A 57,671-nucleotide genomic window follows, 5' to 3' on the forward strand; every position below is an offset into this window, starting at 1 on the left:
ATTGTCTGCATTAAAAGAGCAGATTAATCATCTCGAAAAAGAAAAACTAAGGACTCAAAACCTGATTGCTGGAGATGCTGCTACACCGAAACAATTGGACGATATCGAAGCACAGATAAAATTATTGCAGAGGCAGCTTGAAGCACAACAATCTTCATTGTCGATTTCTAACCAGAGTATCGGGAAGGAGGTTGTTCCTTTAGAAGTTCAGATTTATCAATTAGACGACCAACTTCAAAAATCCAAAATAATTAATCCTATTCAAGGAACGGTTTTAACCAAGTATGCTGAAGCCAATGAGGCAGCAACAATTGGAAAGCCGCTTTACAAAATTGCTGATTTGTCCAACATGATTTTACGTTGTTATATCACAGGTTCTCAACTTCCAAATGTTAAGCTTAATCAGAAGGTAAACGTATTGACGGATGACGGTAATGGTGGTTATATAACAACAGAAGGCATAATTACCTGGATAAATGATAAAGCTGAATTTACTCCAAAAACAATTCAAACCAAGGATGAAAGGGCTAATCAAGTTTATGCCATTAAAGTAAAAGTCAAGAATGACGGTCGCTATAAAATAGGGATGTACGGTGAAATAAAATTCATTTAATATGAACATGGTTGAAGTTGTGGATGTTGTCAAGACCTACAACAAGGGGTCTTTGACCGCTGTTGATCAGGTTAACTTTTCTGTAAAAAAAGGTGAGCTCTTTGGATTAATCGGTCCGGATGGTGCGGGTAAGACGACTATCTTTCGAATTTTGACAACCTTGCTTCTCCCCAACCAGGGAAGTGCTTCAGTGGCAGGACTTGACGTGGTGAAGGATTACAAGCAGATTCGTAAAATGGTAGGCTATATGCCGGGTAAATTTTCTCTTTATCAAGATCTAACAGTTGAAGAAAATCTGAATTTCTTTGCTTCTGTCTTCAACACATCCATTGCAGAAAACTATGATTTGATCAAGGATATTTATGTGCAGATTGAACCTTTTAAGGATCGAAGAGCGGGGAAGCTTTCTGGTGGGATGAAGCAGAAATTAGCTTTGTGTTGTGCCTTGATCCATAAACCAGAAATCCTTTTTCTTGACGAGCCAACAACCGGTGTAGATGTTGTTTCACGAAAGGAATTCTGGGATATGTTAGGAAGGTTGAAAGATCAGGGCATAACCATTCTAGTTTCAACGCCGTATATGGATGAGGCCACCCTTTGCGAGCGAATTGCTTTGATTCAGAATGGAAAGATTATGAGCGTTGAAACTCCTGACGAAATAATAAAGCAATACCCTGACCCTTTATTTGCAATCAAGGCTTCCAATATGGGTAAATTACTGATAGACCTTCGGAATAATCCCTATATCAAAACTTGCAACGCGTTTGGTGAATTTCACCATATAACCTTCAACAATTTGTCAGATAGTTCTATGGAAATTCTGGTTAAATCGCTTGAAAATCAAAACCATAAAGAAATTGAGATAAATCCTATTACGCCTAATATTGAAGATTGTTTCATTAATCTAATGAATTGAAATGAGCAAGGAAGTAGTAATTAAGACGGATAAACTAACGAAAAAATTCGGAGATTTTATTGCCACCAATTCAATAAGCTTTGAAGTTTATAAAGGTGAAATTTTCGGATTCTTGGGAGCCAATGGAGCAGGAAAAACTACTGCAATGAAAATGCTTTGTGGTCTATCGCGACCAAGTTCAGGTGAGGCTATGATTGCAGGATTCGATATTTATAAACAAACTGAAGAAATTAAGAAAAGTATAGGTTATATGAGTCAGAAGTTCTCCTTGTATGAGGACTTAACTGTAAAGGAGAATATTGATTTTTTTGGAGGGATTTATGGATTGCGATCAGAGGATCTAAAAGCTAAACGGGCTGAATTAATAAAAACCTTAGGATTGGAAAATGAAGTCAATCAATTAGTTTCTTCCTTACCCTTAGGTTGGAAACAGAAGCTTGCATTTTCGGTTGCTGTTATCCATGATCCAAAAATTGTATTCCTTGATGAACCCACTGGTGGAGTAGACCCCGTAACCCGTCGGCAGTTTTGGGATTTGATTTATGATGCCTCGAGTAGGGGAATAACCATTTTTGTCACAACCCATTATATGGACGAAGCCGAATATTGTAACCGTATTTCTATGATGGTCGATGGGGAAATCAAAGCATTGGACAGTCCTTTTAATCTGAAAAAACAATATGGTGCTGACACAATGGACGAAGTATTTTATGAACTGGCTCGCGGCGCCACAAGAAAGGGAGATTAAATGAAACAGTTTCTATCATTTGTAAGAAAGGAGTTCTATCACGTGTTTCGAGATAGGAAGACCCTATTAATGCTTTTTGGGTTACCCATTGTTCAAATCGTACTCTTTGGATTTGCCCTGACCAATGAAGTGAAGAATGCAAAGATTGTAATCTTCGATTATGCAAAGGACATCGCAAGCCAGGAAATAACTCAAAAATTCGAAGCTAACCAAAACTTCCAACTGACAAAATCTTTGATGAATGCTAAACAGATTGAGTCTGCGTTTAAAAAGGAAAATGTGAAGCTGGCCATTGTATTTCCGGCAAACTTCTATGAAGACCTTTTACATCTGCATAAAGCCCAAATCCAAATCATTGCTGATGGTTCCGATCCGAATACTGCGAGTACTCTTCAAAATTATGCAAATGCCATCATCATGGATTACCAAATGGATTTGTTGCAGAATCAGAAACTTCCTTACAGCATAAATACTGAACTCCGGATGCTCTATAATCCAGAACTTAAAGGAGCAACAACTTTTGTTCCCGGCATTATGGCCTTAGTCTTGATGCTGATCTGTGTATTGATGACTGCAGTTTCTATTGTAAGGGAAAAAGAAATGGGAACAATGGAAATTCTTCTGGTATCACCATTTAATCCTTTTTTGGTTATTGTATCTAAGGCATTGCCATATTTCTTGCTTTCAATGGTCAATCTGACTGTGATCCTCGTCATGGCAACAACGCTGTTAGATATGCCAATACATGGAAGCTTATTGTTGTTAGTAGCAGAAAGTGCACTATTAATCATCTGTGCATTGTCCGTGGGGCTACTAATTTCTAATATTACCAAGTCCCAACAAGCTGCCATGTTGATCTCTATGATGGGCATGATGCTGCCAATCATACTATTCACAGGCTTTATGTTTCCATTGGAAAATATGCCAAAACCACTTCAGTTGTTCTCCAATATTGTCCCTTCAAAGTGGTATTATATCATTGCAAAATCTATTATGTTAAAAGGATTAGGTATTGCAGCCATTTGGAAAGAAACGTTGGTTTTAATTGGAATGACTGTTTTGCTGTTGTTCCTGAGTCTGAAAAAATTTAAAACAAGATTAGAATGAGGTCATTGCTATTTTTATTGCGAAAGGAATTCAAGCAAATCTTTAGGAATAAAGCATTGCTTCCCTTAATATTTGTGGCACCAATCATGCAGCTTATTATCTTGCCATTGGCAGCAGATTTCGAAGTCAAGAATATCAATATTTCTGTGGTAGACCATGATCATTCCAGCTTTTCCCAGCAGTTGATCTCAAAACTGACGTCTTCTGGGTATTTCAGATTAATGGATTATGGCTCTTCATTTAAAAAGGGGCTGGAACAAATTGAACAAGATAAAGCAGATATTATATTGGAAATCCCAAACAATTTTGAACGTAATCTGATCAAGGAGGGTGAGGCGGATCTTTTTGTGGCAGCCAATGCCATTAACGGAGTAAAAGCAGGATTAGGATCAAGTTATTTGAGTAGGATTATCACTAATTTCAATGAAGATATCAGAACCAAATGGGTGAATAAACAAGGTGAATCAGGCATGTCCTTGATCGATGTCACAACCTCCAATTGGTTCAACCCTTATTTGATCTACAATAAATTTATGGTACCAGGTATTTTGGTTGCCTTGGTTACTATGGTTTGTTCCTATATGTGTTCCCTAAATATTGTAAAAGAAAAAGAGATGGGAACGATTGAGCAAATCAATGTTACTCCTATAAAGAAGTACCAATTTATCCTTGGGAAGCTCATTCCATTCTGGATAATTGGCATGTTTGTTTTTAGTGTGGGATTGTTTATCGTAGGAAGGTTTGTTTATGGAATTGTGCCGGTCGGCAATTTGTTGTTATTATATGGTTATTTAGCACTGTATCTTGTTGCAGTACTGGGTTTGGGATTGTTAATTTCTACGGTGTCGGATACTCAACAACAGGCTATGTCCGTTGCTTTTTTCTTCATCATGATTTTTATGCTGATGAGTGGCCTGTTTACTTCGATCGATAGTATGCCGACTTGGGCACAGGTGATTGCCAAAAGTATTCCAGTGACTTATTTCATCGAGGTAGTTCGAATGATCGTATTGAAAGGAAGTGGCTTTGAAGATATTCAGCAACACTTTCTTATCATGGTAGGATTTGCAGTACTGCTGAATACCCTTGCTATTTTAAATTATAGAAAGACTTCTTAGGAGTGATTAATCAACTCCGATCCACCATTCCTTCAATTCATTAGGTTTGTCTAAGTAAATAATCTGTCCCATTTTAGGGGTCCAGATCGGAAAGTTTTTATCCTTAGCCTCCTTGCTGATTCTAATTAATGGTTCGTCCCAAGCATGATTTGCTAATGGAAATTTAGAATTATGAACGGGGATTAAATTTTTCGTTTGGAGCTCTTGAGCAGCAGTAATTGCCTCTTCGGGCATAAGGTGAATGTACTTCCAGTTCTCATTATATTGGCCGTTCTCAAGAATGGCAACGTCGAATGGACCATATTGCTCACCAATGGCTTTAAAATGCTTACCATATCCAGAATCTCCTCCTATAAACAGTTTCATTGAATCAGTTTGAACAACAAATGATGACCACAGACTTGTATTTCTTTTTAGCCATCTTCCTGAAAAATGCCTTCCAGGTGTAGCTGTAAATTTCAACGAATCAAGATCTAAGCTTTCACCCCAATACAATTCATGAACATGCTCGGTAGGATAACCCCATTTGTCAAAATGTGCGCCTACCCCAATACTGGTGATAACATCCTTCACTCGAGGCTTTAACTTTTTAATGGTAGGGTAATCCAAGTGGTCCCAATGGTCGTGTGTGATTACTAAAATGTCGATATCAGGCATTTCTTCTGCCGTATACTGATGGGTCATATTGAATGCGGATACACTACCTGGAATTGGTGAAGCATGTCCGCTAAAAACAGGATCTACCAATATTCTTTTACCATCTAATTGGAGGTAATAGGAAGAGTGGCCAAACCAAACATATACATTCTCCGAAAGGGGAATGCTTTTCAGATCAGTGATATCAACAGGTAAAGGCTTGGATGGTGCATTTCTTTTATCCTTTCCAAAGAAAAACTGCATGAATACCGAAAAAGTACTCACTCCTTCTTTCATGGCTGGAGTTACTTCTAAATTATCATATACGCCATTTTTAAAAGTGGCAGTATGTTCCATACGTTTTAAGCGATCACCTGAAGCCAATGAACCCATCTGCTCAGAGCGGCTCAGTAAATAAACTGCCACTCCAATAATTAATATTAGGGCAAGTAATATATACATAACTATTTTAAAAAACTTTTTCATGTTAGTGAGGCGCAATTTACGCTATATTCTGTAATCTGATTGTAAGGATATAATTCAAAATAGTTAATAAATATAGTTATTAAGTAATCCCTTCAAATTAAATTCTTTTAATGAAAAAAAGCAGGCTATTTTGTTTAGCCTGCTTTTTTTTAGTATATGAAGGGTATGCTATTGATAGCCCAATAATTTCATTACTTGTTTAGAGTTCTGTTCTTCACCGAAAACCTCATAGTTAAAAGTTTCATCTCTATTCCTGCGAATAAGGACATGCTTTGGGGAAGGAAGTAAACAATGGTGAATACCTCCATATCCGCTCAATACTTCTTGGTATGCACCTGTATGGAAGAATCCTAAATATTGAACCTTACGAGTCTTTGGCATAAAAACAGAGTTCATATGTGCCTCTTGATTGTAATAATCTTGACCATCACAAGTAATCCCTCCTAGGTTAACTCTTTCATATTCCGAATCCCAATTGTTGATCGGAAGTAGGATATATTTCTGGTTTAATGCCCAGACATCTGGTAAATTCGTAATAAATGAACCATCCAACATTAACCATTTTTCACGATCATTCTGTTGTTTTCTTCCTAATACCTTGTATAAAATTCCTGAAGCTTCGGCAACGGTATATTTTCCAAATTCTGTAATAATATCCGGTTCAACAACTTCGTGGTGTGCACAGATCTGTTTGATGCGGTTAACAATCTCATTGACCATATACTCATAATCGAAATCATGAACTAATGAATCTTTGAATGGCATTCCTCCGCCAATATCCAAGGTATCTAGATCAGGATTGATCTTTTTGAACTTACAGTATAGTGTAACATATTTCTCCAACTCATTCCAATAGTAAGGTGTATCCGAAATACCGGAGTTGATAAAGAAATGTAATAATTTCACTTTGAAATGAGGGTTTTCAACGATTTTGCTGTTATAAAAGTCAATTACGTCCTCCATTCTGATCCCTAACCTTGAAGTATAGAACTGAGAATCAGGTTGCTCTTCAGCAGCAATACGAATACCTAAGTTGCAAGGTTCAGATAATTCAACCTCATCATCATACATGTTGAATTCCTCCTTATTATCCAATACCGGGATAATATTATGGTATCCATCGTGCAACATATCCACGATATATTGTTTGTATTGATAAGTCTTAAATCCATTACAGATGACGGTAATGTCCTTAGTTACCTTGCCTTGTCTTTCTAAAGCATCGATCATCGGCATATCAAATGCAGAAGAAGTCTCCAAGTGGATATCATTCTTCAATGCCTCTTCAACGATATGCTTGAAATGCGAAGATTTAGTACAGTAACAGTATTTGTAAGATCCACGGTAATTGTATTTCAACATTGCTGTTTGAAATAAAATCTTCGCTTGTTGAATCTTTTTACTGATTATAGGTAAATAAGTAAAACGTAAGGGCGTACCGTACGTTTCTATCATTTCCATCAAATTCAAATCGTGGAAGTACAATTCGTCATCGATGATATCGAATCCGTCTTGCGGAAAACCAACACTTAAGTCAAGAAATTCCTGATAGCTCTGCATTTTTTATTATTTTTGGCAAAGATATGCTTTCGTAATGAATACCTAAATAAACAAAGCGTTATTTTTTAAATTCATTATCAGAAAGTTACGAATATTACGAAATATTTACATGGCAAAATCAATCCAAGAACTGCTTATTGAGAAGACAGTCGAAGCGGTGAGCGCATTATATGGAGCAGAAATCCCTGCATCGCAACTTGCGTTACAAGAGACTAGAAAAGAATTTGAAGGTCAAATCACTTTAGTTGTATTTCCGGTTACCCGATTTTCTAAAAAATCTCCGGAAGTTACTGGAAATGAAATAGGTACTTTTTTAAAGGAAAACATCCAGGAGATCAATGATTTCAATGTCATTAAAGGTTTCCTAAACCTTAGTTTCTCTGATGGATACTGGATAGATTTGTTGAACAGCAGCATCCTTGCTGACTCTTTTGGGAAGTTCCCAAAAAATGGTAAGAAATTAATGGTGGAGTATTCTTCTCCAAATACCAACAAACCTTTACACTTAGGACATATTCGTAACAACCTTTTAGGATATTCTGTCGCAGAAATCCTAAAGGCTTATGGCTACGATGTCGTAAAAGCCAATCTCGTTAACGATCGTGGAATCCATATCTGTAAGTCTATGCTGGCTTGGGAGAAATTCGGAAATGGTGAAACTCCTCAATCTGCAGATTTAAAAGGAGACCATTTGGTGGGTAAATACTATGTGGTTTTCGACAAGGAATACAAGAAAGAAATCGAAGCATTAAAACTTGAAGGCCAATCTGAAGATGATGCTAAAAAGAACGCTCCTTTAATTAAGGAGGCTCAAAGCATGCTTCAAAAATGGGAAGCCGGAGATGAACAGGTATTAAATCTTTGGAAAACCATGAATGGATGGGTATATGCTGGCTTCGATAAAACATACAAACAACTTGGTGTTGACTTTGATAAATTTTATTACGAGTCTGAAACCTACCTATTAGGTAAGGATATTATTCAGGAGGGATTAGAAAAAGGTGTCTTCTTTAAAAAAGAGGACAACTCTGTTTGGATTGACCTGACCGATGAAGGGCTTGATCAAAAACTTGTTTTACGTGGCGACGGAACTTCTGTTTATATCACCCAAGATCTTGGAACTGCGCAATTAAAATACGATGAGTTTAAAATGGACGAGTCTATTTATGTTGTTGGAAATGAGCAAGATTACCACTTCAAAGTATTGTTCGCCATCCTGAAAAAATTAGGGAAGGTATGGGCTAATGGTTTATATCATCTTTCTTATGGCATGGTTGACCTGCCTTCTGGCAAAATGAAATCTAGAGAAGGAACTGTCGTTGATGCAGATGATTTAATGGCAGAGATGATTGAGACAGCAAAAGAAAGAACTGAAGAGTTAGGGAAGACTGAGGGTTTTAATGACGAGGAGAAAATAAGCCTTTATCAAACTATTGGTATGGGTGCTTTGAAATATTTCTTATTAAAAGTTGACCCTAAAAAACGACTACTATTTGATCCCAATGAATCTGTTGATTTCCAGGGTCATACCGGTCCATTTGTGCAATACACGCATGCCCGCATCAAATCTGTCCTTCGTAAGGCAGATTATAAAGCTGGAGATATTAAGGTTCCTGCGTCGATATCTTCCTATGAACGTGATCTAATTCAAGCTTTAGCAAATTATCCTGCCATTATTGAAGCATCGGCAAAGGAATTCAGTCCTGCTCAGTTGGCTAATTATGCTTATGATTTAGCTAAGCTTTATAATAAATTTTACCACGAGGAAACTATCCTAAAAGCTGAAGATGAAAACGTTAAAGGATTTCGTCTCCAACTCTCTGCTTCTGCAGCTAAGGTTATTGCCGAAAGCATGAACTTATTAGGTATAGAAGTTCCTGAAAGAATGTAAGAATGAAAAAACTAAAAGTAGGATTAATCGGATTTTCTATAGGTGGGCATGTTTTTCATGCCCCATTTATTGATGGAAATCCAGACCTTGAATTATATAAAGTTACAGCTCGCAAACCTGAACAACAGAAGATGTTGGCGGAGAGATATCCAAGTGCTATTGCTGTACTTTCCGCAGATGAAATAATCAACGACCCTGAAGTTGATATTGTAGCTATTGCTACATCCAACGATGTTCATTTTAGCCTGGCAAAAGCAGCATTAGAAGCCGGAAAGCATGTCGTTGTTGAAAAACCCTTTACCAACTATAGCGCTGAGGCTGATGAATTAATTGCATTAGCAAAAGAAAAGAACCTGATACTTTCGGTACATCATAACGCACGTTTCCATTCTGATTTTAAAACAGTGAAAAAAGTGATCGAATCTGGAAGATTGGGAAGAGTGGTAAACTATGAAGCACGGTACGATCGTTTCCGTAATTTCTTAAGAGCAGGGGCATGGCGTGAAGAGAACCTTCCAGGTTCAGGTATCCACTATGATCTAGGCGCTCACCTCATTGATCAAGCCTTACTTGTATTTGGGAAACCGAATGCCATCTTTGCTGACCTAAGGGTTCAACGTGACGGTGCAAAAGCTATTGATGATTTTGAATTTATCCTTTCCTACCCTGGAATTAAAGTGTCTTTAAAAGGGCAAATGTTAGCGAAGATTTCTACCGCTAGATATGCCGTTTATGGTATGAATGGTTGTTTCGTAAAATGGGGGGTCGATCCGCAAGAAGCCCTGTTGAGAGATGGGATATCCCCATCATCTGTTCCAAATTGGGGAAAAGAAGACCCTGCCTTCCAGGGAACAATTGCTATCCTGGAAGATGGGAAAGATGTGGAAGAGAAAATTGAAAGTGAAACAGGTTCCGGACAGGATTTTTATAAAAATATTGTTTCTGCCATAAAAGGGGAGGAAGACTTATTTATTAAACCCGAACAAGCTAGGGATGTAATCCGTATCCTTGAACTTGCCGAAAAGTCTTGGGCAGAGCAAAGGACTATATCTTTGGAAGGCGAATTGATCTCCTAATGAAAGAATTTGATGCGGTTATTATAGGTGCTGGTGCATGTGGACTGATGTGTTCCGTGCAGGCGGGGCTATTGGGTAAGCGCACGCTTTTGATAGAAAGAAATGATAAGCCTGGTGCCAAAATATTAATCTCCGGTGGTGGGCGTTGTAATTTTACAAATATCTATACGTCTACTGACAACTTTGTTTCTGAAAATCCTAAATTCTTAAATGCGGTTTTCGCTCAATGGACCGTGGATGATACTATAAATTTCTTTGAAAACTTTGGAAACATAAGTGGCCAGGAAAAAACTCTAGGCCAACTTTTTCCGACAAGCAATAAGGCAAAAGATGTTGTAGCGGTATTTACTAAGCTCATGTTTGATACCGGACAAGATCTTATGCTGAATACCTTAGTTAAAGCTCTTGATAAATCCGATGATGGTTATATTGTTAAGCTCGAAAAGGACGGGAAAGAGTCTTTAATTTCCGCAAAAAAAGTCGTCCTTGCTACAGGAGGACTTCCCGTAGCCAAATTAGGAGCTTCGGATTTCGCTCTTCGGATTGCTAAAAAGTATGACTTAAGGATTGTTGAAACTGCTCCTGCATTAGTACCATTAACCATAACAGGTAAAGACGCGGATTGGTATGCTTCATTGGCGGGAAACTCTGTTTTTTCCCGAGTTTACAATGATAAAATAAGCTTCGAAGAGAATATTCTTTTTACACATTGGGGACTGAGTGGTCCTGCCATTCTTCAGATTTCTTCTTATTGGAAACCAGGGCAAGATTTTACGATAGATCTGTTGCCAAAATTTAAACTCGAAAACCTAATCAAAGAGGAACGTAATCTTGGAGGGAAAAGAACCGTCGGACAGTTGCTGAATGATTATTTTACCAAAAAAATGGTCGAAGCATTAGGTCAATTCCTGCCAATACATTTAAAAATTGCATCCTTAAGTAAAGCTGATGCCAAACAGATCATTGATTTTATACATAAGTTTAAGGTTAAGCCAGCAGGTGATAAAGGCTATGATAAAGCTGAAGTAATGCGTGGGGGTATTGCCACTGATGAGTTAAATCCCAAAACCTTAGAAAGCAAGAAATGTAAAGGAATGTATTTTGGTGGAGAAGCCGTTGATATTACCGGTTGGCTTGGGGGCTATAATTTCCAATGGGCATGGGCTGCAGGCTATGCAATTGCACAAGATTTATAATTATTCAATCAATTTTAATTCATTAAAAAAGGCCGTACATAAAGTACAGCCTGGTAATTGTATTGGGTAAGGAGTAGTCTAAATATAATTTCGGAAAAGCTTAAAATTTATGTTCCAATACAGATTCTTTTTTAACATCAGTTACAGTTATTTCATTTTTCTTTGCTGATTTATTGTTTACAAGAATTTCGAATTGATACTTACCTGGCTTTTCAAATTCTGCTTTCATTTTATTGCTGAATTTTTTGAAGGGGTTGCTCTTCTTACTTTCACTTCCATTGGAATTTTCAATCCTTTTGTAATGGCTGAATCGATGCCCTTGGTATTAGATACCGAAAGCTTAACTAATTTAGGATCTTTTTCTTTTGTAGTGATTTTATAAGAAATTTCGATCGATTTAGGTTTTACCTTTTCTTTTTCCTTATCATCAGTACATGACATCGATGTTAATGCAGCGCTAAGTGTGGTAATTGCTAATAATGTTCTTAAAAATGTAGTAGTTTTCATTTTGAAAAATAAATAAAATTAATATTAAGTTAAAATAACATCTAGTCGACTTATGTTTTATCCTATAACGGAGGAAAAATTAATTACGCTACAAGTAATATTGAAAAATATTTAAATATTATTTATTTATGTTTCGAGGCTGTTGAGGGGGTATAGAATAGCTTATTCCATTGAATTTTTCGTAGTTTTGCACATCGAAGCAAACTGGTTCTATCGCTGCATTTGATATGGAGAGGAAAGTCCGGGCAACATAGGGTAATACGCTTCCTAACGGGAAGGCTAATTTTAGGATTAGACAGCAAGTGCCACAGAAAATATACCGCCTTTCGGGGTAAGGGTGAAAACGTGAGGTAAGAGCTCACGGATTTATATGGTAACATATATCTCGGTAAACCTCGTATGTTGAAAGACCAAATAGGTTGCAAGATCAGAAAGCGACCCGTTTTCTACCTTCGGGTAATTGCAATGGGTAGGTTGATTGAGTTTGCATGTGAATGCAAACCTAGATAAATGATAGAAATTCTTATTTTAGAATACAGAACCCGGCTTACAAGGTTTGCTTCTTTTTATATTAGAACATGTTCTGTACCTATAAATATTTTGGTAAGTTATGACGACAGTATTAATTATTGATGATGAGCGCCCAATCCGTAGCTCACTAAGAGATATCTTAGAATATGAGGACTACAAAGTCCTTGATGTGGACAACGGTGAAGACGGTCTAAAAATCCTTCAAAAAGAGAAAATTGACTTGGTATTATGTGATATCAAGATGAATAAAATGGACGGTATGGAAGTCCTGACCGCCGCAAAGGAATTTTCCGATATCCCTTTTATCATGATATCGGGTCATGGTACAATTGAAACTGCTGTTGAAGCAGCTAGAAAAGGAGCCTTTGATTTCCTTGAAAAACCGCTAGACCTTAATCGTCTACTAATCACTGTAAGAAATGCCCTTGAAAGAGGGTCTTTAGTGAAAGAAACAAAGGTCCTTAAACGTAAAATCTCCAAAACCAAAGAGATTTTAGGTGAATCTTCTGGTATAAATTTAATTAAAGATACCATTGATAAAGTTGCGCCAACTGAAGCACGCGTACTTATTACAGGTGCGAATGGTGCTGGTAAGGAACTTGTTGCTCGTTGGTTGCACGAAAAATCTGGACGTTCAAGCTCCACTTTAGTAGAGGTCAACTGTGCGGCAATCCCATCGGAATTAATCGAGTCTGAATTATTTGGACACGAAAAAGGTTCATTTACCTCTGCTGTCAAACAACGTATCGGTAAATTTGAACAAGCTAACAACGGAACATTATTCCTTGATGAGATTGGAGATATGAGCCTTTCTGCTCAAGCAAAGGTTTTACGTGCTTTGCAAGAAAATAAAATCACTAGAGTAGGGGGCGAGAAGGAAATCGATGTTAATGTGCGTGTAATTGCCGCAACAAATAAAGATCTTCTAAAGGAAATCGAAGACGGCAATTTCCGTATGGACTTATACCATCGATTAAGTGTGATTTTGATTCACGTTCCTTCTTTAGCAGACAGAAAAGACGATATCCCAACTTTAGCGAATGCTTTCTGTGAAGAAATCTGTGCTGAGTACAGCATGCCTGTCAAAGCATTTACGCCAGACGCTATGAAAGCTTTACAATCATTGCCTTGGACTGGAAATATCCGTGAACTAAGAAACATGATCGAACGTTTGATTATTCTTTGTGATAAGAAAATAACTGAGGAAGACGTTTTGAAATTTGCAAACCCTGGTGGTCCGGCGCCTGTTATTCATAATGGAAGTGCTCCTGCCTCAAATGGTTTCGATATGGAACAGTTTACTTCTTTCCAAGATTTTAAAGACTTCTCTGAATGTGAATTCATTAAATATAAACTTGAAAGAAACAATTGGAACGTATCGAAGACTGCAGATGATCTAGATATTCAACGAAGTCATTTATACAGTAAAATCGAAAAATTCGGTTTGAAAAGAGACTAAAATTATAAAGGCCTGATGTTCATCAGGCCTTTCTTTTTATTAGTTATACTACTTTTAATTTTTTAATCGTTGTATTTTCTTTTCTGACGGCTATATAACATATAAATAGCTACAGTCAAAACTACAATACCGATTATGATGTACCCTAATGCAGATCCCTCACCAGTGCTAGCTTTGGTGCTGTCCTGTGCAAACAAACCAATAGATACTGCATTTAGTAGCACTAACACATTCCACTTTCTCATGATCAAATAGATTTTTAAGTTTATTTTATTAATACGGATAATATAATGCAAAAATCATGACAAAGCAAATGTTTTAACGATTATTTAACCTATTAAATGCCATAAATCATTACTGTAACATAAATTTTACTATAAAACAAAGCTTTTTTGAGCATGAAGCTTAATCTCCTCAGGAAATTTGGTAATTCCATGTCTTAAGACATGAATACCAATTTAATACACCTTAGCATCGAAACCGACTAGTTTAAAGGTTTAGGATCTATATAGTCGCTAAGAAATAGTTTCCAGAGCTAAAGCTCTGGAATGACAATTTTTTTTGTTGGTTAGACGGTAAAATGGATAAAATGGTCCCCTTTTGAAGGGACCATTTTATCCATTTTACCCCTTCCTCCCCCCAAGGACGCTGTCATTCCATGCCGTAAGGCATGGAAACCATTTCAAGCCCAAATTTCACGCTCTAGAAGCCATGCCCTGCGGCAGATTTAGCTTTTAGTATTTGCACTAAGAGATGGTTTCCAGAACTTTAGATCTGGAATGACTGTGTGGTGAAATGAGAGTGGAAACCTCGAAAAGACACTCGTTTCTAGCATTACAATATTTCAGCTAGAAAATTCCCTTGTTGATGAATAAGGTCTCTTTTCTCAATAATTTCTTGAAGATTTATGGTACCGATAACATATTTATGATCATCGCTATAGAAGCGTTCAGAAATATTAGCAAAAGTAATGTTCTCTAAAACATCCTCATCTTCATAACGGAAGTAAACTTTAAACGTATAATCCGTAGAATAAGTCAATTCCTGACTCTCCAAATGCTTCTTGTACTCATACTTATAATCGTATCTCAAAGCTGCTATATCCGATAGAACTGCAGATCCTGTAGGATGGCCACCAGCACCTTTTCCATAAAAGAATTGCTCATCTGCAAATGCAGCCTTTACTAATACACCATTGTATTCATTTTCAACATTCTGAAGAATATTATCCTTGGAAATGAATTTTGGTAAAACATAAAGTACTACACGATGATTATCAATTTCTTTTGCCAATGGAATTAACTTAATCTTATAGTTCTTTTCTCTAGCATAACGGATATCTGCATTGCCTAAAGTGTCAATACCCAAATTCAGAATCTCATCCGGATTGATATATAATCCGTATGCATGCGATGCAACTATAGCAAGTTTATATTTAGGATCATAACCACCGACATCCAGGGTTGGATCCGTTTCCGCAAAGCCTAATTCCTGAGCTTTTTTCAATGCCGAGTCATAACTTTGGTTCTCATTAAAAATCTTCGATAGAATATAGTTTGAAGAACCGTTAAAGATACCGCTGATAGAATGAAGCAATTCGTTATCATAATATTCTTCCAAATTCCTGATAATTGGAATACTTCCACAAACAGCACCTTCATACAATAATGATGTGCCATGCTGATTCTGTATTTCTGTCAACTCCTCAAGATGTGTGGCAATCATTTTTTTATTTGCCGAAACAACGTTCTTTCCTGATGTTAAGGCTCTTTTGGTAATCTCAAATGCAGCATCTGCATCATCAATTAATTCAACTACAGTATTGATCTCAGGATCTTCTAAAATCGCATTGGCATCAGTTGTAAACAATTCTGCAGGAAGTGTCCTTTTCTTATCTGCATTTTTGATTACGAATTTCTTGATTTCTAAATTTAGGTTTTTTGTTTTTATGATATCGTATAAACCTTGTCCCACCACACCAAATCCAAACATCCCGATGGTAAGTTTCTTACTCATTATTCTTTAATTAAATTTAAGTGATTTTCCGCTTTTGTATTATGTTTCTCAAGAAAGTTACTGATGACTTGAGTAAGTGTTTTAGTTTCAATTAAAAATCCGTCATGCCCAAAAAATGAATGTAACTCATAATATTCTGCATTTGGGATGTTATTAGCTATGAATTCTTGCTCTGAAGGTGGGAATAAAACATCAGATGGAATCCCTATAATCAAGGAATTGACACCCTCGATAGATCCTAATACTTGCTCAACCTGTCCACGTCCCCGACCTAAATGATGGCTATCCATAGCTTTGGTAAGATACCAATAGGAGAATGCATTAAACCTGCGTACTAATTTATCTCCTTGATATGCCTGATAGGACGACGCTTTATAGGAATCTGTCTTGTCATGATCTGATTCTACTTGTGTCGTTCCGTAAGCATTATAAGTTCTATAGGATAATAAAGCCATACTTCGAGCCGCCTTCAGACCATTTAAGCCAGCATCAGGCTTTTGCTCTCCGAATGTTGAATCTGCTTCAATAGCTAATCGTTGGCTCTCATTGAATGCGATACCCCATGGTGAAAAGAATGCATTCGTGCCGATAGCAATTAAATTATGGATTTTGATGGTTTTAGAAACGGTCCATTCCAAAGCTTGCTGTCCCCCCAATGATCCCCCAATCAACGTGTTGATCTCAGAAATTCCTAAATGATCTGCCAACAATTGATGCGCTTTTACAATGTCCCTGATCGTGAATTGTGGAAATTCGGAATAATAGGGCAAATTCGTTTCAGGGTTGACGGATAGGGGATTGGTCGTGCCATAATGGGAACCCAGAACATTAGCGCAAATAATAAAATAATCCTTATCGTTAAATAGTTCGTTTTCACCAAATAAGCCCGGCCACCAGTCAAATACATCTGAATTGGCGGTCAGTGCATGGCATACCCATACCACATTGGATTTATCTGCATTCAACTCCCCATAACTATGGTAAGCAATCTGTAGATTTGCCAATTTTTTACCACTCTCTAATTCGAAATCTTGGCTATATCCGAAAGTCTTTACACTCATTCTTTTAAATTATCTTCCTCCATAAAAATCAAATAAGGTCCCACCCTTACTTGATCTTGTCAAATGCTTGTGCTAAATCTGCTTTAATATCGTCTATATGCTCAATACCTACCGATAATCTTAACTGTCCAGGTGCAACACCTGCTTTTTTCTGATCTGCATCGCTCAATTGTTGATGCGTAGTTGCAGCAGGATGAATAATCAATGATTTCGCATCACCGACATTCGCTAAATGGCTAATCAATTCTAATGAATCTATAAACTCATTTGCTTTCTCAACACCACCTTTAACTGTAAATGACAACACTGCACCGTATCCATTTTTAAGATATTTCTGTGCATTTTGGTGATACGGATGGTTTTTAAGTCCTGGATAGCTCACATGTTCAACTTGTGGATGTGCATCCAACCATTGTGCTATTTCTAATGTATTGTCAACATGACGCTGAACGCGCAATGATAAAGTCTCTAATCCTTGAACTAATAGGAAGGAGTTAAACGGAGATAGGGCAGGGCCGAAATCTCTTAATCCTTCAACTCTTGCACGGATAGCAAACTGTATGTTTCCAAAAGGTCCTCCTTCGCCAAAGACATCCGAGAATACTAATCCATGGTATCCTTCAGAAGGTTCTGAGAATTGTTTAAATTTACCATTGCCCCAATTGTAGTTACCACCGTCGATAATTACACCACCAATACTAGTTCCGTGTCCACCGATCCATTTCGTCGCCGATTCAACAACCACATTGGCTCCATGCTCCAAAGGCTTGAATAGATATCCGCCTGCACCGAAAGTATTATCAACGATTAATGGAAGGTCATGTTTTTTTGCAACTGATGCGATACGCTCAAAATCAGGAATGTTGTAGCTAGGATTACCGATTGTTTCAACATAGATTGCTTTAGTTTTATCGTCAATCAATGCTTCGATTTTATCGGCATCTGTATCTTCTGCAAATCTTGCTTCAATACCCAATCTCTTAAAGGACACCTTGAATTGATTGTAGGTACCACCGTATAAATTGGATCCAGAAACGAAGTTTTCACCCGCTTCAAGAATGTTTGTTAAGGCAATAAACTGCGCTGCCTGCCCTGAGGCAACAGCAACTGCTGCAACACCGCCCTCTAAGGCTGCTATACGTTTTTCAAATACATCCGTTGTAGGATTCATAATTCGGGTATAGATATTCCCAAATTGCTTTAATGCAAAAAGATTTGCACCGTGCTCTGCATTTTCAAATACGTATGATGACGTTTGATATATAGGTAATGCTCTTGAACCAGTCGTAGGATCTACTTCTTGTCCAGCATGTACTTGTAATGTTTCGAATTTAAGGTTTTTATTATCTGCCATTTTTTATAATGTTAATTGATTTTAGTAAAATGAGTATTTTTTTATCCTATAGCTATTGTTTTTGGTCGTCTTTTTTTGGACCCTAATTTCTAAATATCACAGAAATTAAGAGGCCATGGACGACTATCGCATTCGTGAAATACAAATACAACAGTTAGAAATAAATAGATTGGATGAATTCTTTGTTGGTTTACCAACAAGATACAATAATTCCGATTTTGAAAATTTTGAAGTCATAGTCTATTTTATTTATATGCTCCTGGGCTTTATTGCCTCGGACAGGAATTGGCACCTTTTCAATCCTATTGAAGGTTGCCAGTGGGTCATAGAGCCAGTCTCTCGCCACTTCTTTATAAATCAAGACCATTCTTTTAGAAGGGTAATGATTAGTGTACCACTATCGAAGTACTCCGCAAATATAGTCTACGAAATTTAATTTTGCAATCTTTTTCTGAAAAACCTTGTATAGGAGACTAAATTAACATAAAAAACTTCAATCCTTTTTCGTTTTCACACGAACTAGAGATTGAAGTTCATCGATTGGGTACAGAATTTTTAAAAACTGCTTGACTTTATATCATGCATCTGTATAATTTTATCAACAACATATCGTGTGTTGCCTCGCCAAGGTAATACACCGTGAAATTCCTTATAATGCAAATCGAATGCCTTTCCGCTATTTAGCTCTAGAATATGGAATACAGAATCACTTTCTATAGAAAACTCAAACTCATTGCTCGATAGACCGGTTCCCGTTTTCTGCGAACGTATCCCTTCCTGAATTAACTTACCCTCATAGGTTTTGAAGAGATTTCCTTTTTTTACTGCATAATTCAAAGTGCCTGATTTTACACCTTCTCCAAATACAAAATAATATTTCCAGTAAACGAATCCAGCAAACGCTAGAAATATAATCAGTAAAAACCAACTAATGAATTTCTTGAATCCTGAGGTTCTGTTGCTGGGCTTTTGGTTAGTTTCCATTTTTCTTAATTCAATTTCAATATCGTTAACAAAAAGAATACCTAAAATTAAAAAAGGTTGGCCATTTAATATAGCCAACCTCGTTATTTTTTTATCCTAGTAGCTGCATCTCTGCATCGATCGCCTCTTTAGTTTTGGAGCTTACAGGAACGATTGGAAGCCTCACATGATCTTGACCTATTCCTTTTTTCTCTAAAATGTATTTAACGCCAGCAGGATTACCTTCTATAAAGCAAAGATCGATGATCTTCAACAATTCTAAATGGATTGCCCTAGCTTCATTATAGTTTCCTTCGCGGCATAGATGTGCCATTGCTGCAACTTTTGTAGGGTAGGCGTTGCCAACTACAGAAATTATTCCCGAAGCACCCATTGCCATCATTGGTAAAGTGATAGGATCATCGCCTGAGATTAAAAGAAAATCTTTAGGCTTATCTCTTAATATCTCACTGAATTGAGCAAAATTACCGGATGCCTCTTTTGTGGCAACGATATTTTTAAAATCCCTTGCAAGCCTCACCGTGGTAGCAGGCAAAATATTGGAACCCGTTCTGCCAGGAACGTTATAAAGTATGATTGGAAGCTTAGATGCTTCAGCAATAGCCTTGTAATGTTGGTAGATACCTTCTTGCGTCGGTTTGTTATAATATGGCGATACAGAAAGGATGGCAACATAATCCAACAGCTCAAAATTCTTGACTTGTTCAACAATCTCTTGTGTATGGTTGCCCCCGATTCCAGCAACAAGAGGAATACGCTTGTTCACATGCTTGGAAGTAAATGCCCACACCTTCTTTCGCTCATCTGGAGTAAGGGTAGCTGTCTCGCCAGTTGTACCCAAGGATACCAAATAATCAATTCCTCCTTGAATTTGATAATCTATCAAATTCCCTAAAGTGTCGTAATCTACTGTGCCGTCCGCATGGAATGGTGTTACCAATGCTACTCCCGCACCTTGAAGCTCGTTCATCGTTTTTCTATATTATTATTTTTATTTTATCTTATTTGTTGATCATCTCCAACAATTCCGTCTCTGTAATCATTGGAATCTGAAGCTTCTCCGCCTTTGCCAATTTTGACGGACCCATTTTATCTCCTGCAACCAAGAAATTCAATTTAGAAGAGATGCTGCTCAACATCTTACCCCCATGGGCCTCTATTAATTCAGTCAATTCTTCTCGTGAATAATCTGCAAACACCCCTGAAATTAAAAAGGTCTTTCCTGCTAATTCATCACCTGCTAAGATCACTTCCTTCTCTTCCGTCTCAAATTGTAGTCCTGATGCTTTCAACCTTTCGATTTCCTCCCAATGCTCCGGATTACTTAAAAAGGCATTGATGCTATCTGCTATCCGAAGGCCTATATCCTGCACCGAAAGAATCTCCTCCACGTTGGCAGAACGAATTGCATCTATATTCTTAAAATGCTGAGCCAGTTTTTTAGCTACGGTTTCCCCGATATGTCGGATCCCTAAGGCAAATAAAACCTTTTCAAAAGGCTTACTCTTCGATTGCTCAATTCCATTGATCATGTTGTCAATGGATTTTTGACCAAATCGCTCGATCCCAACCAATTCATTTGCTCTTTCCTTTAACGTATAGATATCGGAAATGCGACGAATTAATCCCAACTTGAAAAATGTTTCTACTGTTTCATCTCCTAATCCTTGAATATCCATCATCTTTCGCCCTATGAAATGCTGCAGTTTACCAACAATTTGAGGCTTACAACCATCTTCATTTGGACAATAATGAACCGCTTCGCCTTCCTCTCGTACCAATGCAGTTCCGCACTCAGGACAATTCTTCGGATATTCAAATGGTTTTGCTCCAGAAGGACGTTTTTCAACATTGGCCCCGATTATTTTTGGAATAATTTCTCCGCCTTTTTCTACAAAAACGGTATCATGCTCGTGCAATCCCAAACGCTCTATTTCATTCGCATTGTGTAATGATGCACGTTTAACTGTGGTTCCAGCCAATAGAACAGGTTTCAAATTCGCAACCGGCGTCACAGCGCCTGTTCGACCTACCTGATAGCTGATACTATTCAATATCGTCTCTACACGCTCAGCCTTGAATTTATAGGAGATCGCCCAGCGTGGTGATTTTGCCGTAAACCCTAATTCTTCCTGCTGCCCGTAATCATTTACTTTAATTACAATCCCATCAATTTCATAGGATAATTTATGCCTGGCATCATCCCAATAATGGATAAATTCCAATACTTCATCAATCGAATTACAAAGTTTACTATGCTCACAAACAGGAAATCCCCAGGATTTGACCTCCTCTATGCTGTGCCAATGGTCATGGAATATTTTATTTCTGTTATCACAGTATAAAAAGTACAGAAAACAGTCTAAAGGACGTTTCGCTACCTCAGCAGAATCCTGAAGCTTGATCGTTCCTGATGCAAAATTCCGCGGATTGGCATAGGTCTGTTCTTCATTTTCTTCCCGTTCTTTATTTAATCTCAAAAACGCGGATTTATGCATAAAGATTTCCCCGCGAATATCAAATGATTCCGGATAATTTCCTTTCTTCAACTGGTGGGGGATACTGCGGATGGTTTTTACATTATTTGTCACTTCATCACCTTGAGTTCCATCCCCTCGAGTAACCGCCTGTACTAATTTTCCATTTTCATAAGATATGGAAATAGAAAGTCCGTCAAATTTTAATTCCGCAACATATTGAACTTGATCACCCACAACTTTTCGAACCCTTGTGTCGAAATCCTTTAACTCTTGCTCATTATACGTATTGCCCAATGACATCATAGGCCATTTGTGACGAATAGTTTTAAAGCGTTGTGTGATATCTCCACCTACTTTTAAAGTAGGTGAGTTAGGATCCCTATATTCAGGATATTGAAGCTCCAACGCTTCCAATTCCTTGAGTTTATGGTCAAAGTCGTAATCTGAAATCGAGGGTTGAGCTAAAACATAATATTGATAATTATAGTCGTTCAGCTCTCTCGTAAGCTCTTCTATTTTCGCTTGAATATCTAATGACATAGACCACGAAAATACGAAATATATTAAGGGTAAAATAATTTAAAACAACTATTTAAATAATTGCTTCAAGTGTTGCAAAATCATGCAAATCCCATAAGGAAACATAATTCAGAACTTTTGTTGTTAATGAAAATTTTTGTCTTTGAGCTGGGAGAATTTATGGATATTATTCATGTAATAATCCCAGATTATTGAATTTTTATATTGTCCTTTTTTGTTTTCTTGGGCAGAATATTTCTTTCTCTTTTTTGCCGTTTTAAAAAAATTCTTGAAGAAATACTGGTGTCCTCGGCTAACTGCCCATGCATCTGCTGATTTTCCATCCACTAAAAACTTAATTAGGGCAAAGAAATCCAACCATAGGCGCAATGAAATTTTCCAAATTGCTGCAGGTACCGAAAGGTTCTTTTGCATCATCAACAGGTTGTTCCTGAAATTCAGATAGGTCTTCTGTGGGTTACTTGTTTTTAGCGTTCCGCCGCCAACATGATAGACCAAGGAATTTGGACAGTAGCCTACCTTATAGCCCATTTTCTTCAATCGCCAACATAAATCAATTTCTTCAAAGTGAGCAAAAAAATCAGAGTCGAAACCTTCCGCATCTTGCCAGGCTTTTGCTTTAATGAATAGTGCTGCTCCCGTTGCCCAAAATACTTCACGAGCGTCATTGTACTGACCATGATCCTGCTCTACCTTATCCAATATCCTTCCTCGACAGAAAGGGAAACCAAAATAATCCAGATATCCTCCTGCCGCTCCTGCATGTTCAAACTCACCTTTGTTGTGATACGATTGAACCTTCGGCTGGCAAGCCGCCAATAAAGGGTCTTTTTCCATCTGCGCTATGACTGGTTCTACCCAGCCTTCTGAAACCTCTACATCTGAATTCAATAATACATAATATTCGGCTTCAACTCGCTTTAGGATCTCATTATATCCTCCAGAAAATCCTAAATTCTCCGTATTACGAAGGATTTTGAACATCGGGAAATTCTCCTCAACATAGCTCACCGAATCATCGGTGGATCCATTATCTCCAATGATAAACTCAATATTTGGGTAAGTGCTATTAAATACCGAAGGAAGGAATTTCTCCAAGAAATACTTCCCGTTCCAATTTAATATCACAACGGCAACTTTCGGGTAATTTGACATTTAATTTCTTCTTTTACGCTTCCATCTACGATGGGACCATAACCAATATGCTGGTTCTTCTTTTATTATCTCTTCCGTAAATCGATTATGGATATGAGTAATCTCATGTTCCGGATAATCATCGGGATTTTTTATCAATGTGCTAAACTTGCAGGAATAATATCCACGTTTTTCCTTTCTTCTGACTTCGCAGAAAACAACCGGAAATTTCGTCAACCTCGCAATGCGTTCAGCACCAGTGTAAACCAACGTATCTTGATTCAAGAATTCCATGAAATAATCAGAATCCTGGTAAGTAGGTGTCTGGTCTGCTACAAACATACTAATATGTGGAACATTTTTCAACTTAATAATATGTCTTAAGATCTGTTTCATAGGAACCATTTCGGCACCAAACCTAGATCGGATTCCGTTATGAATCTTGTTGAAGACTTTATTGTTCAAAGGCTTATAGACGATCAATTCCGGAACATCCATCATTAATGACAACCGATGGATCGAAAGCTCCCAATTTCCATAATGTGATGTTACTCCAATTACTCCCTTTCCTTGATCCGTATATTGATAAACCTCTTCAGGATTCAATAATTCTATCCTTTTGATAACCTCTTCAGGTTTGATGCTTGCCATCTTGACCGACTCCACAAGGAGATCGGGAAAATATCGGTAGAACTTATAGGCAATATTTTTAATCTCCGCTTCCGATTTTTCAGGAAAAGCATTTCTCAGGTTTTCAAATACCACTTTTTTGCGATACCCAAATACATAATAAATTAGGATGAAAAGGAAATCTGAGATGAGGTAAAGACACCAAAAGGGCAGGAGAGAAATTAAATACAATGTTCCGTAAATGAGTTTTTTCTTCATGCCTATTTTAAAGTACTTTATAAATATCCCCAAATAAAGTTATTTTTGCGGACAATTTGAAGTGAATATTAGTTTATGTCTAAAGGATTATTATTACCAGCACTCTATCTACCGAATATCAGTTATTTACAAGCAATTAAAAATAACGAAGGTCCGATCTTGATCGAACAATTCGAGAATTTCCCTAAACAAACTTACCGTACCAGAACGGAAATTGCAACCGCTAACGGTATTCTTAACCTGTATGTACCCATTGTACACGGAAGAAAAGAGCGTGTAGTCATGAAAGACATCAAAATTAATTATGACCATCCTTGGCAGAGATTGCATTGGTTAAGTTTACAAACTGCCTACAGAAGCTCTCCTTATTTTGAATATTATGAAGATGATTTCAAACTGTTTTATGAAAAGGAATATAATCTTTTATTGGATTATCATGTGGATCAGCTTAAGCTTATCTTAAAATTATTGAAATTAAATAGAGAAATTTCTTTTACTGAAAAGTATGAGGCTGTACCTTCAGATGAATTGGATTATAGGTCTGAAATTCATCCTAAAAAGCCTAGTTTGATTACAAACCAAAAACCATATTACCAGGTTTTTGAAGAGAAAACTGGGTTTATACCTAACCTCAGCATAATCGATCTATTATTCAGTCAGGGGCCTCAGTCGAAAAACTTTTTCTAAGAAGTTTTTATTTTCTTGCTGAAACATTTTGTTTAAGTTTAATGTTCTCTTTTTAAACTCAATATTTCATGAAGAAACTTGTATTTATTTGCATCATCATATTGATGTCGATGAGTTCATTTGCACAAACAGGTGTTGATACGATCCATTACCGCAAAGTTTATTATTTCGGCGGAACTGGACTTTCCTTTCCATTGGGCAAAACAAAAGATGCGTTAACTACAAAACCTTTTACAGGGAGCATGGGTTTAGATATTTCCCTGAAAAATCCTAAATACTACCTTCAGCCAACTCTTTATATGATGAGTTTTGGATATAATCAGCTTGAAGAAGATACCGAATACAATAGGATTTTGAAAAATGCTCGGTCTACGATGTACATATTAAGTTTGGCAGGTGGGATAAGAAAGCAATTGCAGCGATTGAATACTTATGCCTATATAGGTCCAGCTGGTGCATTAAATGTTGAGCCTCGAGCACAGGACGATGCTGCCAATTCCACTGTAAATCTATCCTATGAATATAGTATTTCTCCAGCTTTTAAGTTTGGTATAGGGTCTGATTATAAATTCAAGGGATTTTTTCTTGGTATGGAAGCCGGCTACATGCACAATTTTAGAAAAATCCAAGGTAATCCGGTGCATGTGCTCTCAATAATGGTCGGTTTAAAATCTGACATTACTAAATTAAGTGATAAAGTTGTTGAAGTTATCTCAAAATAATTGAAATATATCTAACTGAAAATCAAATAATTATAATTTTTTTAAAAAAAATGATGTATTTTTTTGATAAAAAATACAATATGGCCTGATATATGTCGTTATTACACTATCTAGATAAATAGAAAATATTTAGGTTAATAATTGGTTTGGTAAAATACCTGGAGTTCTCCGCTCCGGGTATTTTTGTTTTTAAGCCTTTTATTAATTTATTCGATATCATCAATTCAAAGTCTGATTTGCTAACAGGGATTTATTTTGAATCACAATAAAGACAATGAAAAATTTCTTTACAGAGCTTTTCTAAAAAAAATCAAAAAAAAAATACTGCATCTATAATAAAGCGTTTTAGTAACCGTTTAAGATAGTAAAATTCATAATTTCATAATTTAGGTTAATAATTGGTTTGGAAAAATACCTGGGGTTCCCCACCTCAGGTATTTTTATTTTATTCTTCCTCGAAATTATATTTCAAATCCTTAAAGTAATATACTTTATCCCGAATATTTATCTCCCTGATAACTTTACAGGGGTTTCCTGCTGCAACTACATTCTCAGGAATATCTTTAGTAACCACAGAACCCGAACCAATTACCGTATTAGATCCTATTTTTACTCCTGGATTGATTACTGTATTTCCACCAATCCATACGTTGTCACCAATTTCTACTGGCTGGGCAAATTCCCATCCTTCAACCCTCAATACAGGATCTACAGGATGGCCTGCTGTAAAGATACTGACGTTTGGAGCAATCATAACATTGTCACCAATGCTAACTTTGGCACAATCCAATATGGTCAGGTTATAATTGGAATAAAAATATTCACCAACCTCAATGTTATAACCATAATCGCAATAAAAAGGTGGTTCTATATAAAATCGTTCTTTGGTCTTTCCAAATAACTTTTTAATAATCTGATTTCTAGCTTTAATTTTGTTTGGATCCATCAGATTGAATTTTTGTAATTCAACCTTGGCATGTTGTCTTTCCTTAAATAACTCATCCCCACTTGCTATGTAAGGTTCACCTGCTATCATTTTCTCTTTGGAGGTTTTCGCCATATTGTTTTATTATTTTATAGTTATTTGAGATTAATAATTTAAACAATTTCTAATATAAAATTACCATCAACATTTAAAACTCTATTAACTTCTTTAAGATAAGCTACATCAGTTTATAATTCCTTATAAAGTTTTTGGCATTGGAATAACAAAATTTTGCGTTTCATAGTTTTTGGAATCAAAAAAGATTTTAATACAGGTTTCACTTTGGTTTTGGTCGTGTTTTGGTCGTGAATGGTCCGCAGCTTGGTTGGACATTGTCCACAGCTCGTCCGCTCACAAGCGGACGAGCTGTGGATGAGTTTTGGACGAGGTGTGGACGAGACACGAGCAAAACACGAGCAAAACACGGCTAAATATCAATCTGTCTTTTTTTTACTATATGAATTCTGGTCTAATCGGAGGTCGAAAAAACAAAAAAAAGCCACCCAAAATGGGCGGCTTTAGTTCTATGCGGAGAAGTTTAGTTTTTGCTGATTACAAAATCTTTTTTATCAATCCTAACTTTTTTCAAGTTTACCAACCAATCATTATCGATATCGCGGTATCCTAATGCTAGAATTGTCACTGATTTCAAGCCAAGCTCATTCAATCCTAAGAACTGGTCAAGAGCGGCGTTGTCAAAACCTTCCATAGGCGTTGCATCGACACGTTGTTCAGCTGCGGCAGCAATTGCAATTCCGAATCCAATATAGGCCTGACGGGCAGCATGATCAAAATGTTGATCTTTCGATTGCGTGTTAAATCGCGCCATCAAACCATTTTTATATTCATTAGCAAAACCTGCAGGTAATCCACGTTCTACTTCCTGCTGCAAAAACACCGAATCAACACGGTCTTGAGTATACTCATCGTATGCTGCAAAGATCAATAGGTGTGATGCATCAACGATTTGTGATTGATTATATGCTAAAGGTTGGATTTGTTCTTTTAGTTCTTGGTTGCTGATTTCAATAATTTTGAATGGGTGCAGACCCGATGAAGTAGGAGCAAGGCGAGCAGCCTCTGTAATGTAATCGATTTTTTCTTGTTCTACCGAAGCGCCAGTCATTTTCTTAGTGGCGTATCTCCATTTTAAATCTTCTAATAAGCTCATTCTTGTATTTAATTATTCTTTTATGTTATTCTAAACTAATATTGATTTGATATATCCGTCTATGGCATCTTCCAATACCGCCGATGGACAAATATTTTCTCTTGTATTGAGGGAAAGCAATTCTATTGCTACTATTCCATGCAAAATGGACCATAGGGTCTTTAATTTCAGGTATCTGTCCACATGTTCCTTTCCGCTAGCAAGGATTGCTTCATCGATAAGGTTCAGCATTTTTTCGGATACTTTTTTGATATTCTCGTATTCGTTAATTCGATCACAAGATGGTATCCCCAAGCCAAACATGATTTCATAGTGTTTAGGATGATTTACAGCAAATAGCCAATACCCTTTAGCTAATTGTCGCAACTTTATTGAAACTTCCTTGGAAGGTTCAATATGTTGATTCAATTCCATTAAAAGTTTGTCAAAACCCTCTTCGACGAAATAACTTGATATTGCGTCCTTATTCTCAAAATGCTTATAAATAACCGGGACAGAATACTCGATAGCATCGGCGATTTTTCGAATAGATAGAGCTGCCCAACCCTCATTCTCCACGATCTCGCGAGAGCAGGTGATGATTTGATCTTTTAATTCTTGCTGTTGCCTTAATTTTCTTTCAGATAATCCCATTGTTATTTTTGTTAACAGTGTTAGTAAAAGTAACAATGATAGTTGAATGTTGAAACATTTTTTAAAAAATTAAACAAACAGATGACAATACGCCAAGCAGCCTTTGATCCGACCTTTATTTCGAGGGATACTATGTTTATTGAAAATGGCAAATTTGTCTTAACTTTAAGCATGAACTTTTTTAAAAGTAAACGTAAAGTATCCTTAGTATTAGGGAGTGGTGGTGCTCGTGGATTGGTCCAGATTGGCGTTATCCGCAGTTTGGAAGAAAAGGGTTATGAAATTGATGAAGTTGTCGGCTGTTCAATAGGTTCGTTAATTGGGGCGGCCTATGTGGAAGGTAAATTGTCGAATTTAGAGGAATGGATGCGAGTAATTACGCGGAGAAAAGTTTTTAAGTTGATGGACTTTACCAATCCGAAGTTTGGTCTGTTGAAAGGAGAGCGGGTATTTGAATCCTTGAAGGAGATTCTACCCGATGTAAATATTGAAGATATGAAGATCCCTTTTCGTGCAATCGCTACGGATATGATCAGTGAGAAAGAAGTTATTTTTGATAAGGGGAGTGTTTATAAGGCCATCAGGGCATCAATTGCAATTCCTGCGGTATTTACAAGCATCGAAAGTGAAGATTGGAATTTAGTCGATGGAGGTGTTATCAATCCATTGCCTATAAACTATGTGCGTCGGAAAAGAAGAAATATTATTATTGCCGTCAACCTGGACGGTAAACCTGATGCAGCCTATGGGCCTTATAATGGGGCTAAAGGATTAAATGCGATTTCTATGTTGCAGGAGTCGTATTTTTTAATGCGCAGAAGGTTGAGCCAACTATCTGTTGAGCTCTATAAGCCAGATTATGTCATCAATATTCCCCATAATATTGCAGGGATTTGGGATTATGATAAAGCGTCATTTATGATTGAAAAAGGGATAGAGCTGACCGAAAAGGTTGTACCAGATGCACCTATAAAGAAAAAAAAGATTCCCGCTAAAATCATATTGAAAGGGGAAGAATTAAAGAAAAAAGAGGCCGTTTAAACGACCTCTTGCAATAATTTATTCATGTAAAGATTAAATTCTTCTGGATGTTCAAGATTAGGTAAATGTCCACATTCTTCCATCTGAATGTATTTCGATCCCTTAATGTCTTTTGATAATTCTTCCATTAAATCAGCAGGTGTAATTTTATCTTCCTTCCCACGAACCACCAATGTAGGTACATTAATTGCCTTTAATACTTCGGTTGTATCTGTCCTTGCAGCTAAGGCCAATAGAGTTGCACAGATGGATTCAATGCTATTCCTCCGGATACTACTTTTAATAAGTTCAACAGCATCAGGGTTGTTTTCAATGCTTTTCTTAGAAAATACATTAGCAATGAAGCCAATGGCATAAGGCCTGCGACCGTATTGCAGAACGGCTTGAATAGCGTCAAAGCGTTTTTGTTTTCCAGCATTATCATCAGGTTTGCTGTGTGTGTCGGAAAGGATCAATCCAGAGATACGCTCTGGGAATAATTGGTATGCCCTCAAGGCAATATATCCGCCCATAGAAACTCCGCATAGCACTGCTTTTTCGATTTCCAGTTTACGCATAAAAACCCCTAGATCTTTAGCGAATACATCGATTGAAAAGAATCCATGACCTTTGGTGGTATTACCATGCCCCCGTATGTCGATGGCAATTCCAGTTATGTTATCTTCTAAACTTTCCAGTTGCTCGCGCCACATTTTTTTATTAAATGGAAATCCATGCAGGAAAATAATCGTCTTCTCAGGTTGTTCAGTAGCCTTTTTGATGTAATAGGAGATACTTATATCCCCAATCCGGATCTTGTTGCTTTTTATAATACGTTCCGCCATAATTTTAAATATATAAATATCAACACGATATGCAAAATATAGTTTGAAAATGATTAAAAAACGGAAAAACCATTTGGAAAGTATAAAAAAGTAACGATATTTGCGCCACCTCAAAGGACAATTAGTCCTTTCAAAATGCGCTCATAGCTTAATTGGATAGAGCATCTGACTACGGATCAGAAGGTTAGGGGTTCGACTCCCTTTGAGCGCACTTTTTAGACACAAGACATAAGACATAAGACAGTGCAGGGTGTTTATATAGTTGAAAAGAAATAAAGAAAAAGACTTTAGTGTTGAGCTAAAGTCTTTTTGTATTTAAAAGGATTAATATTGGGATCATTTACAAAAGTTGCGGAGGGGATAAAATATTGGGCAGTTAACTAATTCGGTTCTTATGTAAACAAACTAGTTTCTTATGTCTAATATTTCCTTGTCTCTTCTTAAAAATCCCATCGGGATGGCATATCTATAGCCAGACCCGCAGGGTCTGGAATAAGCGTTAATTTCAAAACAACTCCGTAGGAGTGACATGTTAGCTAGAAGTTTTAGAAATATGCCACACCTACGGCGTTGAATTCTGTGATGTAAAATAAATTTCTATAGAAATTGCATCCCTACGGGATTCATTGGACATCAGTCTAACTACTAACTACTATCGACTCTTATGTCTATAGCCTAAGTAGTTAGCAATAATATTGAAGAAACTGGTTTAAGAAAATGAAAAAAATTTTTGCTGGGACTATTATTTCCTTATATTTGCATCACCAAAACAGAAAGGGCGTCAGTCGTATAGTATTGGTTGCCGCGCTCATAGCTTAATTGGATAGAGCATCTGACTACGGATCAGAAGGTTAGGGGTTCGACTCCCTTTGAGCGCACTTGGAAAGAGCCTAATTCTTATACGGGATTAGGCTTTTGTTTTTTTTACATCTAAAATAAACATCACATTATGCTAAACCTAGTTTTATTCGGGCCTCCAGGAGCAGGTAAAGGGACTCAATCGTCCAAATTAATCGATAAATATTCCCTTCACCATATTTCAACTGGAGATATGTTTAGAGGACACATCAAGAATCAAACTCCACTTGGTAAAGAGGTGAGTCAGATCATTGCTGACGGTAATTTGGTTCCGGATTCGATCACGATCTCTATGTTAGAGGAGGAGTTGAAAAACAATCCTGATGCGAAAGGATTTATATTTGATGGATTCCCACGTACAGTTGCACAGGCTGAGGCATTGGATAAGTTTTTGGAGGCAAACAATACTTCGATCACAGGAGTTATTGCATTGGATGTAGATGAGAATGAATTAACGCAGCGTATCGCTAAGCGTCAGGAAATTTCTGGACGTGCGGACGATGCTGCAGATAAATTGCAAAAACGTATCGAAGAATATTTTGGTAAGACCATTCATGTATTGCCTTATTATGAACAGCAAGGTAAGCTTAGCAAAGTGAATGGAATCGGAGAGATTGAAACAATCTTCAACGATCTTACTCAGGTAATCGATAATTATTAATACAATCTGAATAGGGAATTTTATGGCTCAGGGGTCAAATTTTGTTGATTATGTAAAGGTATGTTGCCGCTCGGGACATGGGGGAGCTGGATCTGCCCATTTGCACCGTGATAAGCACACGGCTAAAGGTGGACCTGATGGAGGTGATGGTGGTCGCGGTGGACATATTATCTTGAAAGGATCGCATCAACACTGGACCTTGTTGCACCTGAAGTTCAGGAAGCATATAATTGCCGATCCCGGAGAGGCAGGGGGCAGTGCATTACGTTCAGGAGCAAACGGAAGGGATGAGATTTTGGAAGTGCCTCTAGGTACTGTTGCCAAGAATGCTGAAACTGGAGAAGTTCTATTTGAAATTACCGAAGACGGTGAAACAAAAATATTAACACCTGGTGGACGTGGTGGTTTAGGAAACTGGCATTTTAAATCTTCGACCGTTCAAACCCCTCGATTTGCGCAGCCAGGGTTGCCAGGAAAAGAGGAATGGATCGTTTTGGAATTGAAGGTTCTAGCGGATGTAGGATTAGTTGGATTCCCAAATGCTGGTAAATCAACTTTGCTCTCGGTCGTTTCAGCTGCAAAACCTGAAATTGCTGATTACCCGTTTACGACCATAGTTCCTAACTTGGGGATTGTTAGCTATAGAGATGGTAAATCATTTGTTATGGCAGACATTCCGGGAATCATTGAAGGCGCTTCGGAAGGAAAAGGGTTAGGGCATCGTTTCTTACGTCATATCGAACGAAATTCAGTGTTATTATTCTTAGTTCCGGCAGATACTGATCGGACAATCGAAGAAGAATATAATATTTTATTAGGTGAATTAACCGCATATAATCCCGAATTATTAGACAAGCCAAAGATTCTGGCTATCAGTAAGTCGGATATGTTGGACGAGGAATTAGAAAGGGAAATGTCAGCACAGGTTCCTAAAGGATTACCTCATTTATTTATATCCTCAGTGACGGGAAAAAATATTCCTCAACTGAAAGATCTCATCTGGAAAGAAATCAATCAATAATAGGAAAGCAACGTAAGTTGCTTTTTTTATTTTAGGCAATTTATATTTTCTATTTTTGCAGCAATGGATTTATCTCTAAAAGAGTTTTTGGACCGTAAAGTTGAAGAGTTTAATCAACCTGATTTTATTCCAAATGATCCGATCTGCATTCCACATCAGTTCGACCTAAAACAGGATATTGAAATCATGGGTTTCTTCGCCAGTATTTTAGCGTGGGGACAGCGAAAAACGATCATTAACAAATGTAATGAGCTGATCGAACGTATGGATGGAAGTCCATTCGATTTTATCCTAAATCACCAGGATCAGGATCTAAAGAACCTATTAGGTTTTAAGCATCGGACGTTCAATGACACCGATCTCCTATATTTTGTAAGCTTCTTTAAGTGCCATTATACCCATTTTGCAAGTTTAGAAGACGCGTTTCTGCAATTGGGGGCATCAGAACCTTTTAGCATTGAAGAGTCCTTAAATGCATTTAAATCCTATTTCTTTTCCTTACCCGACTATCCCTACAGAACCCGAAAACATGTCAGTTCGCCATTGCAGAAGTCAACTTGCAAACGATTGAATATGTTTCTGAGGTGGATGGTAAGGCAGGATGATCGAGGCGTTGATTTTGGCGTTTGGCATCAGATTAAACCCAAAGATTTAATCTGTCCATGTGATGTACATGTTGAAAGGGTAGCTCGGAAGTTTGGATTGATCCAGTTGGATAAAGTCAATTGGAAGACTGCATTAGAATTGACCGGTAATTTAAGGGAACTGGATCCCAATGATCCTGTAAAATATGATTTTGCTTTATTTGGTTTAGGTGTTGCGGGAGAATTGTAAAATAAGATTTAGTAGAAAGGAATAAACATTTCTTTATGTTTACCTGCATCCTTGTACTGGAATTCATCCGACATAAATTCAAATCCCATACTTTCATAAAATGGGTATGCAGCCTCTCGAGCGATGCACCATAAATAATCTCCATGGAGTTGAGATTTAATATGTTCAATAGCAGCGTTTAGAAGTTCGCGAGCATATCCTTTTCTTCTAGCAAGAGGTTGGGTTGCCATTCCACGTAGCCTATATCCTTCATGTGGCAATTTAGGATGGTTTGTTTTGTGGACGGTCAGTACACATTGAAGAATATTATCCTCGTCGAAAAGGCCTAAATGGAAGCTGTCAGGCATTAAATCCTCGGGATTGACACAAAGGTTCAGATCCTTACCTTTCTGCAGGACAGCGCTTCGCAATGGGAGTGCCTCTTCAACCTTGATAAATCTGATCATCTTTTGGAAAGGATTGTTAAAATATCGACCATTCTGTTGGAATATCCGAACTCATTATCATACCATCCGACAACTTTTACCAATCCGCCAACAATACTCGTTAATTCAGAATCAAATACACAGGAATAAGGGTTGTTAATGATATCTACAGAGACAATAGGGTCTTCAGTATAAAAAAGTACATCCTTCAATTCGTTTTCAGAAGCTTCTTTAAACTTTCTGTTGATTTCTTCTACTGTGGTATTTTTAGCGAGGTTGCAAGTAAAATCGGTTAAAGAACCATTCAATACGGGCACACGGATTCCGGCACCCCCAAGTTTACCGTCAAGATGTTTGAAAACATTGGTGATCGCTTTTGCAGCGCCAGTTGTGGTCGGGATAATGGAAGCCGAGGCAGCTCTAGATCTTCGAAGGTCTCGGTGTGGAGCATCATGAAGGTTCTGATCACCAGTCATGGAATGAACCGTAGTAATATAACCGTCAACGATTTGCCAATTTTCATCCAATATTTTGATCAATGGTGCTACATTGTTGGTTGTACAAGACGCATTCGAGAATATCGGAGTGTTCCAATCAAATTCATGATCGTTTATTCCCAAAACGACTGTTGGAATTTCCTTGTCAGGAGACGGTGCCGAGATAATTACTTGTTTTGCACCGGCCAGCAAGTGTTTCGATGCAAGATCCTTATTTACAAAGAAGCCTGTTGATTCCACTACCACATCGATTTCCAATTCTTTCCAGGGTAGGTCTTCAGGATTCTTTTTGTTTATTATTAATATTGATTTGCCATCAATGTAAAGATGATCTTGATCATGATCTACCTTTCGGTTTAATGGACCATGTACAGAATCGTATTTGAATAAATGAGCCAGTGTTTTAGAATCGGCAAGATCATTGATAGCAACGACCTCAATAGTTTCAAGATTTCTGTTCAATAAATTTCTTAACGTATGACGACCGATTCGGCCGAAACCATTGATGGCAACTTTCATTATTTGTGAAATTCAGCAATTACTTCATTAATATTTTTCTCACCTTCCCAGTAGGTTTTCAATTGACCATCTGGTCCGTACACATAGTTTGCAGGGAACATATTAGGAATATGGAATTTCTGGATAAATTCTTGGTTCCTGTCCCAAAGCATCTGTACATTTTCCTTACCGTCTAATTCTTTTCCAAAAGTTGTAAAGAACTGAGACATCAAAGCCGGGTCGTTCATAGAGACATATACGACATTAATATCCTTGATTTTCTCATAGTTTTTCGATAGTCCACCTGCTTCATTTTGACAGTGGCTACATCCTGGATCGAACAGCACGAAAACAGTGTTTTTGCCTGCAGGGATATCAGCTTTTGTGTATTTGATACCTGATTTCACTTTGTAGAATGTAAACTCAGGAATGCTCAATGCGGCAGCTGCAGATGTCTGGGGAGCAGCAGGGGCAGGGTTTGTTTGTTGAGTTGAATGCTCGTGAGCGCTGTGGTCATGTGCACTATGATCATGTCCAGCATGATCATCATGTGTTTCTGTAGTTTCAGCTTTTTTCTGATTATTACATCCTACAGCTAGAACACCTAAAGAAAGGCAAAGAGAGGATAGGATAAATTTATTTCTCATGTCTTGTGATTAAGATTCAAAACTAATAAAAAATATAGAGTAAGTTCTGTGAAAGGGTTAGAATAAACAGTATTTTGACAAAAAAGGCCCTGATTTTTCAGGGCCTTAGATGTTTTATGATTATTCCAAAAAATTATGGAGTAACTACTTTAGCTTTACTTTCTTTTTCTTTTGCAGAATCTGCCAAATGTTTACCACGACTTAAGTCGAAGATAGCAGGGGCAGCCAAAAAGATAGAAGAATAGGTTGCTACAACGATACCAATTAAGATAGCGAATGAGAAACCACGAATAACCTCACCACCAAATACGAACAATACGGCTAATACGAAGATTACTGTTAATGAAGTAATCACCGTACGGCTTAATGTAGAGTTGATCGCATTATTAATCGTTGTTCCAAGCTCTTGTTGGTGCGCATTAGGTTTCTTCAAATATTCACGTAGACGGTCAAATACAACCACCGTGTCGTTCACTGAATAACCCAACACTGTTAGGATAGCAGCCACGAAATGTTGGTCAATATCCAATGAAAATGGAACAATACCATCTAATATGGAGAATAGACCTAATAGGATAATGGCATCGTGAACAGTTGCAATAGCTGCACCAGCGGAATATTGCCATTTGTGGAAACGGATTAAGATATAAGCCGCAATAACAATGATGGATAAGATTGCAGCATAAATTGCTCTATCGCGAATATCACTTGCAATCGTAGGTCCTACTTTTTGTTGGGATAGGATCTCGTATTTATTGCCTTGAATTTTAGATAGACCTTCGTTTAATTTAGATAATACTTCTTTATCAGCTTCGTCACTAGTCTCTTCGATATGATAAGAAGTAGTTACGCGCAATTGGCTTTCATTTCCAAAAGTTTTAACCTCAGTCGTAGTTCCGAAGACATTGTCCAAGTTTTCACGAACAGTTTCAGGGCTAACATTTTGATCATAACGAACAGTGTAAGTACGTCCACCTTGGAAGTCAACTCCGTATGAAAATCCTTTTGTTAAGATAGCACCGATTGAAATAACAATAGCAACCAATGAAATCAAATAAGCAACCTTTCTTTTCTTGATGAATTGGAAGTTTGCATTTTTCAAAGTATGGTTCGACCAAGGGAATGAAGTTGTGATCTTCATGTCTCTGCTCAACATAAATTCGAAAATTAAACGAGTAATGAAGATTGCAGTGAACAATGAAGTAATAATACCGATCATTAACGTCGTTGCAAAACCTTGAATTGGTCCACTACCTGTGAAGAATAGGATTAAACCTACCAAGAATGTAGTAATTTGGGAGTCAAGGATAGAAGGCATGGCATGTTTGTAACCGTCGGCAACAATTTGACGAGGTGACTTACCTAATGCTTCCTCTTCACGCATACGTTCGTAGATCAAGACGTTCGCATCGACCGCAGTACCCATCGTTAATACGATACCTGCAATACCAGGAAGGGTAAGAACAGCGTTTAATGATGCAAGCACACCCATCAAGAAGAATACGTTGAAAATAACTGCGATGTTAGCTGCAATACCGGCACGGTTGTAATAGGCGATCATAAACGCCATAACGACGATGATACCAACAACAGCCGAGTTAACACCAGAGTCAATTGCTGCTTGTCCTAATGAAGGACCAACGATAGCTTCTTCAACAATCTTAGCTGTTGTAGGAAGCCTACCAGCTTTCAAAACGTTTGCTAAGTCTTTAGTATCTTCGATAGTAAAGTTACCGGAGATCTGGGAGTTACCATTAGGGATTTCCTCATTTACACCTGGAGCTGAATACACAACACCATCCAATACGATAGCAATTGCGTCTCTATTTTGAGCAGCTTGAGCTGTGATACGTTTCCATTGGCGAGCGCCATCTGCATTCATTTCCATTGAAACGATCGGACTATTCTGTTGGTCAAAACCATCACGAGCGTCCGTGATTACATCACCAGTCATTACAGGGCCATTCTCAGCACCTGTAGCTTTGATTGCATATAAAGAAAGGAAATCTTTTGCGTTGTTTTCAGGTTTTACAGCCCATAAAAGCTTTAAGTTCGCAGGGATAATTGATTTTACCTCAGGACGAGCAAGTAAAGCATTCACCTTCGCCGTGTCTTTTAAGTTTGCATAACCAACCACAGCACCAGGAGCCAATTGTTGTTGACCATTCTGACCTGGGAAAGTAGCAGGTGAAAGCACAGCGAATAATGGGTTGTTAGCTAGCGCAGCAGCATCCGGTTGAGCTGAAGAATCTGCAGATGCAGAATCAGTTGCTTTTTGGTTAGCGCCTAGCTTAGCTAATAAGTTTTCTTCTTTTTTAGTGGTATCTGCAGTATTCGCTGCTGTTGAATCACTTACCACTTTAGCTGCTGGTTTGTCAGCTTTAATTGTTGTAGCAAGCGTTCTGTTAATATTTTCTAATAAAGAATATACTTGAGGATTTTGATAAGTATCATAGAATTCCAATTTAGCAGAACCTTGTAAAAGCTTACGAACACGTTCTTCATCATTAACACCAGGAAGTTCGATTAAGATACGGTTGGTTCCTTGTTGGATTTGAATGTTAGGGGAAGCAACACCGAATTTGTCAATACGAGTACGAAGTACTTTGTATGAATTTTGAATAGCGTTGTCAGCTTCTTTATTCAAGAAATTACGGACATCAGACTCTGAGCTTGATCCAGTGATTACTGCTGCATTATCCTTAGTTGCGAAGAAAGACGCAATAGGGGCAGTAGCACCTGTAGCTTTATACTCATTTAAGAATAACTCAATCAACGAAGTGTTGGTAGTCTTACTTTTTTTCACAGCATTTTCCAATGCTTTGTTGAAGTTTGCATCTTTCGGGTTGTCCGCTAAGTTGGCGATAAGTTCGTTCAATGAGATTTCCATTGTAACGTTCATACCCCCTTTTAAGTCCAAACCAAGAGCAAGTTCATTTGCTTTAGCTTCGCGATAGGTGAATTTAGCAATACCTATATTATATACTTCCTCACCAGCAATGGAATCCAAGTAGGCTTTTTCTTTAGCCATGTCGCCATTGGCGTATTCCGCTGCGTCTTTTTCAACTTTACGTGTTACAAAAGTGAATGATAAGGAATAGAGGCACGCTAAGGAAACCACTATCACCAAAAATTTAATCAGCCCTTTACTCATTGTCTAATCGTAATAAATTATGGTTTTTTATGTAATTTTTAAGCTTAATAATATTTTACCAAGATTCGCAAAGGTATAAAAAAATTACATAATGAAAATAGTATATCAAACTTAATACGGAAAAAATTGTTTTTAAATATTTGCTTCATTTTCAAGTGAAATTGATGTGCATAATGCAATAAAATTAGATTTTGAGCGATGTTGTTAAGGCATGAGAATTGAAAGCCAAAACTGGTATATGTATTAAGAATACGAATTGAAGAGAGGTAAGGACATACAAAAAGTTAATAAAAAAGGCATCCCTAATAAAGGAATGCCTTTTTATGTTTTTAAAGATTAAACTTATCTTAAGACAAATTTAAATCCTAAGCTGAAACGTCCTGCTTCAAAGTTTGATTCGTTCGAAAGGTTCCACCAAGGTTTCCAATCGAAGTGAATTCCAAGTGGAGTAGAAGGGATTTTGTATTCTAAACCAGCTGCTGGACGGATCGCAAATGAAGAATTGTTATCATTGAAAGCGATTTGAGGACCAACACCTAAATACCAACCCAAACCACCAGCACCAGCGAATGGACGGTTGTAGCTATAATCAACTCCAACAACTGTTACGTGGTCACCGAATAATACTTGTGCTTGACCAGCATTTGCACCACCAAATGAATGTTTCACTTGTGGACCGAATAATGTTGCTCCATCACCTAAGTCAATACCTAGACCGATTGCTGTTTTATAAGGAGTTTGAGCTTTAGCTTCGTTAAAGCCAAAAACTAATGCTGCTGCAGCTGCTAATGATAGTAATGTCTTTTTCATAAATATTGTGTTAATTAAACTTTAATTTATGTTCAATGAGCAATTAGCTTGCCAAAATTTAACGTTCTGTTAACTATTTCATGTATTACCTGTTTTCGGGTAGGGTAATCATATTGTCGATTTTATGTAAATAGTAAGCAGGAGTTTTATTATTTTATAATTTTTCGTAAATTTGCCCTGCAAATAGGAACCCCATATAATATTTGCTATGCAATTAGATCCACAAAAATTCGTACAAGAAGGACTTACCTACGACGATGTATTATTAATCCCTGCTTATTCAGAAATATTGCCTCGTGATGTAGATACAAGTACATTCTTAACTAAGAAAATCAAATTAAATATTCCTTTAGTATCTGCCGCAATGGACACCGTTACAGGTGCTGACCTAGCTATCGCAATCGCTCAGGCGGGAGGGATTGGTATGTTACATAAGAATATGACAATTGCAGAACAAGCTGCAGAAGTTCGCAAAGTAAAGCGCTCGGAAAGTGGAATGATCCAAGATCCGGTAACTTTATTAGAGAACGCTACAGTAGGTGATGCGTTTCAGATTATGAAAGACCATAAGATTGGTGGTATTCCAGTGATTAATTTAGAAAGTAAATTAGTTGGAATTGTTACAAACCGTGATCTTCGTTTTCAAAAGGACATGAATCGTCCAATCAGTGAATTGATGACTAAAGTGAATTTAGTTGTAGCTCCAGAGGGTACAGATTTAATCAAAGCTGAAGAAATCCTACAAAACCATAAAATTGAGAAACTTCCTGTAGTTGATCAGAATGGTGTTTTAAAGGGACTGATTACTTTTAAAGACATTCAAAAATATAAACATTATCCAAATGCAGCAAAAGATGAACATGGACGTTTGTTGGTTGGTGCAGCAGTTGGTGTTACGGCAGATACCTTAGAGCGTGTTGAAGCCTTAGTAAAGGCTGGGGTGGACGTGGTTACAATTGATACTGCACATGGTCATTCCTTAGGTGTCATCAACAAATTAAAGGAGGTAAAAGCGGCCTACCCTAATTTACAAGTTATCGTTGGTAATATTGCAACCGGTGATGCGGCTAAGATGTTAGCAGATGCGGGAGCAGATGCTGTCAAAGTAGGTATAGGTCCAGGTTCAATCTGTACAACCCGTATTATTGCTGGTGTTGGTGTTCCTCAGCTATATGCAGTTTATGAGGTAGCTAAAGCATTAAAAGGTACTGGAGTTCCATTAATCGCAGATGGTGGGATTAAGCAGACTGGTGATATTGCCAAGGCAATAGCCGCAGGAGCAAATACCATCATGGCAGGATCGCTTTTCGCCGGTGTTGAAGAAGCACCAGGAGAAACTATCCTATTGGAAGGTAGAAAATTCAAATCATACCGCGGTATGGGTTCTGTGGAGGCGATGGAAAAAGGATCAAAAGATCGTTACTTCCAAGATGTAGAAGATGATATTAAAAAATTAGTTCCAGAAGGAATTGTAGGTCGAGTACCTTATAAAGGAACATTGGCTGAGGTAGTTTACCAATATATTGGCGGATTGCGTGCATCGATGGGTTACTGTGGTGCAGCGACGATTGAAAAATTACAAGAAGCTAAATTTGTACGTATTACTGGTGCTGGATTACGTGAGTCACATCCTCATAATATTCAAATTACCAAGGAAGCGCCAAACTATAATAGCAGGGGATAAGCTTATCCTTCTTGGGGTATTGAGAAGCCGTATCAAAAAAATGATTTTGATACGGCTTCTTTTATTTTGTAATTCCATTGATTTTTAATAACTTGAGAGTCCGAAACGTATTTTTTATTTAACAATTACATAGAGCTTATGGGAAAAGGAGATAAAAAAAGTAGAAAAGGTAAAATCATTATGGGATCGTATGGAAAGAAAAGACCTCGAGATCCCTGGAAACATAAATCTGACGTAAAAAACTCAGAAAAGAAATCTAAATAGTATAAATTCTGAAATGTAAAAGCACCTTGAACCATCGTTAAATCGGATTAAGGTGCTTTTTAGCTTTCTGCCTATAAAACTTATTTAATTTTTACCGAAAAATTGAGTCGATTATCTCTATTATAACCCAGTTTTTTATAGAGATTATCTATGCAATAATTCAATCCTCCTATAGAAGAATTCTATATTTTAGCAGTTCATCTAAAGTTTGATTCAATATTTATCTATGGCTAAACTAATTAATTTAAACGTTTTTAAGGATTTTTTTGCTTCAAGTAATGCTGGCGGTATTATGCTATTTCTATGCGTTATCCTCTCCATGATTATTGCAAACAGTCCTTTAGCAAGTGCATTGCAGAATTTATTGGATCTTCCCTTAGGATTTGAAACGGGTTCTGTTCACCTTAAATATTCTGTTTTGTTATGGATCAATGATGGGTTAATGGCCATTTTTTTCCTATTGGTAGGATTAGAGATAAAAAGAGAAATTGTAGAAGGCGAGTTATCATCTCCCAAAAAAGCCTCATTGCCTATTCTATGTGCAATAGGTGGAGCTGTGGTGCCAGCAATCATCTATCTATCCTTTAATGCAGGAAAAGAAACCGCTGGAGGCTGGGGGATACCAATGGCAACAGATATTGCCTTTGCGCTCGCCGTAATCAATTTATTAGGAAATAGAATTCCTTCAAGTTTAAAAATCTTTTTAGCCGCATTGGCAATTGTCGATGATTTGATTGCCATTTTGGTTATTGCATTTTTCTATTCATCCGGTATTGAAGTAAGCTACTTGCTCTATGCATTAGCCGGAATGGTCATATTAATACTTATGAATCGGTTCAATGTTTTGAATCCCTATCTATATTTAATTCCAGGAGCTTTTATCTGGTATTTTGTCCACCATTCTGGGATTCATGCAACGATTGCAGGTGTATTGGTCGCAATGACTATTCCAACTAATGATACGGCAATTGAATCGCCATTGGAGCGCTTAGAGCATGCCTTGACAAAACCTGTGAATTTCCTGATAATCCCAATTTTTGCATTTGCGAATACCAATATTACATTAGAAAGTGAAATGATGGGTGGATTAACCTCTTCTTTAGGATTGGGAATCACACTTGGTCTGTTATTAGGTAAGCCAATCGGTATACTATTAACCTCATTTATTTGTACAAAATTAAAGTTAAGCACATTGCCCGAAGGAAGTAATTGGAAGCATATAATCGGAGTGGGGCTCCTTGCGGGGATTGGTTTCACCATGTCTATTTTTATTGCGATTCTTTCCTTTAAAGATCCGCTTCATATTTCTGAAGCAAAACTTTCTATCTTAATAACTTCCCTGTTAGCAGGGATCATTGGTTATTTTGCCTTGAATAGCAAAAAAGTATACAATTAATTTCTAAATTGATTTGGAGTCATTCCTGTAGTTGCTTTGAAGGATTTATGGAAGCTGACAAAATTGTTAAATCCAGAATCATAACAGATTTCCTTCAAGCTCATTTTGTTATTCTTTAACTGGAAACAGGCATGGGAAATTCTTAATTCATTAATAAATTGTACAGGAGTTTTTCCCGTTTTCTGTTTAAAATATCGGCAGAAAGAGTTTTCGGTCATACCTGCAACTTTTGCTAGATCTTGAAGCATAATTTTATGTTTGTAGTTTTCCCGCAGGTAATTCATCAGATTGTTCATTCTATATTGATCTTCTGATTGATTGAGTATGGAGTAGTTTTCGCCAATTAAATCTTCAGCATTTGCCTCATGTATGCAACTAAGTATTTCCAATAATTTAAACAATTTCATCAAGCCCTGAGCATGGAGGCACTCTTCTATAATGTTTTGGGCTGGTATTGCAAGGTAATCATCGAGATATCGACCTCGGAAAGAATTTTCCAATAATGCTTTTATATTTGACAATTCAGGAGCATTCAAGAAGTTTTCAATTCCGAAGTCTTTTTTAAAATGTACGACGACACAATCAATAGGGTCTTCCATTTCATCTTTCTGATTAATTTCGTCAAACAGCCAATAATGAGGTATTTGGGATGGAATTAACACTAATATTCCGGGATGAAAATTCATGATTCGATCACCAATAAACAATGTTCCAGATCCTTTTTTAACATAAACCAATTCTAATTCTTCATGATAAAGCCAGATGGACTGATGTTTTGGGAAGTAATCCCTTCGCATTTGGAAGCTCTGATTGCTAGAAATGGGTACGGCAAGTTGCTTGATTATCATAGTTATCGAATTTATTCATAATTATTGACTAATTAAGGTTAATGATGTTAAAATAGTTTATTAAATAGGTAATATCGTTCAATAATTTGTTGGGAAATATCTCGTATTTAGATTTTCAATTATAATCCAACAAATGAATAACAGGAGCAACACCGTAGCTATCGTTTTAATCACATCCCTTTTTTTCTTCTGGGGTTTTATCCATAATCTAGATCCCATTCTGATTGCGCATTTGCGGAGTGCTTTTAGCTTGACACATTTTCAAGCCTCACTTGTGGATTCAGCTGTTTTCATTGCCTATTTGGTTATGGGGATTCCTGCGGGATTAATCATGAGTAAATATGGTTATAAGGTTGGGATATTGGTAGGATTGGTTTTGTTTGCGGCGGGATGTTTCTTATTTGTTCCAGCAGCAAATACGATGAGTTATGCATTCTTTCTTTCGGCCTTATTCATAGTTGCCTGTGGGATTACGATTTTAGAAACAGCGGCAAATCCATATATGACGGTTTTAGGTGATCCAAATACCGCTACCCAACGATTAAATTTTGCCCAATCGTTCAATGGATTGGCAGCATTTGTAGCGCCTATCGTTGGAGGAAAGTTTATTTTAACTGAAGATCCATTATCCGTAGATCAGGTTGCGGCCCTATCAGATGCCGATAGGTTAGCCTATATTCAAGCAGAAACAGCGGTTGTTAAAGGTCCATATGTTATCCTAGGAGTCATCATTTTAGTGGTTGCGGTTATTTTCTATTTCATTAGATTACCGGAAGTAAAGGATGAGGAGGAGAAAGGTTCTGGATTTTTAAAGGCATTCAGGCATAAAAATGTTGCCTGGGCAGTTTTAGCTCAGTTTTTTTACGTAGGAGCGCAGGTTTGTGTATTGAGCTTCTTAATTGTATATGCAGTTGAGGTTTCTGGTATTGAAGCGAAGGATGCTAAATATTATGCTGGTGTTGCCGGTTTATTATTCATGTTGGGACGTTTCGTAGGGACGTTCTTTATGCGCTATATAGAGCCTACCAAGCTGTTGCTTTATTATTCATTAATATCGGTTGTGCTTACCTTAGTTTGTATTTTTGGAAGTGGGGCGCTAACCTTGTACAGCATGGTTGCCATAGCATTTTTTATGTCTATTATGTTTCCGACAATTTTTGCCATTGGGGTAGAGGGAATAGGGGCAGATACTAAGCCAGCGTCGAGTTTGATAATTATGTCAATTGTTGGGGGAGCCTTATTGCCACCGGTTCTAGGTTACATTTCGGACTTGACAGGAAATATGCAATATGGTTATTTTGTTGTATTAGTTTGTTTCTTAGTTGTTTTGCTTTTTGCGAGCAAAAACAAGAGCAACAACATAACTGTTAAACAAGGACACTAGAATTAGAAAATGAGTTTTAAAAGATATGCTATGGCACTGGATCTGGTTGATGATCCTACGATGATTGCAGAGTACGAAGATCATCACAGGCGTGTGTCAGCAGAAATTAAGAAGTCGATAACGGATGCAGGCGTGACGGTAATGGATATTTACCGATTTGGGAATCGGTTATTTATGATAATGGAGGTTGATGAAAGCTTTACATTCGAACGAAAAGATAAAATGGATGCTGAGAACCCTGCAGTTCAAGTATGGGAACAATTGATGTGGAAGTATCAGCAGTCTATTCCAGGATCTAAACCTGGTGAAAAATGGGTCATGATGGATCAAATATTTGAATTATAATATCAAATGGAAAAAGAGAGACTGGAATTTTTACAAATCCATCCCAAAGATAATGTGTTGGTGGCCTTGCGGGATTTACCAGCAGGCTATAAATTGAATTTTCAAGGGAAAGAGATCATTCTGAAAAGAGCGGTTAATGCCAAGCATAAGTTTAGCATAGATGCATTGCAGAAAGATGCGGAAATCTACATGTACGGTGTTTTAGTTGGCAAGGTGAACGAAGATTTAGATAGCGGAGAATTATTGGATGTAGACAACCTTAGACATGCTGCTGAGGATTTTAAACTTGGGGATCGTAAGTTGGATTGGGTTCAGCCGGATGTTTCTGCATTTAATAAGCGAACATTTAAAGGATTCCACCGTAGCAATGGAACAGTAGGTACAGCGAACTATTGGTTGGTAATACCATTAGTGTTCTGCGAGAATAGAAATGTACTTACCCTGAAGTCTGCATTAGAAGAAAAGTTAGGTTATCAAGTTGAATCAAAAGATTATTCAGATGAGGTTGATGAGCTGATTAACAGATACAAAAGTGGTGCTAGTATCGATGATTTGATGTCTGTAGACTTAAGTTCAGCACGGGCAGATAAAGGAAAGAAAAGATTATTTCCAAATGTTGATGGAGTCAAGTTTTTAAACCATGATATGGGTTGTGGTGGAACAAGAATGGATTCTGATGCACTCTGTGGTTTATTGGCTGGTTACATTACGCACCCAAATGTTGCAGGAGCGACGGTTTTAAGTTTAGGCTGTCAACATGCCCAGGCATCGATCCTAAAAGCTGAAATTGCAAAGCGTGATCCACATTTCAATAAACCATTATTTGTATTTGAGCAGCAGTTTGAAGGTACGGAGCAAGAATTGATGCAGAAAGCGATAAAATCGACCTTTACAGGATTGGTAGAGGCGAATAAGCTGGAGCGTCAAGAAGCAGGACTGGATAAGCTATGTATAGGTTTGGAATGTGGTGGGTCAGATGGATTTTCTGGAATATCCGCAAATCCTACTTTAGGCTATCTTTCAGACATGATGGTTAGTATGGGAGGTTCTGTTATATTATCAGAATTTCCAGAATTATGTGGGGTGGAGCAGGAACTAAGCGATCGCTGTGTTGATGAGCCAACAGCAGAGAAATTCATACATCTTATGCGCACCTACAATGCGAAAGCAGAAGCAGACGGGTCTGGATTTTATATGAATCCATCACCAGGGAATATTAGGGACGGCTTGATCACGGATGCGATTAAATCGGCTGGAGCTGCAAAAAAGGGAGGTACCTCTCCAGTTGCAGCGGTGGTTGATTACCCTGAAGTGGCTAATGATCCTGGATTAAATCTATTGTGTACACCCGGCAATGATGTTGAAAGTACCACTGCAGAAGTAGCGGCAGGGGCGAACATTGTGCTATTCACTACTGGATTGGGTACTCCGACAGGAAATCCTATCGCACCAGTTATCAAAGTAGCGTCCAATACGAAAGTATTTAATAAGATGAATGATGCCATTGATTTAAATTGTGGGACGATTATCGATGGAGAGGAAACGATTGAGCAGGCAGCCCATCGCATTTTGAACTATGTCATTTCGGTGGCAAGTGGGGAAACCATTGCGAAGGCTGTTAAATTAGGGCAGGATGATTTTATTCCATGGAGACGTGGAGTTTCACTTTAATAAAAATATTTTAAATATTTAAAATTCATTATATTATGTCAAAATTAAATGCTAAAGTAGCGATTGTAACTGGAGGTGGAAGTGGGATTGGAAGAGCAATTTCAACCTTGTTCGCTAAGGAAGGTGCTACTGTTCATATTTTTGATTTGAACCCTGCGGGAGGAGAGGATACGAAGAGAGAAATAGAATCTGCGGGAGGAAAATGCGAAGTGCATACTTTGAATGTAAGCAATCAGAATGAGGTGCTGTCGGCAGTTTCGAAAATAGGGAAAGTTGATATATTGGTAAATAATGCTGGAATTGCTCATGTAGGAAACCTTGAAGGCTGTTCTGCTGAGGATTTCGATAGAATCTATCAAGTGAACGTGAAAGGCGCTTATAACGCTTTATATGCGGTCGTTCCTGTAATGAAAGCAAATGCTGGTGGTGCTATTTTAAATTTAGCATCTATCGCTACATTAGTTGGTATCGCCGATCGTTTTGCATATTCTATGAGTAAGGGTGCAATCTACGCGATGAGTTTGTCAATTGCTAGAGACTATATGAAGGATAATATTCGTTCTAATTCAATTTCTCCTGCTCGTGTTCATACGCCTTTCGTCGATGGTTTTATAGCTAAAAACTATCCTGGAAAAGAGGCTGAAATGTTTGATAAATTATCACATTCACAACCTATCGGTCGTATGGCTCAACCAGAAGAAATTGCTAAGTTGGCATTATTCCTTTGTTCAGATGACGCTAGCTTTATTACTGGTAATGACTATCCTATAGATGGAGGTTTTGTAAAGTTGAATAATTGAGGTAGACGTTAGACGTTAGACATTAGACATTAGACATTAGACATTAGACATTAGACGTTAGACATAAGACATTAGACTTTTTTGTCTTTCGACATAAAAAATAAATAAAATGAAATTAATTAGATACGGAGAATCAGGGCAAGAGAAGATCGGTGTAAATATCGATGGGACAAATTATGATGTTTCAGCATTTGGTGGTGACTATAATGAGGAGTTTTTTGCTGATAACGGCTTGGAGCGTTTAGAGGAATTTGTAAAGGCAAATGATGGTAAACTGATCGAAGTGCCAAATGGTACACGGTTAGGAGCTCCATTTACAAGACCATCAAAGATTGTTTGTATTGGTTTAAATTATAAAGACCATGCTGCGGAAACTGGAGCACAGATTCCAGCTGAGCCCATAATTTTTATGAAATCTACAACAGCATTAATTGGTCCGAATGATGAAGTCATGATTCCAAGAAATTCGGTAAAGACCGATTGGGAGGTAGAATTTTGCATTGTTATTGGCAAAAAAGCAAGTTATGTAGAAGAATCTGATGCTTTGGATTATGTTGCTGGGTATGTTTTGCACAATGATGTATCCGAGCGAGAGTTCCAAATTGAGCGAGGTGGTACCTGGGATAAGGGAAAGGGTTGTGATACCTTCGCGCCGATGGGGCCATACATGACCACAGCTGATGAAATACCTGATATCAATAATGTAAAACTTTGGCTGAAAGTTAATGGAAAAGAATACCAAAACGGGAATACTTCCAATTTAATTTTCAATGTTCCATTTGTAGTATCTTATGTTTCTCAGTTTATGACATTACTACCTGGAGATGTAATTTCTACAGGAACACCTGCAGGAGTTGGATTAGGCTTCAATCCTCCAATTTATCTGCAAGCGGGGGATGTAATTGAGTTGGGAGCAGATTATTTAGGTGAGCAACGCCAAGAGGTTGTTGCATTCAAAAAAGGATAATTACTCACTATGAGAATAGATACTCATCAGCATTTTTGGTTATATAATCCAGTGAAAGATGCCTGGATTACGGATGAAATGTCGGCAATTCAGCGTAATTTTTTACCTAATGATATTTCATGGACATTGAAACAACAGGGATTTGATGGAGTTGTTGCTGTTCAAGCAGACCAATCTCCCCAAGAAACCCAGTTTTTGCTTGAACTATCTCAAGCCTACGCTATGATAAAAGGAATAGTAGGGTGGGTTGATTTAAGATCAGAACATATTGATGAGTATCTCGACGATTATTCCAAGCATGCCGTCATTAAAGGATTTAGACATGTAATTGAAGGAGAGGATGATCCTGATTTTCTTTATAGAGATGAATTTTTAAGGGGAATTGCTTCCTTAACGAAGCATAAGTATACCTATGATTTATTAATCCGTCCTAGACATTATGCCAGTACGCTGAAATGTGTTGAAGCCAATCCGAAGCAAGCTTTTGTTTTGGATCATATTGCAAAACCGCCGATTAAAACACAGGAATTTTCTGAATGGGCAAAATTTATTGAGGATCTGTCATCCTATTCCAATGTACATTGTAAAATTTCTGGATTAGGAACGGAAGCGGATTGGAAACATTGGAAGCTGGATCACTTTACCGAGTATCTAGATCATGTTATAGCTTGTTTTGGTAAGGATAGATTGATGTTTGGTTCAGATTGGCCAGTTTGTTTATTGGCGGGGAGCTATGAAGATGCATTAAAGATCGTAGAGCATCGTTTAGGAGATTTTAATGAGGATGAACTTAAAGGATTTTGGGGGAATAATGCCGTGAAATTCTATGGCTTAAAATAGTTTTTATGAATCTAAATTTAAAAGATAAAGTTGTTTTGGTTACTGGTGGTGCCAAGGGTATAGGAAGAGGTATTGTGGAATTGCTAGCAACAGAAGGAGCTATTCCGGTAATTATCGGTCGAAAACAACATGACAATGTGGTTGTGGAAGAAGAATTGAACGCAAAGGGTTTAAAATCCATTGCTGTTCAAGCGGAATTAACCAATCCTGAGGATTGTAAAAAAGCGGTAGATGAGGTATTGGCAAAGTTGGGAAGGATTGACGCATTAGTAAATAATGCTGGTCTAAATGATGGGGTTAGCTTGGAAAGTGGTAATTACGATGCTTTTGTTAAATCCTTACACAATAGTTTGATCCATTACTACCTGATGGCACATTATTGTTTACCGGAATTGAAAAAGAATAAGGGGAACATATTGAATATTACCTCTAAAACAGCTGAAACAGGTCAGGGTGGGACATCAGGTTATGCCGCATCGAACGGTGGAAGAAATGCTTTGACGAGAGAATGGGCTGTTGAGCTATTGCCATACAGCATTCGAGTTAATGCTATTGTCGTAGCCGAAAGCATGACCCCGCAATATGAATCTTGGATTCAAACTATTGCCAACCCTGAAGACACTTTGAAGAAAATTACCAGCAGAATTCCATTGGAAAATAGAATGACATCGGTAGAAGAGATTGCTAATATGGCAGTTTTCTTACTATCGGATCGATCAAGCCACACCACCGGTCAGTTGATCCATGTGGATGGGGGGTATGTTCATTTAGATCGAGCTTTAATTAATGACTAGAAATTATTTGTAATCAACCTTTAGTAAATTCAAAAAGCTGCTTTTAATTAAGCAGCTTTTTTTTATTCATGATTTGTTACAAAACAAAAAATAATCTTGTTGATCGTTGTTTGCTAGTGAATAACCTCATTTTCTCGGTCTGCCCATTTTTTAGATTGAATTACAATAATTTTCTTAAAAATAATACTGATTAATTTTGATATTAAACGATTAAGCATTAAAATTGTGTCATTATAAACTTAAAAGTCAGAGCAATTTTTTTAAATCGAAATTTACCAGTAATTGTTTCAAAACAATTAGCTTAATCGATTAAAGCAAATTTAATTTGCGTGTTAGAAATAGGTTTTGACGAATATTTAATTCGAAAAGAAACTCTTTGAATAATCAACTAATCAATAAATCATGAAAATAAAATTATTATTAGCCTCCCTATTGCTCTGTAGCAGCAGTATTGCCCAGCAGAAGCCTCAATTTAATGGTATTGATATGAATTTGGGGAACCTGTCGAAGCTTTCAAATGCGAAGACGAGATCCATTAGCCCGGAGAATTTTACTGGAGAAAAGGGTAAAGGAGGAATGGCAGATCCTGCAAAGCAGGCCGGGCAGAAGAATGTTGCCAATGCTCATCATGCCTCACGAGAATTAGGAGTTGGTTGGAAAGTTAATCCATATATTATCATAGCTCCAGGTGAGACTTTCACGATGGCAGAAATAAATGAATCCGGTGTAATTCAACATATGTGGATGACTCCAACAGGAAATTGGAACCATACGATTTTCAGGATTTATTGGGATGGTGAATCGACAGCCTCTGTGGAATCACCTGTAGGTCCATTTTTTGGAATGGCTTGGAATAGGTTTGCCCCAATGAATTCATTAGCGATGACAGTAAATCCTGGTAGTGCATTTAATTCTTATTGGAAAATGCCATTTCGAAAAAGCTGTAAAATCACCATGGAAAATATTTCGGGAGAACCAATGAATCTATATTATCAAATAGATTACGCGGTTACGGATGTTCCGGAGGATGAAGCCTATTTTCATGCACAATATCGGAGATCAAATCCTACCCAAGGGTCATTACATACTATTATTGATGGAATTAAAGGAAAAGGGCAGTATGTAGGAACCTATTTAGCTGTCGGTGTAAACAACATTGGTTGGTGGGGAGAAGGTGAGATTAAATTCTTTATGGATGGGGATAAGGATTATGCTACGATTGTTGGGACTGGACTTGAGGATTATTTTTGCGGTTCTTATAATTTTGAGAATAAAGCAACGAGACAATATCAAGAATATTCCACACCTTATGCAGGATTACACCAAGTCTTAAGACCAGATGGTGTTTATGAGTCACAAGCTCGATTTGGAATGTACAGGTGGCATATCATGGATCCAGTAAGGTTTGAGGGGGATTTGAAAGTCACCATTCAAGATTTAGGCTGGAGATCGGAAGGTCGTTATCTACCTCAGAAATCAGATATGATTTCAGTTGCCTATTGGTATCAAGCAGAACCACATAATAAGTTTCCAAATTTACCCTCTAAGAACGATTTAGAAGTAAACTAAATTTTATGAAAAGACAATTAGCATATGGATTAATGGTTGGTTCAATAGCATTATTGGTAACATCCTGTCAAGAATCCAAGAAAATGGGGAACTCAAACCAAGATACAGTGAATACAAATTATAAGGAAGGACAATTTGGTTATGATCTACAGTTCCTTCAGAAGTACGATAGTGTTTTAATCCTGAGTAATGAGAGTGGTTTGGGACAAATTTTAGTCTCAGCAAAATATCAGGGTAAAGTATTTACCTCTACTGCAGATGGCCCCGATGGCAAAAGTTTTGGTTGGGTAAATTACAAAGCATTTAATGCGCCTACGGATCCACATATGAATGCCTATGGAGGAGAGGATAGATTGTGGTTAGGACCAGAAGGCGGCCCCTTTTCACTCTATTTCGAAAATGGAAAGGAAATGGTTTATGATAATTGGAAGACGCCTGAGGCTATCGATACCGAATCTTGGAACCTGGTTTCAGCGGATGGTAGTTCAGCCAAAATGGAAAAGATTACAGAATTAAAAAACTATGCAGGAACGGTGCTTCACATAAAACTGAACCGAGATATTAAGATGTTAAGTAACAGTCAAATTGAATCGGATTTAGGCATAGAATTAAACGAGAGCATAAAAACTGTCGGGTTTAGCACCAATAACATCATTATAAACATTGGAAAGGATGCTTGGACAAAGGAAACAGGTGCTCCATGCTTATGGAGTTTGGATATGTTCATGCCCTCAGATAGCACGGTAATATTAGTTCCCTATGATCAATCTGCAAAGGGTAAAATAGCGACCACAGATTATTTTGGAGAGATCGACAAAAGCCGCATTAGTATGAAGGATGGTGTACTTTATTTTAAAGCTGACGGAAAGTCAAGGGGAAAACTTGGTTTGTCGCCATTTCGGGCAAAAACGATAGCAGGAAGTTATGATCTGTCAAATGGAATTTTGACAGTGACTAAATTCGAAGTAGATTCCAGCAAGACTTATCTGAATCAGGAATGGACCACTAAAAAGGATCCTTTTACAGGTGATGCGGTCAATGCCTATAATGATGGGCCATTAACCGACGGAGGGCAGATGGGGCCATTTTATGAAATTGAGAGTGTTTCTCCAGCGGCCTTCTTGAAGCCTACAGAGAAATTAGAGCATTCCCATCAAGTTTACCATTTCATTGGAGATAAAGAACAGGTATCCTTGTTGTTAAATAAGTTATTTAACATAACAGTTCAAGATATTCAATCCGCATTTTAAAACCTATCAACATGAGCAAATATCCAAAAATCGGTATTAGACCCATCATTGATGGCCGCTGGGGCGGCATCAGGGAATCATTGGAAGACACGACCATGAATATGGCAAGGGCAGTTGCCAGATTATATGAATCAGAACTAAAGTATCCAGATGGAAGTTCTGTTCAATGTGTAATAGCTGACAGTTGTATTGGAGGGGTTGTAGAAGCGGCAGATTGCCAAGAGAAATTTGATTTGGAAAATGTTGGTGTTTCGTTATCGGTGACACCATGCTGGTGTTATGGTTCTGAAACAATGGATATGGATACTAAAAGACCAAAAGCTATTTGGGGATTTAATGGTACTGAAAGGCCAGGAGCTGTTTATTTAGCTGCAACAGTTGCGGCACATAATCAAAAGGGTCTGCCTGTCTTTAGTATATATGGGCATGATGTTCAAGATATGGGCGATCCACAAGTACCAAATGATGTAAAGGATAAGTTGCTGTCCTTTGGGAGAGCAGGCTTGGCTGTGTCGATCCTTCATGGAAAGAGTTATTTGGCAATAGGTTCAGTATCTATGGGGATTGTAGGTTCCATAGTGAATGCTGAGTTTTTCCAGGAATATTTGGGTATGCGAAATGAATATGTTGATTCATCAGAAGTACTTCGAAGAATTCAGTTAGGGATTTTTGATGAAGAAGAGTTTCAGAGGGCATTAAAATGGACGAAAAAATATTGTAAAGAAGGGGCAGATTATAATCAGGAGCATAAGATCAAGAGTAGAAAAGAGAAGGATGAAGACTGGGAGTTCGTTGTAAAGATGACGATTATTATTCGGGATCTTATGGTTGGAAATCCGAAATTAAAAGAGATGGGGTTTGCAGAAGAAGCTATGGGGCATCATGCCTTTATTTCTGGATTTCAGGGGCAAAGACAGTGGACGGATTTTTTACCGAATGGTGATTTTTCAGAGGCTATTTTAAATTCATCCTTTGATTGGAATGGTATACGAAAACCCTACATGGTAGCGACTGAAAACGACTCCTTAAATGGTATTTCCATGGCCTTCAATTATCTTTTGACCAATACTGCGCAGATTTTTGCTGATGTGAGGACATATTGGTCAGCAGAAGCGGTAAAAAGGGTAAGTGGGTGGAAACCGACAGGTGAGGCAAAGAATGGCTTTATTCATTTAATTAATTCAGGTTCGGCGACATTGGATGGCACAGGGCAGCAATCGGATCAAGGGAAGCCGGTTATGAAGCCATTTTGGGAGATAACAAAAAAAGAATCGGAGGCTTGTCTGAAAGCTACGACCTGGTATCCGGCTAATAGGGATTACTTCAGAGGAGGGGGCTATTCATCAAACTTTTTAACAAAGGGAGGGATGGCCGTTACGATGTGTCGTATTAATTTGATAAAAGGTTTAGGTCCGGTCCTTCAAATTGCTGAAGGTTATACAGTTGATATTCCTGAGAAAGTTCATAAGGTATTAGATGATCGGACTGATAAAACATGGCCTACTACATGGTTTGTTCCGGTTTTAACAGGTGAGGGGGCATTCAAGGATGTCTATTCTGTAATGTCAAATTGGGGTTCAAACCATGGTGCTATTAGCTATGGACATATAGGCCACGACCTGATTACCATGGCATCCATGCTGCGTATTCCAGTTTGTATGCATAATGTATCCAGTGATCGAGTATTCAGACCGGCCACTTGGGCAGCATTTGGGATGAATCCTGAAGGATCGGATTACAGAGCATGTGAAGTTTTCGGACCACTTTATAAGTAAGCTTATGGACACAAAGAAGAAATCGCTTTTTCGCGACGATGAAGGAAATTATCTATTAGTTCCATTCTTATTTATCTGTAGCCTGTTTTTACTATGGGGTTTTGCACATGGCTTTTTGGATGTGCTCGATAAGCATTTTCAAGATCTGTTGCATGTATCCAAAGCACAATCCGGATTTGTTCAGTTTTCACTTTATATTGGATATTTGGCGATGGCCATTCCTGCCGGCCTATTTATTAAAAAACATGGCTATCAGAAAGGCATTGTTTTAGGGTTGACCTTATTTGCAGCAGGAGCATTTATGTTCTATCCGGCGGCAAAATTGGCTTCATTCATTCCTTTCTTAACAGCCCTCTTTGTTATTGCCTGTGGTTTAGCTTTTCTAGAAACCGCTGCAAACCCATACTCCATTGTACTAGGTTCAAAAGAGGGAGCTGCAAGAAGAATTAATATTTCGCAATCATTTAATGGATTGGGATGGATATTAGGACCTTTGATTGGTGGATTAATGATTTTCGGGACACAAGCCGAAGGTGAGCATGATAAATTTGATTCATTGGTAAAGCCATACATTGGAATTGGGTGTGTGGTTATATTGGTAATCATAGTTTTTTTAATCATAAAGCTTCCAGAAATTAAGGAAAAAAAAGAAGCTGGAGAGAATGATGAGAATCCACCAATGCGTAATTTGTTAAAACATCCTGTATTTATTTTTGCGGTAATTGCACAATTTCTATATGTGGCCGCTCAGACAGGAACAAATTCCTTTTTTATAAACTATGTAATTGACGCTATTCATGACTTAAAGACTCCAATTTCCAACATCATGAGTAATTTGGGGACGTTCGGGGAGTTTTTTATGCCTAAAAATGACGAACAAGCTGCTTCACTTATTTTAGCAATTGGAGGTATGGGGGCATTTTGGATCGGTCGATTGACGGGTTCATACCTCATGAAATTTATTGCTCCGCATAAACTTTTAGGTTTTTATGCTATCATGAATGTTATATTAAACATTTTGGTTTTCATGAATTTGGGCTGGATATCTGTCTTCGCTTTGTTTTTCTCGTATTTCTTTATGTCGATTATGTTTCCTACCATTTTTGCACTGGGAATTAACAATCTTGGTACATTGACTAAAAAGGGATCTTCCTTTTTAGTCATGGCTGTTGCAGGAGGAGCATTTTGCCCTCCATTGATGGGGTTAATTGCAGACCATAGTTCAATGGCAACTGGATTTATAATCCCTGTTCTTTGTTATGTTGTCATTGCTGTATTTGCTATATGGGGAGTTGGAAAAGTTGAGGGGAATCTCGATATGTCAAATCCTGTACACTAAAAAATAAGAATTCATGGAACAAGAGTATGTAATAGGCGTAGATTTTGGGACAGATTCTGCTAGGGCGATTATAGTTGACACGAAAAATGGGGACTTAATTAGTTCTGCAGTATCTTATTTCAAGCGCTGGAAGGAAGGTAAATATTGTAATCCGAAACAAAATATATTCCGACAGCATCCATTAGATTATATAGAAAGTCTAGAGGATTGTTTAAAGGAGAGTTTAAAGAATATTAGTGAAGAAAAAAGATTAAGAGTTCGAGCAATATCCATTGATTCTACGGGTTCAACGCCAGTAGCTATTGATAAAAAGGGTAGACCATTAGCTCTAACAGCTCGTTTTTCAGAAAATCCAAATGCGATGTTTTTCCTATGGAAAGACCATAGTTCAGTGAAGGAGGTAGAGGAAATTAATGAGAAAGCATTGGATTTTGAGATTAACTATCTCAGTTATTGCGGGGGAGCCTATTCGTCAGAATGGTTTTGGTCAAAGTTGCTTTATTTGGTGAGGAATGATCATGAAGTTTTTCAAGAATCATATTCTTGGATTGAGCAGAGCGATTGGTTACCTTATTTATTGACAGGTATGGAAGATGCGGACCAAATTAAACGCAACGTTTGTGCCGCTGGTCACAAAGCGTTATGGTCGCAAGAATTAGGCGGCTATCCGCCTTCTGAATTCTTTATGCATTTAGATCCAAAATTGGATCGAATTTATCAGACTATATCGAAGGAGGTCTATACTGCAGACCAAATTGTAGGACAGTTAAGCAAGGAATGGAGAGAGGTATTAGGACTTCCTCAGGAGGTGTTAATTGGAGTTGGAGCTATTGATGCGCATGTAGGAGCAATAGGCGCTCAAATTCAACCTGGTTATATGTGTAAAGTTATGGGTACCTCCACTTGTGATATGATGGTGATCGATAGAAAAATGCTTGGCGATAAATTGATTCAAGGAATTTGTGGACAGGTTCAA

The 57,671-nt window shown here is 37.6% G+C and carries 53 protein-coding genes, 2 tRNA genes, 1 other RNA gene and 1 riboswitch (2 of these 57 running past the window's edge); of the genes, 33 read left to right on the forward strand and 23 right to left on the reverse strand.

All coding sequences use genetic code 11. The annotated features are described in order from the left end of the window. The 5 genes in view from E0Y80_RS10860 to E0Y80_RS10880 are tightly spaced (at most 1 nt apart) and all read left to right on the forward strand, a layout consistent with a single transcriptional unit that may run on beyond the window. Positions 1-613, forward strand: partial view of an HlyD family secretion protein gene (locus E0Y80_RS10860; RefSeq protein WP_156307688.1) — the 3' portion only. Its footprint begins 284 nt before the window's first position; the window shows 613 of its 897 coding nt (coding positions 285-897); the start codon falls outside the window, past its left edge; it ends in the stop codon at positions 611-613. Position 614: 1 nt separating this feature from the next. Beyond that, on the forward strand, positions 615-1,529 hold the full coding sequence (locus E0Y80_RS10865) for an ABC transporter ATP-binding protein (RefSeq protein ID WP_231596020.1): 915 nt from the start codon (positions 615-617) through the stop codon (positions 1,527-1,529). 1 nt (position 1,530) lies between these two features. Continuing rightward, positions 1,531-2,277 (forward strand): ABC transporter ATP-binding protein, encoded by a 747-nt coding sequence (locus tag E0Y80_RS10870; protein ID WP_156307689.1) that lies wholly within the window; start codon positions 1,531-1,533, stop codon positions 2,275-2,277. Further along, the gene (locus E0Y80_RS10875; protein ID WP_156307690.1) at positions 2,278-3,384 is read left to right on the forward strand and encodes an ABC transporter permease; all 1,107 of its coding nucleotides are present in this window, start codon (positions 2,278-2,280) and stop codon (positions 3,382-3,384) included. Continuing rightward, complete coding sequence (locus E0Y80_RS10880; RefSeq protein ID WP_156307691.1) at positions 3,381-4,502, forward strand: ABC transporter permease; 1,122 nt, start codon at positions 3,381-3,383, stop codon at positions 4,500-4,502. The genes E0Y80_RS10875 and E0Y80_RS10880 overlap by 4 nt, the downstream gene beginning before the upstream one ends. A 6-nt stretch (positions 4,503-4,508) precedes the next feature. On the opposite strand, the gene E0Y80_RS10885 is transcribed toward E0Y80_RS10880, so the two are convergent. Both E0Y80_RS10885 and E0Y80_RS10890 read right to left on the reverse strand, forming a co-directional pair. Then, the gene (locus E0Y80_RS10885; RefSeq protein ID WP_156307790.1) at positions 4,509-5,600 is read right to left on the reverse strand and encodes an MBL fold metallo-hydrolase; all 1,092 of its coding nucleotides are present in this window, start codon (positions 5,598-5,600) and stop codon (positions 4,509-4,511) included. 192 nt (positions 5,601-5,792) lie between these two features. After that, entirely contained in the window at positions 5,793-7,184 is a 1,392-nt protein-coding gene (locus E0Y80_RS10890; protein ID WP_156307692.1) for an arginine decarboxylase, read from the reverse strand. A 109-nt stretch (positions 7,185-7,293) separates the two neighbouring features. Here E0Y80_RS10890 and argS point away from each other — a divergent pair, with 109 nt between their 5' ends. Genes argS through E0Y80_RS10905 form a run of 3 tightly spaced genes read left to right on the forward strand, consistent with a single transcriptional unit; the run spans position 7,294 to position 11,347 of the window. Continuing rightward, positions 7,294-9,075 carry an arginine--tRNA ligase gene (argS, locus tag E0Y80_RS10895; protein WP_156307693.1) on the forward strand — a complete coding sequence of 594 codons (1,782 nt, stop codon included), beginning with the start codon at positions 7,294-7,296 and terminating at the stop codon, positions 9,073-9,075. Between the two features lie 2 nt (positions 9,076-9,077). Beyond that, the gene (locus E0Y80_RS10900) at positions 9,078-10,151 is read left to right on the forward strand and encodes a Gfo/Idh/MocA family oxidoreductase (protein ID WP_156307694.1); all 1,074 of its coding nucleotides are present in this window, start codon (positions 9,078-9,080) and stop codon (positions 10,149-10,151) included. Continuing rightward, positions 10,151-11,347, forward strand: a complete 1,197-nt coding sequence (locus E0Y80_RS10905; RefSeq protein ID WP_156307695.1) for a BaiN/RdsA family NAD(P)/FAD-dependent oxidoreductase — start codon at positions 10,151-10,153, stop codon at positions 11,345-11,347. Before E0Y80_RS10900 ends, E0Y80_RS10905 begins: the two co-directional genes overlap by 1 nt. 100 nt (positions 11,348-11,447) lie before the next feature. On the opposite strand, the gene E0Y80_RS20765 is transcribed toward E0Y80_RS10905, so the two are convergent. Further along, positions 11,448-11,576: a FimD/PapC N-terminal domain-containing protein gene (locus tag E0Y80_RS20765; protein ID WP_231596021.1), complete on the reverse strand. Its 129-nt coding sequence runs from the start codon at positions 11,574-11,576 to the stop codon at positions 11,448-11,450. After that, positions 11,573-11,854: a hypothetical protein gene (locus E0Y80_RS10910; protein ID WP_156307696.1), complete on the reverse strand. Its 282-nt coding sequence runs from the start codon at positions 11,852-11,854 to the stop codon at positions 11,573-11,575. The genes E0Y80_RS20765 and E0Y80_RS10910 overlap by 4 nt, the downstream gene beginning before the upstream one ends. 197 nt (positions 11,855-12,051) lie before the next feature. Between E0Y80_RS10910 and rnpB the strand changes: the two genes are divergently transcribed. Then, positions 12,052-12,420, forward strand: an RNA gene (gene rnpB / locus E0Y80_RS10915) — RNase P RNA component class A. A gap of 44 nt (positions 12,421-12,464) precedes the next feature. Next, on the forward strand, positions 12,465-13,844 hold the full coding sequence (locus tag E0Y80_RS10920; RefSeq protein WP_156307697.1) for a sigma-54-dependent transcriptional regulator: 1,380 nt from the start codon (positions 12,465-12,467) through the stop codon (positions 13,842-13,844). Between the two features lie 62 nt (positions 13,845-13,906). On the opposite strand, the gene E0Y80_RS10925 is transcribed toward E0Y80_RS10920, so the two are convergent. The 9 genes from E0Y80_RS10925 to E0Y80_RS10965 all read right to left on the reverse strand — a co-directional run bounded on the left by E0Y80_RS10925 (position 13,907) and on the right by E0Y80_RS10965 (position 24,301). After that, positions 13,907-14,089, reverse strand: a complete 183-nt coding sequence (locus E0Y80_RS10925) for an LPXTG cell wall anchor domain-containing protein (RefSeq protein WP_156307698.1) — start codon at positions 14,087-14,089, stop codon at positions 13,907-13,909. 589 nt (positions 14,090-14,678) lie between these two features. Next, positions 14,679-15,860, reverse strand: a complete 1,182-nt coding sequence (locus E0Y80_RS10930) for a homoserine dehydrogenase (protein ID WP_156307699.1) — start codon at positions 15,858-15,860, stop codon at positions 14,679-14,681. After that, a complete protein-coding gene (locus E0Y80_RS10935) occupies positions 15,860-16,921 on the reverse strand; it encodes a homoserine O-acetyltransferase family protein (RefSeq protein WP_156307700.1) in 1,062 nt (353 codons plus the stop codon). Before E0Y80_RS10935 ends, E0Y80_RS10930 begins: the two co-directional genes overlap by 1 nt. A 46-nt stretch (positions 16,922-16,967) precedes the next feature. Further along, a complete protein-coding gene (locus tag E0Y80_RS10940; RefSeq protein WP_156307701.1) occupies positions 16,968-18,275 on the reverse strand; it encodes an O-acetylhomoserine aminocarboxypropyltransferase/cysteine synthase family protein in 1,308 nt (435 codons plus the stop codon). Between the two features lie 246 nt (positions 18,276-18,521). After that, positions 18,522-18,634, reverse strand: a riboswitch (SAM riboswitch). 196 nt (positions 18,635-18,830) lie between these two features. Next, positions 18,831-19,259 (reverse strand): hypothetical protein, encoded by a 429-nt coding sequence (locus E0Y80_RS10945; RefSeq protein WP_197091562.1) that lies wholly within the window; start codon positions 19,257-19,259, stop codon positions 18,831-18,833. 91 nt (positions 19,260-19,350) lie between these two features. Beyond that, complete coding sequence (gene dapA / locus E0Y80_RS10950) at positions 19,351-20,229, reverse strand: 4-hydroxy-tetrahydrodipicolinate synthase (RefSeq protein WP_156307702.1); 879 nt, start codon at positions 20,227-20,229, stop codon at positions 19,351-19,353. Positions 20,230-20,260: 31 nt separating this feature from the next. After that, positions 20,261-22,279, reverse strand: coding sequence for an NAD-dependent DNA ligase LigA (ligA, locus tag E0Y80_RS10955; protein WP_156307703.1), 2,019 nt, complete (start codon positions 22,277-22,279; stop codon positions 20,261-20,263). A 123-nt stretch (positions 22,280-22,402) separates the two neighbouring features. Further along, positions 22,403-23,434, reverse strand: a complete 1,032-nt coding sequence (locus tag E0Y80_RS10960; RefSeq protein WP_156307704.1) for a glycosyltransferase family 2 protein — start codon at positions 23,432-23,434, stop codon at positions 22,403-22,405. Then, complete coding sequence (locus E0Y80_RS10965) at positions 23,435-24,301, reverse strand: lysophospholipid acyltransferase family protein (RefSeq protein WP_156307705.1); 867 nt, start codon at positions 24,299-24,301, stop codon at positions 23,435-23,437. A gap of 75 nt (positions 24,302-24,376) precedes the next feature. Between E0Y80_RS10965 and E0Y80_RS10970 the strand changes: the two genes are divergently transcribed. Together E0Y80_RS10970 and E0Y80_RS10975 are read left to right on the forward strand one after the other, a co-directional pair. After that, positions 24,377-24,988, forward strand: a complete 612-nt coding sequence (locus E0Y80_RS10970) for a WbqC family protein (RefSeq protein ID WP_156307706.1) — start codon at positions 24,377-24,379, stop codon at positions 24,986-24,988. Positions 24,989-25,056: 68 nt separating this feature from the next. Then, positions 25,057-25,710: a hypothetical protein gene (locus E0Y80_RS10975; RefSeq protein WP_156307707.1), complete on the forward strand. Its 654-nt coding sequence runs from the start codon at positions 25,057-25,059 to the stop codon at positions 25,708-25,710. Between the two features lie 445 nt (positions 25,711-26,155). Here the strand turns inward: E0Y80_RS10975 and E0Y80_RS10980 are convergent, their stop codons facing one another. The 3 genes from E0Y80_RS10980 to E0Y80_RS10990 form a co-directional block, all read right to left on the reverse strand. After that, on the reverse strand, positions 26,156-26,770 hold the full coding sequence (locus tag E0Y80_RS10980) for a sugar O-acetyltransferase (RefSeq protein WP_156307708.1): 615 nt from the start codon (positions 26,768-26,770) through the stop codon (positions 26,156-26,158). Positions 26,771-27,233: 463 nt separating this feature from the next. Next, on the reverse strand, positions 27,234-27,866 hold the full coding sequence (locus E0Y80_RS10985) for a nitroreductase family protein (RefSeq protein ID WP_156307709.1): 633 nt from the start codon (positions 27,864-27,866) through the stop codon (positions 27,234-27,236). A 30-nt stretch (positions 27,867-27,896) separates the two neighbouring features. Beyond that, positions 27,897-28,499 (reverse strand): TetR/AcrR family transcriptional regulator, encoded by a 603-nt coding sequence (locus E0Y80_RS10990; RefSeq protein ID WP_156307710.1) that lies wholly within the window; start codon positions 28,497-28,499, stop codon positions 27,897-27,899. Positions 28,500-28,580: 81 nt separating this feature from the next. On the opposite strand from E0Y80_RS10990, the gene E0Y80_RS10995 reads away from it, so the two are divergent. Beyond that, the gene (locus tag E0Y80_RS10995; RefSeq protein WP_156307711.1) at positions 28,581-29,540 is read left to right on the forward strand and encodes a patatin-like phospholipase family protein; all 960 of its coding nucleotides are present in this window, start codon (positions 28,581-28,583) and stop codon (positions 29,538-29,540) included. Here the strand turns inward: E0Y80_RS10995 and E0Y80_RS11000 are convergent. Further along, complete coding sequence (locus E0Y80_RS11000) at positions 29,537-30,364, reverse strand: alpha/beta fold hydrolase (RefSeq protein WP_156307712.1); 828 nt, start codon at positions 30,362-30,364, stop codon at positions 29,537-29,539. The two genes, E0Y80_RS10995 and E0Y80_RS11000, sit on opposite strands and share 4 nt — an antisense overlap. Before the next feature lie 137 nt (positions 30,365-30,501). Between E0Y80_RS11000 and E0Y80_RS11005 the strand changes: the two genes are divergently transcribed. The 5 genes from E0Y80_RS11005 (at position 30,502) to E0Y80_RS11025 (ending at position 33,738) form a co-directional block, all read left to right on the forward strand. Beyond that, a tRNA-Arg gene (locus E0Y80_RS11005) sits at positions 30,502-30,575 on the forward strand. A 593-nt stretch (positions 30,576-31,168) separates the two neighbouring features. Then, positions 31,169-31,242 (forward strand) — tRNA-Arg (locus tag E0Y80_RS11010). 71 nt (positions 31,243-31,313) lie between these two features. Next, the gene (locus tag E0Y80_RS11015) at positions 31,314-31,883 is read left to right on the forward strand and encodes an adenylate kinase (RefSeq protein ID WP_156307713.1); all 570 of its coding nucleotides are present in this window, start codon (positions 31,314-31,316) and stop codon (positions 31,881-31,883) included. A gap of 22 nt (positions 31,884-31,905) precedes the next feature. After that, positions 31,906-32,904: a GTPase ObgE gene (gene obgE, locus E0Y80_RS11020; protein ID WP_156307714.1), complete on the forward strand. Its 999-nt coding sequence runs from the start codon at positions 31,906-31,908 to the stop codon at positions 32,902-32,904. Positions 32,905-32,967: 63 nt separating this feature from the next. Next, a complete protein-coding gene (locus tag E0Y80_RS11025; RefSeq protein WP_156307715.1) occupies positions 32,968-33,738 on the forward strand; it encodes a TIGR02757 family protein in 771 nt (256 codons plus the stop codon). Positions 33,739-33,746: 8 nt separating this feature from the next. Here E0Y80_RS11025 and E0Y80_RS11030 read toward each other — a convergent pair whose 3' ends face one another. The 5 genes from E0Y80_RS11030 to E0Y80_RS11050 all read right to left on the reverse strand — a co-directional run bounded on the left by E0Y80_RS11030 (position 33,747) and on the right by E0Y80_RS11050 (position 39,769). Next, positions 33,747-34,184, reverse strand: a complete 438-nt coding sequence (locus tag E0Y80_RS11030) for a GNAT family N-acetyltransferase (RefSeq protein ID WP_156307716.1) — start codon at positions 34,182-34,184, stop codon at positions 33,747-33,749. Next, the gene (gene gap / locus E0Y80_RS11035) at positions 34,181-35,179 is read right to left on the reverse strand and encodes a type I glyceraldehyde-3-phosphate dehydrogenase (RefSeq protein ID WP_197091563.1); all 999 of its coding nucleotides are present in this window, start codon (positions 35,177-35,179) and stop codon (positions 34,181-34,183) included. Before gap ends, E0Y80_RS11030 begins: the two co-directional genes overlap by 4 nt. Next, positions 35,179-35,805, reverse strand: coding sequence for a peroxiredoxin family protein (locus E0Y80_RS11040; protein WP_156307718.1), 627 nt, complete (start codon positions 35,803-35,805; stop codon positions 35,179-35,181). Before E0Y80_RS11040 ends, gap begins: the two co-directional genes overlap by 1 nt. A 133-nt stretch (positions 35,806-35,938) precedes the next feature. Then, positions 35,939-38,959 (reverse strand): protein translocase subunit SecDF, encoded by a 3,021-nt coding sequence (gene secDF, locus E0Y80_RS11045; protein ID WP_156307719.1) that lies wholly within the window; start codon positions 38,957-38,959, stop codon positions 35,939-35,941. Between the two features lie 342 nt (positions 38,960-39,301). Then, a complete protein-coding gene (locus tag E0Y80_RS11050) occupies positions 39,302-39,769 on the reverse strand; it encodes a hypothetical protein (protein ID WP_156307720.1) in 468 nt (155 codons plus the stop codon). Positions 39,770-39,977: 208 nt separating this feature from the next. On the opposite strand from E0Y80_RS11050, the gene guaB reads away from it, so the two are divergent. The 3 genes from guaB to nhaA all read left to right on the forward strand — a co-directional run bounded on the left by guaB (position 39,978) and on the right by nhaA (position 43,113). After that, the gene (gene guaB, locus E0Y80_RS11055; RefSeq protein WP_156307721.1) at positions 39,978-41,453 is read left to right on the forward strand and encodes an IMP dehydrogenase; all 1,476 of its coding nucleotides are present in this window, start codon (positions 39,978-39,980) and stop codon (positions 41,451-41,453) included. A 138-nt stretch (positions 41,454-41,591) separates the two neighbouring features. Further along, positions 41,592-41,717, forward strand: coding sequence for a 30S ribosomal protein THX (locus tag E0Y80_RS11060; protein WP_156307722.1), 126 nt, complete (start codon positions 41,592-41,594; stop codon positions 41,715-41,717). A gap of 226 nt (positions 41,718-41,943) precedes the next feature. Beyond that, positions 41,944-43,113, forward strand: a complete 1,170-nt coding sequence (nhaA, locus tag E0Y80_RS11065; RefSeq protein WP_156307723.1) for a Na+/H+ antiporter NhaA — start codon at positions 41,944-41,946, stop codon at positions 43,111-43,113. Here nhaA and E0Y80_RS11070 read toward each other — a convergent pair. After that, positions 43,110-43,961 carry a helix-turn-helix domain-containing protein gene (locus E0Y80_RS11070; protein ID WP_156307724.1) on the reverse strand — a complete coding sequence of 284 codons (852 nt, stop codon included), beginning with the start codon at positions 43,959-43,961 and terminating at the stop codon, positions 43,110-43,112. The two genes, nhaA and E0Y80_RS11070, sit on opposite strands and share 4 nt — an antisense overlap. 133 nt (positions 43,962-44,094) lie before the next feature. On the opposite strand from E0Y80_RS11070, the gene fucP (E0Y80_RS11075) reads away from it, so the two are divergent. The 12 genes from fucP (E0Y80_RS11075) to E0Y80_RS11130 form a co-directional block, all read left to right on the forward strand. Continuing rightward, entirely contained in the window at positions 44,095-45,345 is a 1,251-nt protein-coding gene (gene fucP, locus E0Y80_RS11075; RefSeq protein ID WP_156307725.1) for an L-fucose:H+ symporter permease, read from the forward strand. 30 nt (positions 45,346-45,375) lie between these two features. Further along, positions 45,376-45,690: an L-rhamnose mutarotase gene (locus E0Y80_RS11080; RefSeq protein ID WP_231596022.1), complete on the forward strand. Its 315-nt coding sequence runs from the start codon at positions 45,376-45,378 to the stop codon at positions 45,688-45,690. A 6-nt stretch (positions 45,691-45,696) separates the two neighbouring features. After that, positions 45,697-47,361 (forward strand): UxaA family hydrolase, encoded by a 1,665-nt coding sequence (locus tag E0Y80_RS11085; RefSeq protein WP_156307727.1) that lies wholly within the window; start codon positions 45,697-45,699, stop codon positions 47,359-47,361. 35 nt (positions 47,362-47,396) lie between these two features. Beyond that, the gene (locus E0Y80_RS11090; protein WP_156307728.1) at positions 47,397-48,161 is read left to right on the forward strand and encodes an SDR family NAD(P)-dependent oxidoreductase; all 765 of its coding nucleotides are present in this window, start codon (positions 47,397-47,399) and stop codon (positions 48,159-48,161) included. 109 nt (positions 48,162-48,270) lie between these two features. Beyond that, positions 48,271-49,128 (forward strand): fumarylacetoacetate hydrolase family protein, encoded by an 858-nt coding sequence (locus E0Y80_RS11095; protein ID WP_156307729.1) that lies wholly within the window; start codon positions 48,271-48,273, stop codon positions 49,126-49,128. Between the two features lie 9 nt (positions 49,129-49,137). Then, positions 49,138-49,968 carry an amidohydrolase family protein gene (locus E0Y80_RS11100; RefSeq protein ID WP_156307730.1) on the forward strand — a complete coding sequence of 277 codons (831 nt, stop codon included), beginning with the start codon at positions 49,138-49,140 and terminating at the stop codon, positions 49,966-49,968. 5 nt (positions 49,969-49,973) lie between these two features. Beyond that, positions 49,974-50,762, forward strand: a complete 789-nt coding sequence (locus E0Y80_RS11105; RefSeq protein ID WP_156307731.1) for an L-fucose dehydrogenase — start codon at positions 49,974-49,976, stop codon at positions 50,760-50,762. Between the two features lie 402 nt (positions 50,763-51,164). Next, positions 51,165-52,331, forward strand: a complete 1,167-nt coding sequence (locus tag E0Y80_RS11110) for a glycoside hydrolase family 172 protein (RefSeq protein WP_156307732.1) — start codon at positions 51,165-51,167, stop codon at positions 52,329-52,331. 5 nt (positions 52,332-52,336) lie between these two features. Beyond that, the gene (locus E0Y80_RS11115) at positions 52,337-53,581 is read left to right on the forward strand and encodes a DUF6786 family protein (protein WP_156307733.1); all 1,245 of its coding nucleotides are present in this window, start codon (positions 52,337-52,339) and stop codon (positions 53,579-53,581) included. A gap of 11 nt (positions 53,582-53,592) precedes the next feature. Then, entirely contained in the window at positions 53,593-55,356 is a 1,764-nt protein-coding gene (locus E0Y80_RS11120) for an L-fucose isomerase (RefSeq protein ID WP_156307734.1), read from the forward strand. A 4-nt stretch (positions 55,357-55,360) separates the two neighbouring features. Continuing rightward, positions 55,361-56,695: an L-fucose:H+ symporter permease gene (gene fucP / locus E0Y80_RS11125; protein ID WP_156307735.1), complete on the forward strand. Its 1,335-nt coding sequence runs from the start codon at positions 55,361-55,363 to the stop codon at positions 56,693-56,695. A 13-nt stretch (positions 56,696-56,708) separates the two neighbouring features. After that, positions 56,709-57,671, forward strand: the 5' portion of a protein-coding gene (locus E0Y80_RS11130; RefSeq protein ID WP_156307736.1) for a ribulokinase. The gene runs 702 nt beyond the window's last position; 963 of the gene's 1,665 nt are visible here — the first part of the coding sequence; the start codon lies at positions 56,709-56,711; its stop codon lies off the right edge, out of view.

This window comes from Sphingobacterium endophyticum (genome assembly GCF_009733535.1).
Taxonomy (GTDB): domain Bacteria; phylum Bacteroidota; class Bacteroidia; order Sphingobacteriales; family Sphingobacteriaceae; genus Sphingobacterium; species Sphingobacterium endophyticum.

Coding starts and splice junctions, on each gene's coding strand:
- E0Y80_RS11080 (WP_231596022.1), top strand. CDS start 45,376: ATGGCACTGGATCTGGTTGATGATCCTACGATGATTGCAGAGTACGAA.
- E0Y80_RS11115 (WP_156307733.1), top strand. CDS start 52,337: ATGAAAAGACAATTAGCATATGGATTAATGGTTGGTTCAATAGCATTA.
- argS (WP_156307693.1), top strand. CDS start 7,294: ATGGCAAAATCAATCCAAGAACTGCTTATTGAGAAGACAGTCGAAGCG.
- obgE (WP_156307714.1), top strand. CDS start 31,906: ATGGCTCAGGGGTCAAATTTTGTTGATTATGTAAAGGTATGTTGCCGC.
- E0Y80_RS10885 (WP_156307790.1), bottom strand. CDS start 5,600: ATGTATATATTACTTGCCCTAATATTAATTATTGGAGTGGCAGTTTAT.
- gap (WP_197091563.1), bottom strand. CDS start 35,179: ATGAAAGTTGCCATCAATGGTTTCGGCCGAATCGGTCGTCATACGTTA.
- E0Y80_RS10990 (WP_156307710.1), bottom strand. CDS start 28,499: ATGGGATTATCTGAAAGAAAATTAAGGCAACAGCAAGAATTAAAAGAT.
- secDF (WP_156307719.1), bottom strand. CDS start 38,959: ATGAGTAAAGGGCTGATTAAATTTTTGGTGATAGTGGTTTCCTTAGCG.
- E0Y80_RS11000 (WP_156307712.1), bottom strand. CDS start 30,364: ATGGCGGAACGTATTATAAAAAGCAACAAGATCCGGATTGGGGATATA.
- E0Y80_RS11085 (WP_156307727.1), top strand. CDS start 45,697: ATGGAAAAAGAGAGACTGGAATTTTTACAAATCCATCCCAAAGATAAT.
- E0Y80_RS10960 (WP_156307704.1), bottom strand. CDS start 23,434: ATGTCAAATTACCCGAAAGTTGCCGTTGTGATATTAAATTGGAACGGG.
- E0Y80_RS11105 (WP_156307731.1), top strand. CDS start 49,974: ATGAATCTAAATTTAAAAGATAAAGTTGTTTTGGTTACTGGTGGTGCC.
- E0Y80_RS10875 (WP_156307690.1), top strand. CDS start 2,278: ATGAAACAGTTTCTATCATTTGTAAGAAAGGAGTTCTATCACGTGTTT.
- E0Y80_RS11100 (WP_156307730.1), top strand. CDS start 49,138: ATGAGAATAGATACTCATCAGCATTTTTGGTTATATAATCCAGTGAAA.
- E0Y80_RS11015 (WP_156307713.1), top strand. CDS start 31,314: ATGCTAAACCTAGTTTTATTCGGGCCTCCAGGAGCAGGTAAAGGGACT.
- E0Y80_RS11025 (WP_156307715.1), top strand. CDS start 32,968: ATGGATTTATCTCTAAAAGAGTTTTTGGACCGTAAAGTTGAAGAGTTT.
- E0Y80_RS10910 (WP_156307696.1), bottom strand. CDS start 11,854: ATGAAAACTACTACATTTTTAAGAACATTATTAGCAATTACCACACTT.
- E0Y80_RS10965 (WP_156307705.1), bottom strand. CDS start 24,301: ATGAAGAAAAAACTCATTTACGGAACATTGTATTTAATTTCTCTCCTG.
- E0Y80_RS20765 (WP_231596021.1), bottom strand. CDS start 11,576: ATGAAAGCAGAATTTGAAAAGCCAGGTAAGTATCAATTCGAAATTCTT.
- E0Y80_RS10900 (WP_156307694.1), top strand. CDS start 9,078: ATGAAAAAACTAAAAGTAGGATTAATCGGATTTTCTATAGGTGGGCAT.
- dapA (WP_156307702.1), bottom strand. CDS start 20,229: ATGAACGAGCTTCAAGGTGCGGGAGTAGCATTGGTAACACCATTCCAT.
- fucP (WP_156307725.1), top strand. CDS start 44,095: ATGAATAACAGGAGCAACACCGTAGCTATCGTTTTAATCACATCCCTT.
- E0Y80_RS11030 (WP_156307716.1), bottom strand. CDS start 34,184: ATGATCAGATTTATCAAGGTTGAAGAGGCACTCCCATTGCGAAGCGCT.
- fucP (WP_156307735.1), top strand. CDS start 55,361: ATGGACACAAAGAAGAAATCGCTTTTTCGCGACGATGAAGGAAATTAT.
- E0Y80_RS11040 (WP_156307718.1), bottom strand. CDS start 35,805: ATGAGAAATAAATTTATCCTATCCTCTCTTTGCCTTTCTTTAGGTGTT.
- E0Y80_RS11060 (WP_156307722.1), top strand. CDS start 41,592: ATGGGAAAAGGAGATAAAAAAAGTAGAAAAGGTAAAATCATTATGGGA.
- E0Y80_RS10880 (WP_156307691.1), top strand. CDS start 3,381: ATGAGGTCATTGCTATTTTTATTGCGAAAGGAATTCAAGCAAATCTTT.
- E0Y80_RS11110 (WP_156307732.1), top strand. CDS start 51,165: ATGAAAATAAAATTATTATTAGCCTCCCTATTGCTCTGTAGCAGCAGT.
- ligA (WP_156307703.1), bottom strand. CDS start 22,279: ATGTCATTAGATATTCAAGCGAAAATAGAAGAGCTTACGAGAGAGCTG.
- E0Y80_RS10920 (WP_156307697.1), top strand. CDS start 12,465: ATGACGACAGTATTAATTATTGATGATGAGCGCCCAATCCGTAGCTCA.
- E0Y80_RS10925 (WP_156307698.1), bottom strand. CDS start 14,089: ATGAGAAAGTGGAATGTGTTAGTGCTACTAAATGCAGTATCTATTGGT.
- E0Y80_RS10865 (WP_231596020.1), top strand. CDS start 615: ATGAACATGGTTGAAGTTGTGGATGTTGTCAAGACCTACAACAAGGGG.
- guaB (WP_156307721.1), top strand. CDS start 39,978: ATGCAATTAGATCCACAAAAATTCGTACAAGAAGGACTTACCTACGAC.
- E0Y80_RS10970 (WP_156307706.1), top strand. CDS start 24,377: ATGTCTAAAGGATTATTATTACCAGCACTCTATCTACCGAATATCAGT.
- E0Y80_RS10975 (WP_156307707.1), top strand. CDS start 25,057: ATGAAGAAACTTGTATTTATTTGCATCATCATATTGATGTCGATGAGT.
- E0Y80_RS10930 (WP_156307699.1), bottom strand. CDS start 15,860: ATGAGTAAGAAACTTACCATCGGGATGTTTGGATTTGGTGTGGTGGGA.
- E0Y80_RS10940 (WP_156307701.1), bottom strand. CDS start 18,275: ATGGCAGATAATAAAAACCTTAAATTCGAAACATTACAAGTACATGCT.
- E0Y80_RS10945 (WP_197091562.1), bottom strand. CDS start 19,259: ATGGAAACTAACCAAAAGCCCAGCAACAGAACCTCAGGATTCAAGAAA.
- E0Y80_RS11050 (WP_156307720.1), bottom strand. CDS start 39,769: ATGAAAAAGACATTACTATCATTAGCAGCTGCAGCAGCATTAGTTTTT.
- E0Y80_RS10985 (WP_156307709.1), bottom strand. CDS start 27,866: ATGAGCTTATTAGAAGATTTAAAATGGAGATACGCCACTAAGAAAATG.
- E0Y80_RS10995 (WP_156307711.1), top strand. CDS start 28,581: ATGACAATACGCCAAGCAGCCTTTGATCCGACCTTTATTTCGAGGGAT.
- E0Y80_RS11090 (WP_156307728.1), top strand. CDS start 47,397: ATGTCAAAATTAAATGCTAAAGTAGCGATTGTAACTGGAGGTGGAAGT.
- E0Y80_RS10980 (WP_156307708.1), bottom strand. CDS start 26,770: ATGGCGAAAACCTCCAAAGAGAAAATGATAGCAGGTGAACCTTACATA.
- E0Y80_RS11070 (WP_156307724.1), bottom strand. CDS start 43,961: ATGATAATCAAGCAACTTGCCGTACCCATTTCTAGCAATCAGAGCTTC.
- E0Y80_RS11095 (WP_156307729.1), top strand. CDS start 48,271: ATGAAATTAATTAGATACGGAGAATCAGGGCAAGAGAAGATCGGTGTA.
- nhaA (WP_156307723.1), top strand. CDS start 41,944: ATGGCTAAACTAATTAATTTAAACGTTTTTAAGGATTTTTTTGCTTCA.
- E0Y80_RS10905 (WP_156307695.1), top strand. CDS start 10,151: ATGAAAGAATTTGATGCGGTTATTATAGGTGCTGGTGCATGTGGACTG.
- E0Y80_RS10870 (WP_156307689.1), top strand. CDS start 1,531: ATGAGCAAGGAAGTAGTAATTAAGACGGATAAACTAACGAAAAAATTC.
- E0Y80_RS10935 (WP_156307700.1), bottom strand. CDS start 16,921: ATGAGTGTAAAGACTTTCGGATATAGCCAAGATTTCGAATTAGAGAGT.
- E0Y80_RS11120 (WP_156307734.1), top strand. CDS start 53,593: ATGAGCAAATATCCAAAAATCGGTATTAGACCCATCATTGATGGCCGC.
- E0Y80_RS10890 (WP_156307692.1), bottom strand. CDS start 7,184: ATGCAGAGCTATCAGGAATTTCTTGACTTAAGTGTTGGTTTTCCGCAA.